The organism is Arthrobacter sp. LFS091 (assembly GCF_047977885.1).
GTDB lineage: Bacteria > Actinomycetota > Actinomycetes > Actinomycetales > Micrococcaceae > Arthrobacter.
Genome location: NZ_JBFPFP010000005.1, coordinates 172,073 through 229,001, shown reverse-complemented (window position 1 = coordinate 229,001; position 56,929 = coordinate 172,073). Strand labels below are relative to the sequence as shown.

55 protein-coding genes and 1 tRNA gene (2 of these 56 cut by a window edge) are annotated in these 56,929 nt (G+C 62.6%); 20 read left to right on the top strand and 36 right to left on the bottom strand.

The genetic code is table 11. From position 1 onward, the window contains the following. From ACNQOP_RS11300 to argS, 24 genes are all read right to left on the bottom strand, one after another. A protein-coding gene (locus ACNQOP_RS11300; RefSeq protein WP_416404494.1) for an alpha/beta hydrolase crosses the window boundary here: on the bottom strand, positions 1–283 show its start. It extends 1,016 nt beyond the left edge of the window; the window shows 283 of its 1,299 coding nt (coding positions 1–283); it begins with the start codon at positions 281–283; its stop codon lies beyond the left edge, outside the window. A 5-nt stretch (positions 284–288) separates the two neighbouring features. Continuing rightward, the gene (locus tag ACNQOP_RS11295; RefSeq protein ID WP_235521603.1) at positions 289–720 is read right to left on the bottom strand and encodes a DUF2550 domain-containing protein; all 432 of its coding nucleotides are present in this window, start codon (positions 718–720) and stop codon (positions 289–291) included. A 10-nt stretch (positions 721–730) separates the two neighbouring features. Beyond that, a complete protein-coding gene (locus ACNQOP_RS11290) occupies positions 731–1,015 on the bottom strand; it encodes a F0F1 ATP synthase subunit epsilon (protein WP_026540143.1) in 285 nt (94 codons plus the stop codon). Between the two features lies 1 nt (position 1,016). After that, positions 1,017–2,468 (bottom strand): F0F1 ATP synthase subunit beta, encoded by a 1,452-nt coding sequence (gene atpD, locus ACNQOP_RS11285; protein WP_144649785.1) that lies wholly within the window; start codon positions 2,466–2,468, stop codon positions 1,017–1,019. Positions 2,469–2,552: 84 nt separating this feature from the next. Continuing rightward, positions 2,553–3,443 carry a F0F1 ATP synthase subunit gamma gene (locus tag ACNQOP_RS11280; RefSeq protein ID WP_257369139.1) on the bottom strand — a complete coding sequence of 297 codons (891 nt, stop codon included), beginning with the start codon at positions 3,441–3,443 and terminating at the stop codon, positions 2,553–2,555. Between the two features lie 76 nt (positions 3,444–3,519). Further along, positions 3,520–5,157: a F0F1 ATP synthase subunit alpha gene (gene atpA, locus ACNQOP_RS11275; protein ID WP_211711786.1), complete on the bottom strand. Its 1,638-nt coding sequence runs from the start codon at positions 5,155–5,157 to the stop codon at positions 3,520–3,522. A gap of 86 nt (positions 5,158–5,243) precedes the next feature. After that, positions 5,244–6,071 carry a F0F1 ATP synthase subunit delta gene (locus ACNQOP_RS11270; protein ID WP_416404493.1) on the bottom strand — a complete coding sequence of 276 codons (828 nt, stop codon included), beginning with the start codon at positions 6,069–6,071 and terminating at the stop codon, positions 5,244–5,246. Further along, on the bottom strand, positions 6,071–6,628 hold the full coding sequence (locus ACNQOP_RS11265; RefSeq protein ID WP_211711546.1) for a F0F1 ATP synthase subunit B: 558 nt from the start codon (positions 6,626–6,628) through the stop codon (positions 6,071–6,073). Before ACNQOP_RS11265 ends, ACNQOP_RS11270 begins: the two co-directional genes overlap by 1 nt. Positions 6,629–6,679: 51 nt before the next feature. Continuing rightward, on the bottom strand, positions 6,680–6,898 hold the full coding sequence (atpE, locus tag ACNQOP_RS11260; RefSeq protein ID WP_011775261.1) for an ATP synthase F0 subunit C: 219 nt from the start codon (positions 6,896–6,898) through the stop codon (positions 6,680–6,682). Between the two features lie 80 nt (positions 6,899–6,978). Then, positions 6,979–7,779, bottom strand: coding sequence for a F0F1 ATP synthase subunit A (atpB, locus tag ACNQOP_RS11255; RefSeq protein WP_235521606.1), 801 nt, complete (start codon positions 7,777–7,779; stop codon positions 6,979–6,981). Between the two features lie 81 nt (positions 7,780–7,860). Beyond that, positions 7,861–8,196: a hypothetical protein gene (locus tag ACNQOP_RS11250; RefSeq protein WP_257369142.1), complete on the bottom strand. Its 336-nt coding sequence runs from the start codon at positions 8,194–8,196 to the stop codon at positions 7,861–7,863. Next, positions 8,183–8,674: a hypothetical protein gene (locus tag ACNQOP_RS11245; RefSeq protein WP_416404492.1), complete on the bottom strand. Its 492-nt coding sequence runs from the start codon at positions 8,672–8,674 to the stop codon at positions 8,183–8,185. Before ACNQOP_RS11245 ends, ACNQOP_RS11250 begins: the two co-directional genes overlap by 14 nt. A gap of 118 nt (positions 8,675–8,792) precedes the next feature. Next, the gene (locus ACNQOP_RS11240; RefSeq protein ID WP_416404491.1) at positions 8,793–9,908 is read right to left on the bottom strand and encodes an MraY family glycosyltransferase; all 1,116 of its coding nucleotides are present in this window, start codon (positions 9,906–9,908) and stop codon (positions 8,793–8,795) included. Between the two features lie 279 nt (positions 9,909–10,187). Then, a complete protein-coding gene (locus ACNQOP_RS11235; RefSeq protein WP_416404490.1) occupies positions 10,188–11,147 on the bottom strand; it encodes a glycosyltransferase in 960 nt (319 codons plus the stop codon). After that, a complete protein-coding gene (locus ACNQOP_RS11230; protein ID WP_416404489.1) occupies positions 11,148–11,933 on the bottom strand; it encodes a WecB/TagA/CpsF family glycosyltransferase in 786 nt (261 codons plus the stop codon). After that, a complete protein-coding gene (locus tag ACNQOP_RS11225) occupies positions 11,930–12,745 on the bottom strand; it encodes an L-threonylcarbamoyladenylate synthase (RefSeq protein WP_416404488.1) in 816 nt (271 codons plus the stop codon). The genes ACNQOP_RS11230 and ACNQOP_RS11225 overlap by 4 nt, the downstream gene beginning before the upstream one ends. Before the next feature lie 12 nt (positions 12,746–12,757). Then, positions 12,758–13,630 carry a peptide chain release factor N(5)-glutamine methyltransferase gene (prmC, locus tag ACNQOP_RS11220; protein WP_257369147.1) on the bottom strand — a complete coding sequence of 291 codons (873 nt, stop codon included), beginning with the start codon at positions 13,628–13,630 and terminating at the stop codon, positions 12,758–12,760. A 33-nt stretch (positions 13,631–13,663) separates the two neighbouring features. Then, entirely contained in the window at positions 13,664–14,737 is a 1,074-nt protein-coding gene (prfA, locus tag ACNQOP_RS11215) for a peptide chain release factor 1 (RefSeq protein ID WP_235521614.1), read from the bottom strand. A 252-nt stretch (positions 14,738–14,989) separates the two neighbouring features. Beyond that, a complete protein-coding gene (gene rho, locus ACNQOP_RS11210; RefSeq protein WP_416404487.1) occupies positions 14,990–17,146 on the bottom strand; it encodes a transcription termination factor Rho in 2,157 nt (718 codons plus the stop codon). Positions 17,147–17,446: 300 nt separating this feature from the next. Further along, complete coding sequence (gene thrB, locus ACNQOP_RS11205; protein WP_416404486.1) at positions 17,447–18,421, bottom strand: homoserine kinase; 975 nt, start codon at positions 18,419–18,421, stop codon at positions 17,447–17,449. Positions 18,422–18,423: 2 nt separating this feature from the next. Continuing rightward, entirely contained in the window at positions 18,424–19,527 is a 1,104-nt protein-coding gene (gene thrC, locus ACNQOP_RS11200) for a threonine synthase (RefSeq protein ID WP_416404485.1), read from the bottom strand. Then, positions 19,528–20,844 carry a homoserine dehydrogenase gene (locus tag ACNQOP_RS11195; RefSeq protein ID WP_235521618.1) on the bottom strand — a complete coding sequence of 439 codons (1,317 nt, stop codon included), beginning with the start codon at positions 20,842–20,844 and terminating at the stop codon, positions 19,528–19,530. Further along, positions 20,837–22,309, bottom strand: coding sequence for a diaminopimelate decarboxylase (gene lysA / locus ACNQOP_RS11190; protein ID WP_416404484.1), 1,473 nt, complete (start codon positions 22,307–22,309; stop codon positions 20,837–20,839). Before lysA ends, ACNQOP_RS11195 begins: the two co-directional genes overlap by 8 nt. Before the next feature lie 3 nt (positions 22,310–22,312). Beyond that, a complete protein-coding gene (gene argS, locus ACNQOP_RS11185) occupies positions 22,313–23,962 on the bottom strand; it encodes an arginine--tRNA ligase (protein WP_235521620.1) in 1,650 nt (549 codons plus the stop codon). A gap of 243 nt (positions 23,963–24,205) precedes the next feature. On the opposite strand from argS, the gene ACNQOP_RS11180 reads away from it, so the two are divergent. The 6 genes from ACNQOP_RS11180 (at position 24,206) to ACNQOP_RS11155 (ending at position 28,826) form a co-directional block, all read left to right on the top strand. After that, entirely contained in the window at positions 24,206–24,682 is a 477-nt protein-coding gene (locus ACNQOP_RS11180) for an FMN-binding protein (RefSeq protein ID WP_416404483.1), read from the top strand. Positions 24,683–24,687: 5 nt separating this feature from the next. Beyond that, a complete protein-coding gene (locus tag ACNQOP_RS11175; RefSeq protein WP_416404482.1) occupies positions 24,688–25,560 on the top strand; it encodes an FAD:protein FMN transferase in 873 nt (290 codons plus the stop codon). Further along, positions 25,557–27,062: an FAD-dependent oxidoreductase gene (locus tag ACNQOP_RS11170; protein ID WP_416404481.1), complete on the top strand. Its 1,506-nt coding sequence runs from the start codon at positions 25,557–25,559 to the stop codon at positions 27,060–27,062. The genes ACNQOP_RS11175 and ACNQOP_RS11170 overlap by 4 nt, the downstream gene beginning before the upstream one ends. A gap of 108 nt (positions 27,063–27,170) precedes the next feature. Next, a tRNA-Arg gene (locus ACNQOP_RS11165) sits at positions 27,171–27,243 on the top strand. Between the two features lie 157 nt (positions 27,244–27,400). After that, positions 27,401–28,444: a M4 family metallopeptidase gene (locus tag ACNQOP_RS11160; protein ID WP_257369156.1), complete on the top strand. Its 1,044-nt coding sequence runs from the start codon at positions 27,401–27,403 to the stop codon at positions 28,442–28,444. 79 nt (positions 28,445–28,523) lie between these two features. Beyond that, positions 28,524–28,826 carry a protealysin inhibitor emfourin gene (locus ACNQOP_RS11155; RefSeq protein WP_416404480.1) on the top strand — a complete coding sequence of 101 codons (303 nt, stop codon included), beginning with the start codon at positions 28,524–28,526 and terminating at the stop codon, positions 28,824–28,826. A 3-nt stretch (positions 28,827–28,829) separates the two neighbouring features. Here ACNQOP_RS11155 and ACNQOP_RS11150 read toward each other — a convergent pair whose 3' ends face one another. Beyond that, on the bottom strand, positions 28,830–29,798 hold the full coding sequence (locus ACNQOP_RS11150; RefSeq protein WP_235520550.1) for a GlxA family transcriptional regulator: 969 nt from the start codon (positions 29,796–29,798) through the stop codon (positions 28,830–28,832). Between the two features lie 81 nt (positions 29,799–29,879). Here ACNQOP_RS11150 and ACNQOP_RS11145 point away from each other — a divergent pair, with 81 nt between their 5' ends. The 3 genes from ACNQOP_RS11145 to hrpA are packed head-to-tail and all read left to right on the top strand — an operon-like array spanning position 29,880 to position 35,037. Further along, positions 29,880–30,050, top strand: coding sequence for a hypothetical protein (locus tag ACNQOP_RS11145; RefSeq protein ID WP_014922190.1), 171 nt, complete (start codon positions 29,880–29,882; stop codon positions 30,048–30,050). A 33-nt stretch (positions 30,051–30,083) separates the two neighbouring features. After that, positions 30,084–31,076 carry a helix-turn-helix transcriptional regulator gene (locus tag ACNQOP_RS11140; RefSeq protein WP_284987025.1) on the top strand — a complete coding sequence of 331 codons (993 nt, stop codon included), beginning with the start codon at positions 30,084–30,086 and terminating at the stop codon, positions 31,074–31,076. Positions 31,077–31,089: 13 nt separating this feature from the next. Next, positions 31,090–35,037, top strand: a complete 3,948-nt coding sequence (hrpA, locus tag ACNQOP_RS11135; protein ID WP_416404479.1) for an ATP-dependent RNA helicase HrpA — start codon at positions 31,090–31,092, stop codon at positions 35,035–35,037. A gap of 61 nt (positions 35,038–35,098) precedes the next feature. On the opposite strand, the gene ACNQOP_RS11130 is transcribed toward hrpA, so the two are convergent. From ACNQOP_RS11130 to ACNQOP_RS11120, 3 genes are read right to left on the bottom strand one after another with little or no spacing between them, the layout of a single operon-like run. After that, the gene (locus tag ACNQOP_RS11130; RefSeq protein ID WP_257369159.1) at positions 35,099–35,527 is read right to left on the bottom strand and encodes an HIT family protein; all 429 of its coding nucleotides are present in this window, start codon (positions 35,525–35,527) and stop codon (positions 35,099–35,101) included. Beyond that, positions 35,524–36,678 (bottom strand): NAD(P)-dependent alcohol dehydrogenase, encoded by a 1,155-nt coding sequence (locus ACNQOP_RS11125; RefSeq protein ID WP_416404478.1) that lies wholly within the window; start codon positions 36,676–36,678, stop codon positions 35,524–35,526. The genes ACNQOP_RS11130 and ACNQOP_RS11125 overlap by 4 nt, the downstream gene beginning before the upstream one ends. Next, the gene (locus tag ACNQOP_RS11120) at positions 36,675–37,592 is read right to left on the bottom strand and encodes a sulfurtransferase (protein ID WP_416404477.1); all 918 of its coding nucleotides are present in this window, start codon (positions 37,590–37,592) and stop codon (positions 36,675–36,677) included. Before ACNQOP_RS11120 ends, ACNQOP_RS11125 begins: the two co-directional genes overlap by 4 nt. Positions 37,593–37,663: 71 nt before the next feature. On the opposite strand from ACNQOP_RS11120, the gene ACNQOP_RS11115 reads away from it, so the two are divergent. Then, positions 37,664–38,746, top strand: coding sequence for a PLP-dependent cysteine synthase family protein (locus ACNQOP_RS11115; RefSeq protein ID WP_284987022.1), 1,083 nt, complete (start codon positions 37,664–37,666; stop codon positions 38,744–38,746). On the opposite strand, the gene ACNQOP_RS11110 is transcribed toward ACNQOP_RS11115, so the two are convergent. Beyond that, positions 38,743–39,396: an MBL fold metallo-hydrolase gene (locus tag ACNQOP_RS11110; RefSeq protein WP_257369163.1), complete on the bottom strand. Its 654-nt coding sequence runs from the start codon at positions 39,394–39,396 to the stop codon at positions 38,743–38,745. The genes ACNQOP_RS11115 and ACNQOP_RS11110 overlap by 4 nt on opposite strands. Positions 39,397–39,490: 94 nt before the next feature. On the opposite strand from ACNQOP_RS11110, the gene ACNQOP_RS11105 reads away from it, so the two are divergent. Next, the gene (locus ACNQOP_RS11105; protein ID WP_235520689.1) at positions 39,491–39,958 is read left to right on the top strand and encodes a Fur family transcriptional regulator; all 468 of its coding nucleotides are present in this window, start codon (positions 39,491–39,493) and stop codon (positions 39,956–39,958) included. On the opposite strand, the gene ACNQOP_RS11100 is transcribed toward ACNQOP_RS11105, so the two are convergent. From ACNQOP_RS11100 to ACNQOP_RS11080, 5 genes are all read right to left on the bottom strand, one after another. Next, positions 39,955–40,845 (bottom strand): metal ABC transporter permease, encoded by an 891-nt coding sequence (locus ACNQOP_RS11100; RefSeq protein ID WP_235520558.1) that lies wholly within the window; start codon positions 40,843–40,845, stop codon positions 39,955–39,957. The two genes, ACNQOP_RS11105 and ACNQOP_RS11100, sit on opposite strands and share 4 nt — an antisense overlap. After that, on the bottom strand, positions 40,846–41,649 hold the full coding sequence (locus ACNQOP_RS11095) for a metal ABC transporter ATP-binding protein (RefSeq protein WP_416404476.1): 804 nt from the start codon (positions 41,647–41,649) through the stop codon (positions 40,846–40,848). A 153-nt stretch (positions 41,650–41,802) separates the two neighbouring features. After that, the gene (locus tag ACNQOP_RS11090) at positions 41,803–42,804 is read right to left on the bottom strand and encodes a metal ABC transporter solute-binding protein, Zn/Mn family (RefSeq protein WP_416404475.1); all 1,002 of its coding nucleotides are present in this window, start codon (positions 42,802–42,804) and stop codon (positions 41,803–41,805) included. A gap of 107 nt (positions 42,805–42,911) precedes the next feature. Further along, positions 42,912–43,982: a hemolysin family protein gene (locus tag ACNQOP_RS11085; RefSeq protein WP_416404474.1), complete on the bottom strand. Its 1,071-nt coding sequence runs from the start codon at positions 43,980–43,982 to the stop codon at positions 42,912–42,914. Further along, positions 43,979–45,331 carry a hemolysin family protein gene (locus ACNQOP_RS11080; protein ID WP_416404473.1) on the bottom strand — a complete coding sequence of 451 codons (1,353 nt, stop codon included), beginning with the start codon at positions 45,329–45,331 and terminating at the stop codon, positions 43,979–43,981. The genes ACNQOP_RS11085 and ACNQOP_RS11080 overlap by 4 nt, the downstream gene beginning before the upstream one ends. A 483-nt stretch (positions 45,332–45,814) precedes the next feature. Here ACNQOP_RS11080 and ACNQOP_RS11075 point away from each other — a divergent pair, with 483 nt between their 5' ends. From ACNQOP_RS11075 to ACNQOP_RS11055, 5 genes are all read left to right on the top strand, one after another. Continuing rightward, a complete protein-coding gene (locus ACNQOP_RS11075; protein ID WP_416404472.1) occupies positions 45,815–49,609 on the top strand; it encodes a multifunctional oxoglutarate decarboxylase/oxoglutarate dehydrogenase thiamine pyrophosphate-binding subunit/dihydrolipoyllysine-residue succinyltransferase subunit in 3,795 nt (1,264 codons plus the stop codon). A gap of 138 nt (positions 49,610–49,747) precedes the next feature. Continuing rightward, complete coding sequence (locus ACNQOP_RS11070; protein ID WP_014922202.1) at positions 49,748–50,347, top strand: GDSL-type esterase/lipase family protein; 600 nt, start codon at positions 49,748–49,750, stop codon at positions 50,345–50,347. 109 nt (positions 50,348–50,456) lie between these two features. Then, positions 50,457–51,305 carry a DUF4097 family beta strand repeat-containing protein gene (locus ACNQOP_RS11065; protein ID WP_257369171.1) on the top strand — a complete coding sequence of 283 codons (849 nt, stop codon included), beginning with the start codon at positions 50,457–50,459 and terminating at the stop codon, positions 51,303–51,305. Continuing rightward, positions 51,305–51,919 (top strand): PadR family transcriptional regulator, encoded by a 615-nt coding sequence (locus ACNQOP_RS11060; protein ID WP_416404471.1) that lies wholly within the window; start codon positions 51,305–51,307, stop codon positions 51,917–51,919. Before ACNQOP_RS11065 ends, ACNQOP_RS11060 begins: the two co-directional genes overlap by 1 nt. A gap of 103 nt (positions 51,920–52,022) precedes the next feature. Continuing rightward, positions 52,023–52,097 (top strand): 50S ribosomal protein bL37, encoded by a 75-nt coding sequence (locus tag ACNQOP_RS11055; RefSeq protein WP_369299106.1) that lies wholly within the window; start codon positions 52,023–52,025, stop codon positions 52,095–52,097. 95 nt (positions 52,098–52,192) lie between these two features. On the opposite strand, the gene rsrA is transcribed toward ACNQOP_RS11055, so the two are convergent. Further along, on the bottom strand, positions 52,193–52,453 hold the full coding sequence (gene rsrA, locus ACNQOP_RS11050; RefSeq protein WP_235520566.1) for a mycothiol system anti-sigma-R factor: 261 nt from the start codon (positions 52,451–52,453) through the stop codon (positions 52,193–52,195). After that, complete coding sequence (locus ACNQOP_RS11045) at positions 52,450–53,253, bottom strand: sigma-70 family RNA polymerase sigma factor (RefSeq protein WP_235520567.1); 804 nt, start codon at positions 53,251–53,253, stop codon at positions 52,450–52,452. Before ACNQOP_RS11045 ends, rsrA begins: the two co-directional genes overlap by 4 nt. A 180-nt stretch (positions 53,254–53,433) precedes the next feature. Between ACNQOP_RS11045 and ACNQOP_RS11040 the strand changes: the two genes are divergently transcribed. The 4 genes in view from ACNQOP_RS11040 to hisN are tightly spaced (at most 54 nt apart) and all read left to right on the top strand, a layout consistent with a single transcriptional unit that may run on beyond the window. Further along, on the top strand, positions 53,434–53,949 hold the full coding sequence (locus tag ACNQOP_RS11040; protein ID WP_257369173.1) for a DoxX family membrane protein: 516 nt from the start codon (positions 53,434–53,436) through the stop codon (positions 53,947–53,949). Positions 53,950–53,955: 6 nt separating this feature from the next. Then, on the top strand, positions 53,956–55,326 hold the full coding sequence (aroA, locus tag ACNQOP_RS11035) for a 3-phosphoshikimate 1-carboxyvinyltransferase (RefSeq protein WP_416404470.1): 1,371 nt from the start codon (positions 53,956–53,958) through the stop codon (positions 55,324–55,326). Positions 55,327–55,328: 2 nt separating this feature from the next. Then, entirely contained in the window at positions 55,329–56,444 is a 1,116-nt protein-coding gene (locus tag ACNQOP_RS11030; protein ID WP_416404469.1) for a ribosome small subunit-dependent GTPase A, read from the top strand. A gap of 54 nt (positions 56,445–56,498) precedes the next feature. Next, on the top strand, positions 56,499–56,929 hold the 5' portion of the coding sequence (gene hisN, locus ACNQOP_RS11025; RefSeq protein ID WP_211711505.1) for a histidinol-phosphatase. 382 nt of this gene lie beyond the right edge of the window; 431 of the gene's 813 nt are visible here — the first part of the coding sequence; the start codon lies at positions 56,499–56,501; its stop codon lies beyond the right edge, outside the window.

Sequence of the window (56,929 nt, the reverse complement as noted above, 5' to 3'; positions counted from 1 at the left end):
TTCGTGGAAGGCGGGCAATGCTCAGGAGCAGGGCTGTGACTGCAAGGACAGACCAGACCAACGTCTCAAAGGGCAGGTTCTCCGAGAACGATGCCGTGAGGTCAATCAGGATCCAATGGACCAGGGCCACTACACCTACGGACAGGAGAAGGCAGGCAACCACTACGACAGGCCAGGACCGCTGGCGGCGCCACAGCAGGTACAAGCCCCCAACAGCCCCGAATCCGACGCAGAACCACATGAAGGGCCCATCAACCAGGCTGACATCCGAAAGGAAGTCCATGTCGCCTATCGCCAGGTTCCCACGCCGATGACCGGTCCGGCCTCCAGCCAGGACGAAAGTCCTGCATAGGCATCAAAGTTCATGGCAAGCATGAACTTGGTGCCTTCATACTGCAATTCGACAACCACGACGCCGGGTTGAACCCTTACGAGTTCGTCCTCAGTCGGTTGGCGCCGCCCGAGCAGCTCCAGTGAGCTGCGGGTGAACTTGTACTTGGGAATCACACTGAGCGACATTAAGCGGAACCACTCAAGCTCATTGTCCTGATAACGACAAACCCCCATCTGCCAGCTGTTTCCAGCCATGCAAATGGAGGCGTCTACCGTGCCGAGGGCACGCCGCAGATTGAAGCGGCGCACCCCCAGAAGGCACAGTGAAATGATCAGCAACGTAAACGCTGTTGCCAGGGCGATGAACGGAAAAAGGGAATCGTCCATCAAGGTCGTGCTATCGGATCCCCGCTGTAGCCGCTTCGCCCAGTTTGGCGTTGTCAGCAACAATGACCACGCGATCGTTGTCCACGGAGAAGAACCCACCGTCAACAACTACAGCGATCCGGTCACCGGAAACCGGCTGGATTGCCAGCTCGCCCTCGGCCAGGATGGCCAAAAGGGGCGAGTGGCCCGGCAGGATTCCGATTTCACCATCGCTGGTGCGGGCCTTCACCATCTTGGCCGCTCCGGACCACACAAAGTGGTCCGCCGCGACAATCTCAACCTCGAGCTCAGCCATACTACTTGGTCTGTTCCTGGATCTTGGCCCAGTTGCGCTCGACATCATCCAGGCCGCCGACGTTGAAGAACGCCTGCTCTGCGATGTGGTCCAGCTCGCCGTCGCAGATAGCCGTGAAGCCTTCGACGGTGTCCTTGATGGACACGGTGGAGCCTTCGACGCCGGTGAACTGCTTGGCGGTGTAGGTGTTCTGGGAGAGGAACTGCTGGATGCGACGTGCACGCGACACGACGATCTTGTCCTCTTCGGACAGTTCGTCAACACCAAGGATGGCGATGATGTCCTGGAGTTCCTTGTTCTTCTGCAGGATCTGCTTTACACGAACAGCCGTGTTGTAGTGGTCCTTGCCGATGTACTGGGGATCCAGGATGCGGGAGGTCGACGTCAGCGGGTCAACGGCCGGGTACAGACCACGGGATGCGATTTCACGGGAAAGTTCCGTGGTCGCGTCGAGGTGTGCGAAGGTCGTTGCCGGAGCCGGGTCGGTGTAGTCATCAGCGGGCACGTAGATGGCCTGCATCGACGTGATGGAGTGACCCTTGGTGGAGGTGATGCGCTCCTGGAGCAGACCCATCTCGTCAGCAAGGTTCGGCTGGTAGCCCACAGCGGACGGCATGCGGCCGAGCAGCGTGGAAACTTCCGAACCTGCCTGCGTGAAGCGGAAGATGTTGTCGATGAAGAGCAGCACGTCCTGGTTCTGGACATCGCGGAAGTACTCCGCCATAGTGAGCGCGGACAGGGCCACGCGCAGACGCGTTCCCGGCGGCTCATCCATCTGGCCGAATACAAGGGCGGTGTCCTTAAGAACGCCTGCCTCTTCCATTTCAACCCAGAGGTCGTTACCTTCACGGGTACGCTCGCCGACACCGGCGAAAACGGAAGTACCACCGAAGTTGCGGGCAACACGGGTGATCATTTCCTGGATCAGAACGGTCTTGCCGACGCCGGCGCCACCAAACAGACCGATCTTTCCACCCTTGATGTACGGGGTGAGGAGGTCGATGACCTTGATGCCGGTCTCGAGCATCTCCGTGGAGCCCTCGAGGGAAGCGAAGGCCGGAGCCTTGCGGTGGATCGGCCAGTAGGCGTCAGCCTTGATCTCGGACTCTTCGACGTCCAACGGCTTGCCGAGGACGTTGAAGATGTGGCCCTTGACGCCGTCGCCGACGGGCACGGAGATCGGTGCGCCGGAGTCCTGCACGGTGGTACCGCGGACAAGTCCGTCGGTAGCCTGCAGGGAGATGGCGCGAACGAGGTTGTCACCCAGGTGCTGGGAGGTCTCGAACGTGATGGTCTTGGTCTGCCCATTGAGGGTGATCTCAGTGGTCAGAGCGTTGTAAATCGACGGGATTGCGTCAGCCGGGAATTCGACGTCGACAACCGGACCAATAACACGGGCAATGCGGCCGGTGGCACCGGCCGTTGCTACGTGTTCGGTAGCAGTGGCAGTCATCTCTCTCACTTCACTCAGTAGATGGCGTGGGGTTAAGTTTATCTGTTGTTGCAGGTAAGGGTTTACAACCGAAACAGCTGCGGGCTAGGACGCGAGGGCGTCGGCGCCGGCCACGATTTCGGAAAGCTCCTGCGTAATTTCGGCTTGGCGGGCCGTGTTGCGAAGGCGCGTGTACTTCTTGATCAGATCCGTAGCGTTGTCACCGGCCGACTTCATGGCACGCTGGCGGGCAGCGAGCTCGGAAGCTGCAGCCTGCAGCATTGCTGCGAAGATGCGGGATTCGATGTAACGCGGGAGCAGTGCATCAAGCACCTGCTCGGTTTCCGGTTCGAATTCGTACAGCGGCAACAGCTCGGACTCCGAGGCTGCTTCCTCTTCGACGACCTCCAGCGGGAGCAAACGGATAACCGTAGGTTCCTGCGTCACCATGGACTTGAAGCGGGTGTAGACGACGTGGATCTCGTCCACGCCTCCCTCTTCGAAGTCCGTGGCGAAGTCCTCCAAAAGTGCAGCGCCGACTTCCTGGGCGGTTTCGAATTCCGGTGCGTCCGTGCCGCCGGTCCATACACGGGAGTATGACCGGTTGCGGAAATCGAAGTACGCCTGCGCCTTGCGGCCAACGAGGTACGCTTTGACTTCCTTGCCTTCTGCGTGAAGAAGCTCGAAGAGACCTTCAGCCTGCTTGAGCACGCTGGCCGAGTAGGATCCTGCAAGGCCGCGGTCTGAGGTAATAATCAGGACAGCGGCACGGCGGATCTGCTCCGGTTCCGTGGTCAGAGGGTGATCGATTTCGCTCTGAGTTGCGACAGCAGAAACGGCGCGGGTAATCGCGTTCGCGTAAGGCAGTGAAGCTGCTACGCGTGCGCGGGCCTTACCGATGCGCGAGGTAGCGATCAGTTCCATCGCCTTGAAGATCTTGCGCATCGACGTCGTCGAGCTGATCTTCTGACGGTAGACCCGAATCTGGGCTCCCATACTTATCCTTTCCTATGTTCCCGATGTGCTGCCCTGCCGGGGCCCTCGCGGACCCCGGCAGGGCAGGTTATCGAAACTAGCGCTTCTGCTTGACGATCTTTTCCTGGTCGACGTCGCCGCCGGCGATCGCTGCGTGCTCTTCGTGGCCTGCGCCAACCAAGTGGTTGTCGCCCTGGCCGAAGAAGCCCTTCTTGAAGGAAACGATGGCTTCCTTCAGTGCAGCAGCGGTGTCGTCATCCAGGACGTTGGTCTGGGCCAGCGTGGTCAGGATGGAGGACTGGTGCTTGAGGTGCTCCAGGAACTCGGACTCGAAACGGCTGATGTCCTCAACCGGAACGTCATCCAGGTAGCCGTTGGTACCGGCCCAGATGGAGACAACCTGGTTCTCGACCGGGAAGGGCGAGTACTGGCCCTGCTTGAGCAGTTCCATCAGGCGGGCACCACGGGTCAGCTGCTGACGGGAAGCAGCGTCAAGGTCGGATGCGAACATGGCGAAGGCCTGCATGTCGCGGTACTGGGCCAGGTCCAGCTTCAAAGTACCGGAGACCTTCTTCATGGACTTGACCTGTGCGGCACCACCAACGCGGGACACAGACACACCAACGTCAACAGCAGGACGCTGATTGGCGTTGAAGAGGTCCGACTGGAGGAAGATCTGGCCATCGGTGATGGAGATCACGTTGGTCGGGATGTAGGCGGAAACGTCGTTCGCCTTCGTCTCAACGATCGGAAGACCGGTCATCGAACCTGCGCCGAGCTCGTCGGAGAGCTTTGCACAACGCTCCAGCAGGCGGGAGTGCAAGTAGAAGACGTCGCCCGGGTAAGCTTCGCGTCCCGGCGGACGGCGCAGCAACAGGGACACGGCGCGGTAAGCCTCTGCCTGCTTGGACAGGTCATCGAAGATCACCAGGACGTGCTTGCCGCCGTACATCCAGTGCTGGCCGATGGCAGAACCTGCGTAAGGTGCCAGGTACTTGAAGCCAGCGGGGTCGGATGCCGGGGACGCCACGATGGTGGTGTACTCCAGTGCGCCGTGGTCCTCGAGGGTCTGGCGGACGGCTGCAATGGTGGAAGCCTTCTGGCCAACACCAACGTAGACGCAACGTACCTGCTTGGTGACATCGCCCGAAGCCCAGTTGGCCTTCTGGTTGATGATGGTGTCCACTGCGATCGCGGTCTTACCGGTCTGGCGGTCACCAATGATCAGCTGACGCTGGCCACGGCCGATCGGGATCATGGCGTCGATAGCCTTGAGGCCGGTCTGCATCGGTTCGTGAACCGACTTGCGCTCGGTAACGCCCGGTGCCTGGAGTTCCAGTGCACGGGTGCCCTCTGCCTTGATCTCGCCAAGGTCGTCGATCGGCTGGCCCAGGGGGTCGACAACGCGACCCAGGAAGGCGTCGCCAACCGGAACGGACAGGATTTCACCGGTGCGGTGAACTTCCTGGCCTTCTTCAATACCGGTGAAGTCACCGAGGATAATGACACCGATCTCGCGGACGTCGAGGTTCTGGGCGAGGCCCAGCGTGCCATCTTCGAAGCGAAGCAGCTCGTTCGCCATGACCGAGGGAAGACCCTCAACACGGGCGATGCCGTCACTTGCGGTGGTCACACGACCAACCTCTACGCGCTCTGCGTTACCGGGTTCGTAGGACGCCGCGAACTCGTTCAACGCATTACGGACGTCGTCGGCGTTGATGGTCAATTCGGCCATCTGCAGTCCCTGCTCTCCTGTTTTCGTGATCATCGTTGCTCACGATGACCGGGATTTATATCAGTTAAGTTGTGCTTTGTCTTTGCTTAGCCAGCGAGCTGGCGGCGAAGTTCGGTCAGGCGGGCTATGACCGAAGCGTCAAGCACTTCGTCACCTACCTGGACGCGGACTCCGCCGATCAGTGCCGGTTCGACATTGACGTTGACCTTCAGTTCGCGGCCGTAAAGGGCGTTCAGCCCGGCTTGCAGACGGCTGGCCTGCGTTTCCGTCAACGGACGGGTAACGCTGACGGTTGCAATCCAGCGTTGCTGGCGCTTGGCTGCAAGCTTGGCGAAGGACTCGACAAGCTTGCTCGGCTTGACACCCCGCGGATGCGTCACTGCCTGGCTGATGAGAACCTTGGCTTCCTCGCTGATGCCAGGAACAAGCTTCTCGACCAGTGCGATCTTTGCCGCGGGCGACGCCTGCGGCTCAGACAAAGCACGTTGTACTTCGTGGCTGGAAGCGACGGCCTGGTTGAAAGCAAACAGATCGTTTTCCAGCTCTTCCAGCCCCGTGATACCGGAGGCAGAAACGGCCGACTTGTTTTCAGCTACGGCAATGACCACCGTGGCGGCAAGGGTCTCGAGTGCATCGCCGATATCGCGTGCGGATGCCCAGCGTGAGCTGGCCAACCCGCCTGCAATCTCAGCAGCATCAGCGGAGACTTTCCCGCCAACCAGCTGCTTGACCAGCGCCGACTTCTCGTCTCCGGTACGGGACGGGTCAGTCAGGGCGCGGCGCAAGCCAGCCGAGCTGTCCACCGTTCCCAGGATTCCGAAGAGGTCCTTAGCCAACTGCAGCGAGGCGAAAGGAAGCTTGGCTTCCAGTTGCGCCAGTGCTGTGGTCAGCGATTCGCTCGATATACCTGCCATTACTTAGCTGCACCTGCGCTCTGGGTCTCCAGATCAGCAAGGAAGCGGTCCACAACGCGTGCGGCGCGCTGGTCGTCGGTGAGTGCTTCACCAACGATGCGTCCGGCCAGCGTGGTGGCCAGGGTGCCAACCTCGGAACGAAGCGAGACAACAGCTGCCTGACGCTCCGATTCGATGGCAGCGTGTGCCTGCTCGGTGATCCGGGCGGACTCGGCAGCTGCCTTGGCCTTGAGGTCCGCGAGGATCTGGGCGCCTTCGGCGCGTGCTTCTTCGCGGATGCGGTTGGCTTCGGCGCGGGCGTCGGTGAGCTGCTGCTTGTACTCTTCAAGAGCTGCAGAAGCTTCTGCCTGGGCCGCTTCGGCCTTTGCAATGCCACCTTCGATTGCTTCGGCGCGCTCTGCGAAGGTCTTCTCGAACATCGGGACAACAAACTTGACCACGATGTACAAGAGGACCGCAAAGCCGACGAGGACAACGCCCATTTCCCAGACGTTGGGAACGAGCGGGTTGCTCTTCGCTTCGCCTTCAGTGGCGGCTGAGATGATCAGCTGATTCATATTTCACCCGTCCTATCTACTCGTGCGTCGAATTCGCTTGGGTTCTTGTTATTAGGAAAGAACGAAAGCGAAGACGAGGCCGAGGATGGCAAGAGCTTCAGTCAGTGCCAGACCAAGGAACGCGATCGGCTGCAGCACACGCTGAGCTTCCGGCTGACGTGCAACACCGTTGATGTACGCGGCGAACACGAGACCCACACCGATACCACCGCCGATGGCCGAAAGACCGTAGCCGATGAGGTTGAGGGAGCCGTTGATGGTGCCTTCCATTTTTTCTTCCTTTCAAGATGCCGCCCGTGCGGCAGGTTGTTTGGGTTGCTTCATCCCCGCAAGGGGAAGTGTTGTGAGCCTTAGTGGCTGTCGGCGTGCAGGGCGCCTTCGATGTAGATCGCGGTCAGCAAAGTGAACACGTATGCCTGCAGGGCCATGATCAGGGCCTCGAGCATGTACATGGCGATCGCACCAACCAGAACCAGGACCGATGCGCCCTTGAGCAGTACGTTCTCCTGCATGACAAGGAACTCGATGCCGGAACCGGCAAGCATCACGATCAGGTGGCCGGCCAGCATGGTCGCGAACAGACGGAGGCTGTGCGTGACGGGGCGGACCAGGAAGTTGGAGATGATCTCGATCGGTACGACGATCAACAGGATGTACCACGGGATTCCCGACGGCACGGTTGCGAGCTTGAAGTACTTCAGGCCGTTCTTCTTGACACCGATTGCGATCCAGGTGAAGAAGACGATCCCTGCCAGCACGTACGCTCCACCAACGTGGGAGAAGCTTGGCAGCTGGATGACGGGGATCGCGCCATAGATGTTGTTGACCAAAATAAAGAAGAACAAGCTGAACAACAGCGGAACATACTTGATGAAGTCCTTGCCGCCGATGATGTCCTTGGCGATGCTGTTGCGGACGAAGCCATAGGCCATCTCGCCTGCGAACTGCAGCTTGCCGGGAACCAGCTGCTGCTTACGTGCAGCGAGGATAAAGAATGTAGCGATAATGACGACCGATAGGATCACCAGCAGCATCTGCTTGGAGAAGCCATCGTGCGCACCCCAAGGCAGGATTGCCGGCAGGTGCATTTCGTCGATTCCGGGTGGGGTGAAGGACCCCGAATCCTGGGCGGGGAGCGCAAGCGCGATCAACGCGTTTCCTCTCTGCTGTGTCCATCATTGGGCATTGGTTGGAGTCCGGACGCGTTGGACGCATTCGTCATCCGTGTGAAATTATTTGGCATTACTGTCCCCGTCCGTGGACGGACCGCTGTCTGCGTTACTCTCGCCAGGAGTGGTGCTTTGCCTGGTGAGGCCGTGCATATGGGAAAGATAGAACCCTCCTGCGGCTCCCAGCAGAGCGCCAAGGAGCACAATCCAGCGGGTCCCCCACAGATTATCCAGACCCCAGCCTACCAAACTCCAGACAATGATCCCGCCAATGATGTAGCTGAAGACAGCCATACCGGCGTTATATCCGCCGTCGTTTCCGTCGTTGCCGGTTTCGTTGCCGCTGGCAGGTTGCTGGGCAGGAAGGGACGGGCGTGAATAGCGCTTACGCGGAGACATCCGGACCGTCCTTCTGCTCGGCTGGGTCGTTGTAGATCTGGAGGCGGGCCTTGCTGAAGCCGTAGATTTCCGCGGCCTGCCAGAAGACAACGGCAACCACAGCACCAATCAGGAACCAGCGGTGGTGGAGCCAGTCCGGAGCGCCGAGCACAAAGAGCACCACGGCGAATCCGATCACCTTGATGAAGTACGTGGCAACAAAGAGCCCGACTGCGCCGGAAGGGTTGTTACGGCCAACAAAGTGGCCGATCAGGAGGCTGATTCCGAAGAAGAGCATGACCAGGGCGGAACCGAACGCTGCTGAAAGAGCGCCTTGCCCGCCGTTCATGAAGGCCGCGATGACGCAGGTTATGGCTGTTGCTGCCACCGCTGCTGCGGCACTGAGCATGAGCAACCGGAGCCACAACGAAGACTGGCCGCCAACAGATCCAACACTACGTTGACCGGACGGTCGTCCGGTTTCGGCGTTGGATGTCATGGGGATACCAATCCTTGTGGCACAGGTGCCATCTTCTCAAAGGGGGATTTACGGGCGAGTGACTGTCCGCAGTAAGAATTCTACATGAGATAGAACTGTGACTCTAACCAGACTTCATCTACTGCTCCCCCGGCCGCGTCGAGTTCCGGGTGAAGTAGGGCCACGCCGTGACTGCCGCCATGACGAGCGCTGCCGCGATGACAACGATGAGTACCACCTGCCACGGGAATACAGCGAAGGCGACGCCGCCGAACGCAAGGATGCAGGTCCACACATACAGCATGACGACGGCGGTGCGGTGCGAGTACCCCAGGTCAACCAGCTTGTGATGGAGGTGCCCACGGTCGGCGGACCATGGCGACTGTCCCCTTGCCGTCCTCCGGATCACCGCCATCCCCAGATCCAGGAGTGGAAGGGACAGGACCGCGAAGGGCAGGAGGATGGGAACCACTGTGGGGATACCGTTTGCGCGATCGTAAAGGCCGGACCCGATCTGTCCCGTCGCCACGACGCCGGCGGAAGCCATGAGCAGCCCAATCAGCATGGCTCCCGAATCCCCCATGAAGATCTTTGCCGGGAACCAGTTATGGGGCAGGAAGCCGATGCAGCTGCCAACCAGGATGGCCATCAGTAGTGTCGCCAGGTCTGAATTGTCGGTGGAGGGGTTGTTGCGGTGGACCCAGTAGGCGGTGAGGAAGAACGCTCCCCCGCCAATGGTTGCCACCCCTGCTGCCAGTCCATCGAGCCCGTCGATAAAGTTCACGGCGTTCATGGTGGTGACAATCAGGCCCGCGGTGAGAACAATCTGGACCACCTCGGAGCCCAGGAAGATCGGTTCGGGGATGAACGGGACGACGGACATCCGGACTCCCCAGACAGCCACAATGAGCGCAGCCGCTCCTTGTCCGAGCAGTTTGATCCACCAGCGGATGTCCAGGATGTCGTCCGCCACTCCAACCGCCACGATGACGACGGCGCCCGCGAGAATCCCCCATGGAGCATCGTTGTGCCTGAAAATGTCCCTGACGAAGAAGGTATTGCTGGCAACGACCAACGCGACGAAGAAGCCGGCGAAAATGCCCAGGCCGCCCAGCTTGGAAATCAGCACGGAGTGCATGTCGCGGCTCCGGATGGGCCTGTAGAGCCGCAGCTTGTTCCCGGCCACGCGTGCGCCCCACGTCCCCGCGTAGGACACCACGGCAGCCGTAAGCGCCATCAGCAGATACATGATCATGCTGCGGCTCCCGGAATTTGTCCGCCGGTTGGATCGGAAGCGCTTGTCAGCGAACGTGGCCGGATCCCCGCCTGGATGCCGGGGAATCCCGGGCAGCTCAAGGTGTGGAATTCTGTCTGTGGATAAATGGAACTACTCCGTCGCCATGCCTGCACCGGCTCTGCCGAATGTTGCGGGATTTTCGTGGACTCTTGTCACGATACTAATGCCATCGGCCGTGACCAGCCTGTGACGCAGCCGCAGAACCCCAAGTTGTTTAGCTGCCTTAGCACCGCTTTTTTACTGCCGGACGGGCTGCCGGACATCACGCAGCGCGTAGATTCCGGCCAACACTTCGGCGTTGGGACGCGGCGCCTTAAGGCCGTCCCGGAGGCCTTTGAAAAGTCCTGCCAACAGTACTTTCCGGTTTTTGGAAGCGATGATCGTCCGGGTCCAGTTTCGCAGGGAAGCACCAGTGAAGAGCGCCTTTTCCCACGGCGCCAGTGCGTTGGACCGCGTATAGACCCACACCTTGTTGCGCACCTCGTAGTAAAAGCGGGGACCCGGGTCGGCGCCGGCATCACCAAAGACTTTCGTGTGGTGGTTGGCAACCGACGCGTTGGTGCTCAATGCTATGCCCTTGCGGGAAACCCTGGCGGTGTACTCCAGGTCATCGTTCCAGATGAAGTAGTCCGCTATGGGCAGTCCGTGGCGCCTGATTTCCGCTGCCTGAATGAGGACCGAAACGAACGAAGCGCTCCGGATTTGCGTGGCACCGAGTCGGGCAGCCGCGCTTCGGGATTCTTCGCTTGCGGCCATCCGGGGGCGCATGCGGTTCATGGGATGGTCGCGACCATCAGTCCACACAACGCGGCTGGCGATGAAACCAGGGACGTCTCCTGTGTCCTGCCCATATGCCTGGGCAAGGTCCAGTGCTTCCTGCAGCGCCGGGCGCTGGGGCTCAGTGTCGTCGTCCATGATCCACACGTGGTCTGCGCGATGGTCGAGGACTGCGCGTTCCATGCCGACTGCGAAGCCTCCTGCGCCGCCTACGTTGGTATTCAACGTCACCACGTCCGTGGTCACCGGCCCCTGGTAGGTCTGCAGGAACTCCGCTGTTCCGTCCGTGGAGGCGTTGTCGACGACGACGACGACGTCCGGCACCCGGGTGCCCGAGGCGATCCCCGCCAAGGTTGTCTGGAGAAGTTCACGCCGGTTATAGGTCACCACGACGGCGACCACAATGGGTTGGGAGGTCATTCACTGGCCTTCGGTCTGGGATGGTTGGAAGCGGCGGCGAATCAAGAGGCCTGCCAGCTTCCACGGTTCAACAAATACCCTGTAGGCAACCCGCCCAGGATGGAGCAGGAGGCGCCAGGCCCATTCCAGGCCAAGGCGCCCCAGCCAGCGCGGAGCGAGTTTCTGGACGCCTGCAACCTGTTCAATGGCCCCTCCGACTGCGCAGTACACAGCCGGTGGCAACTCCGCGAGTCGTCGCTGGAGGACAGCTTCCTGGAGGGGCATCCCCAAACCCAGGAGCACCAGCTGGGGACGGAAGTCGCTGAGCCAGTTCACTACGGCGGCCTCCGTGGCGCCATCCCAGTCTTCACCGGGCATTCCGTCAACGGTGACGCCGGGCGCAATGGACCGCAACCGCATGACGGCCTTCGTGTTGGCCTCACGACCAGCGCCAACCACTGCCACGCGCTGCAAGCCGGACACTTTCCCGAGATCAGGAATCCAATCCATTGACCCTAGCCGGTAAGCCATGGCTCCTTGGCCCAGTGGATGTAATTGCTTCCTGTGGGCCAGGCCCCACAGCAAGGCCACGGGCGCGCCGTCCAGCAGGACGATGGAACTGTCCCGGTAGAGGGAGCGGAACTCCGGGCAGGAGTGGAAAAGCGTAATGCTGTGGAGGTTGTGACCCAGCACCGTGGCGGTGGTGCCCGCTGCAATGAGGCCGCCCAGGGCATTGATGAGCTCATCAACGCGCAGCGGAGTGGCGTCGACGTCAAGGACGGGGACGCGTTGGCGGTCGGGAATCATTCGGGCTTGGATTGGACTGGAGCGCCTGGTTCCGCGATGTCGGCCGCAGGTTCCTGTTCAACGGCGGCAGGTTCCGATACGTCCGCCTGCGCGTCACCGGAGGCAGTTTCCTCAGGTTCGGACTGCTGTCCCGGGACCTCAGCCCCAAGGGCTTCCCCGAAACCAAGGATGGACGGAACGATTTCGCGCAGGCGTTCGAGCTCGATGGCGCCTTGGCGAACCACACGGAATGGCGTGGACGTGGCATCGACGATCGTGGACGGCAGCGCTGCGGTGCCCTTGACGGGCCGGAACCCGCCTTCCAGGTAGACCTCCACCGATTCAGCCAGCTGGAGGCGGGCCTCGGAAGCTGTCTGGGCCGCCTCCTGGCCTGTGCGGTTGGCGGAGGAGACTGCGAGCGGGCCGGTCAGGCTCAGGAGGTCCAATGCGATCTCGTCGTCTGGCATCCTAAGGGCTACGGTGCCTTTGGTATCGCCCAAATCCCAGTCCAGGGATGGCTGGGCGTGCAGAATGAGGGTCAGTCCACCGGGCCAGAAAGCCTGAGCGAGTGCCCGGGCATCCGCCGGTACATCGGTGGCCAGTCCATCCAGGGCATTGATCCGGGGAATCAGCACCGGCGGGGGCATCTGGCGGCTGCGGCCCTTGGAAGCGAGCAGCAGGGTGACGGCCAGGGGTGAAAAGGCGTCCGCACCGATGCCGTAAACAGTGTCAGTGGGAAGCACGATGCACTTCTTTTCGCTGATGGCGCGCTGGGCGTGCTGAAGGCCTTCAGTCCGCTGGTCATCGGAAGTGCAATTGTAGGTTGTGGTCACAGCCCTATTCTTTCACTCATCAGGAGCGGCGCTTGCCAGCAGTGCGCTGGTGGCACGTTCCTTGCCGTTCAGGTCAAAGTGCGTGGTGACGTCATTCCAACGTCCCGTTCCCCGGAGCATCCCTGCGATCCACGCCGCCTGGACTTCAGCGTGTTCCATCACAAAGTAGCCGCCTGGTTTCAGGAGCCGCGCCGCAGAGGCTGCTGCCGCCGTCGGGAGTTCCATGCCGTCCGCTCCCCCACCGTACAGTGCCTCGGGTGGATCGTGGAGTGCAACTTCCGGTTCGGTGGGTATCGCCTCCGCCGGGATGTACGGCGGGTTGGAAACGACGACGTCGAAGGTTCCGTTATGTTCGGGCAGCGCATCCCTGAGATCGCCCTGCAGGAGCGTGACCCCCAAGGGTTCCAGGTTCTTCGCGGCCCACGCGTGCGCAAAAGTACTGAACTCAACTGCGTGGACTTCGGCACCCGGGATCTCGTGGGCAATCGAGCCGGCGATCGCACCGGATCCGGTGCCAAGGTCCACTACTTTGGGATGTGGCATTCCTGCCAGGTGGTCGATGACCAACTGGACCACCGATTCCGTTTCAGGCCGGGGTATGAACACACCGGGGCCAACGCGCAGTTCAAGGTACCGGAAATAGGCGACGCCGGTGATGTGCTGCAACGGCACCCGCGCGGCACGTTCGGCCACCAGGTCCGCATAGCCTTCAGGCGCAGGATCACTGCCGAGGAGCATCGCGCGAAGCCGGCCAAGGCCGACTCCCAGGAGGTGCTCTGCGAGAAGTTCCGCGTCCACGCGCGGCGTGGGCACGCCCGCCTCGGTAAGAATGGCAGTAGCCTCGCGAACTGCGTCCGCGAGGCTCTGGCCTGGGTAAAACGTCATGGATCTACTCTGCTGTTGAGGTGCGGCAGTGTGCTATTCGCCGATGGCGTCCAGGCGCGCCTGTTCGTCAGCCTCAATGGCCGACTGGATGACGGGCTCAAGATCGCCGTTCATCACGGCATCGAGGTTGTAGGCCTTATAACCCGTGCGGTGGTCCGCAATCCGGTTTTCCGGGAAGTTGTACGTGCGGATGCGCTCCGAACGGTCCATGGTGCGGATCTGCGACTTGCGCTGTTCCGAGTTGGCGGCGTCGATCTGCTCCTGCTGGTGGGCAAGGAGCCTGGCACGAAGAACGCGCATGCCGGCTTCACGGTTCTGCAGCTGCGACTTCTCGTTCTGCATCGCCACGACAATGCCCGTGGGCAAGTGGGTGATGCGGACGGCGGAGTCAGTGGTGTTCACGGACTGGCCACCGGGACCTGAAGAACGGTAAACGTCGATCTTGAGGTCGTTCTGGTTGATTTCGAGCTCTTCGGGCTCATCGACTTCGGGAAGAACCAGGACACCTGCAGCGGAGGTGTGGATACGGCCCTGCGATTCGGTCACGGGAACGCGCTGCACACGGTGGACACCGCCCTCAAACTTCAACCTGGCGAAGACACCTTCTGCGGGATCGTTGGAGTTTCCCTTGATCGCGACGGAGACGTCCTTGTAACCACCGAGGTCAGATTCGGTGGCCGAGATCATTTCGGTCTTCCAGCCACGGGATTCGGCGTAGCGCATGTACATGCGCAGGAGGTCGCCGGCGAACAACGCAGCTTCATCGCCACCTTCGCCACCCTTGACTTCCAGGATCACGTTGCGGGCATCATCAGGATCGCGCGGGATCAGCAGCCGGCGAAGACGTTCCTCAGCTGCGGGGATCTGCTCTTCCAACTGCACTACTTCAGCGGCGAACTCGGGATCCTCGTCAGCCATCTCCTTGGCAGCCTCAAGATCGTCGTTGAGCCCGCGCCACTTGTTGTAAGCCTCCACAATGCCCTGAAGCTGAGCAGATCGCCGTCCCAACTTCCTGGCCGCAGACTGATCAGCATAAACGGCAGGATCACTCAACTGCGCCTGAATAGCAGCATGCTCATCAAGCAATCCCTGTACGGACTCAAACATTCTCAAACCTCTTTCGACTTCTACAAGTCTAATAACTGCATCGTGTGGTCACGCACAGCCCATTTGGGGCCCACTGGGCCGTCTCTGACCTCACGTGGTGTCGGGCCAAGGATTCCTTAAACAAAGACCGCTCAAAATATGCCGGCCAGGGAGTGGCTTCGGGCCTGCCGGAGCCGGGTAGCTTCCGATCGCCTATCGGAAGCTACCCGGCGTAGGGGCGGGGCCGGCATATTTTGAGCGGTTAGAGCACAGCTACTTGTCGTTATCCGACTTCGCTCCGAGCGTCGTCTTCTGAACCTGCATGAGGAACTCGACGTTGCTCTGTGTCTCCCGGATCTTGTTGGTCAGCAGCTCAAGGCTCTGCTGCTGCTCCAGTCCGGAGAGGACGCGGCGCAGCTTCCACATGATCTTGACTTCTTCAGGCGAGAGCAGGTTCTCTTCGCGGCGCGTGCCGGACGCGTTGACGTCCACAGCCGGGAAGATTCGCTTGTCAGCCAGCTGACGGGACAGGCGGAGCTCCATGTTGCCGGTGCCCTTGAACTCTTCGAAGATCACTTCGTCCATCTTGGAGCCGGTCTCCACGAGAGCCGTTGCCAGGATGGTGAGCGAGCCGCCGTTTTCGATGTTGCGGGCAGCACCGAAGAAGCGCTTGGGCGGGTACAGAGCTGCGGAGTCCACACCACCGGACAGGATGCGGCCGGAGGCCGGTGCTGCCAGGTTGTAGGCGCGGCCCAGGCGGGTCATGGAGTCCAGGAGGACTACCACGTCCATGCCCATTTCCACGAGGCGCTTGGCGCGTTCGATGGAGAGCTCGGCAACGGTGGTGTGATCGTCTGCGGGACGGTCGAAGGTGGAGGCAATGACCTCACCCTTGACTGTGCGCTGCATGTCCGTGACTTCTTCGGGACGTTCGTCAACGAGCACCATCATGAGGTGGACCTCAGGATTGTTGGTGGTGATGGCGTTGGCGATGGACTGCAGGATGAGGGTCTTACCAGCCTTGGGCGGGGAGACAATCAGGCCACGCTGGCCCTTGCCGATCGGAGCCACGAGGTCGATGACACGCGGACCGATCTTCTTGGGGTCGGTTTCCAGGCGCAGGCGCTCGGACGGGTACAGCGGGACGAGCTTTGCGAACTCGACGCGGTCCTTGAGCTCTTCCGGAGTCTTGCCATTGACGGAAGTAACGCGGACAAGCGCGTTGAACTTCTGGCGGGCGGACTGCTGGCTGCGGTCTTCGCCATCACGCGGTGCGCGGATGGCACCCACGACGGCGTCGCCCTTACGGAGGTTGTACTTCTTGACCTGTGCCAGCGAAACGTAGACGTCGTTGGCACCGGGGAGGTAACCGGACGTACGGATGAACGCGTAGTTCTCCAGGACGTCCAGGATGCCAGCTACGGGCAGCAGCACATCGTCCTCGGTGACCTCGACGTCGTCAACGTCCGGTCCCTGGGCACGGCCACGGCGGCGTTCGTTGCGGTCACGGAAACGGTCGCTGCGGGTGTTCCCGTCACGGCTGTCCTGACCGCCGCGGCGATCGCTGCGATCGTTCTGGTCGTTGCGGTCACGACGGTTCCTGCGGTTACGACGGTTGCCCGTGTCTTCGCCGTCGTTGTTGTCATCACGGCGGCCACGGGTGTTATCGCGGCGGTCGCGCTGCTCGCCGGAATCGGCCTGCTCGCGCTGTTCAGTACGCTGTTCGGTGCGGTCGGCACGCTGTTCGCGCTGTTCGGTGCGGTCGCCACGCTGTTCGCGCTGTTCGGTGCGGTCGGCGCGCTGTTCGCGCTGTTCGGTGCGGTCGGCACGCTGTTCGGTGCGCGGCTCAGCGGCCGGAGCCTCCGATGCCTCAGCGGGGGCTGCGGCTGCTTCGCCACGGCGGCGGTTACGGGTGCGCGGCTGGCGGCGTTCAGTGCCTGCCTCCGGCGTTTCCACTGAAGCAGGTGCATCAGCAACCGGTGCAGCTACGGGCTCAGCCGGAGCCGATGCGGCTTCAGCCGCCGCTACGACGCCGTCGCTGGTGGCGCGGCGGCTTCGGCCACGTCCACGGGCACGCGGGGCTTCCTGGGCCGGGGCTTCAGCCGACTCGGCAGAGGCGCCGTTGTCCGAGGCCTTGACCTCCGCGGCCGGAGCTTCCTTGGCTACGGCAGCGTTGGCCTTGACCGGGGCTGAGGCCTTGGCGGGAGCCTTCGTGGTGGGAGTACCTGCGCGGTGGGCCGAAATGGCCGAGACCAAGTCTCCCTTGCGCATGCGCGATCCCCCGGAAATGCCCAGCTGGCTCGCGAGAGCCTGAAGCTGGGCAAGCTTAAGGCCCGCAAGCCCGCTGCTCTTGGTGGTTGCTGCCGTTGACGACTCGGCAGCAGAAGATGTTGTGTCCACAGCTGAAGACAGCTCAGTGGTTTCTGTCACGAAGGATCCTTCCCCCTCGACGGCGGCCAGAGCGAGAGCTGGACGCGATGATTTGTTCTGGGCTGCAGTTCAGATCTGCAGCCTGCGATTTGGCCGTGCCTGATGGATTGTGGCCACCAGGGCCGGATACTGATCGTCATCACTGGATCCAGTTACCCGGACAGCCGGCCAATTGATCAGGAACAGAGAAAGATCTGCGGCACCTGAGGCCGGAAAGAGACGGCACCACCAACGTTGGCACAGTTGACGAAAGGTACGGCGAAAGTGCCGCAATCCAAAATCAGGGAACTGCCCGCGGTTTTACCGGCGGTGCACTTCCACTCTAGCACCTTGAACGTCTACAGCCAGCGTCATCACACGCCAACCGACGTCGGGTGTGTTGGATGCCGTGTACGCCTCGACGAATTCAGTAACAACCGCGGCTTCTTGTTCGCCATTGGCCAGCACCATCACGGTGGGTCCGGCGCCCGAGACCACAGCTGCATGTCCGGCGGAACGGAGCGCCGCAATGAGGTCCGCACTGGGACGCATGGCCTGCGCCCGGTAACTCTGGTGAAGGTAGTCTTCGGTGCCCGGCAGCAAGAACTCAGGCTGCGCTGTCAGAGCGTGGATGAGCAGGGCTGCGCGTCCGGAGTTCATGGCTGCCGCGTGGTGGCCAACGGATGCAGGAAGCAGACCGCGGGCAGTTTCCGTGGACAGTTCGTAGTCGGGCACAGCCACCACGGGAATAACCTCGGGCGCCACATCGGCGCGGGTGCTGCTGTACTGCTCGCTGTCCTGCCATGACAGCGCCAGTCCGCCGAAAATCGCCGGTGCGACGTTGTCCGGGTGACCTTCGACCTCACTGGTCAGCTGGAGGACCCAGTCGAGGCCCTGCCGGGATTCCTCCGGAACCAAGGCGTTGGCAGCAGTAACTGCCGCCACAACAGCCGACGCGGACGAACCGAGGCCCCGGCCATGGGGATTGACGTTTTCAGCCGTAATTTTCAGGCCCGAGCGCTGGAAGCCAAGGCGATCCAGCGCCAGGTCGATCGCCCGCACCACCAAATGGCTGGCATCGCGGGGGAGGGTATCTGCCCCCTCACCGGAGAGCTCGAACTCGAGCTCTCCGGTGCCAAGGGTTTCAACCGTCAAAGTGTCATAGATGGACAGGGCCAAGCCAAGGCTGTCGTAACCGGGGCCCAGGTTGGCACTCGTACCGGGGACCGTGACGGTCAGCCGCTGGCCTGCCGCGACGAGTGCACGATCGGTCGCGGTGGGCTGCGTTGATTCCACTCTTAGTTTTCTTCCAGTCCCAGTTCCGCGGCAACGGTGACGACGTCGTTCGGCACCTTGACGGGCTGGACATCACTGCCGTCTTCGGTACGAAGTGCCCACTGCGGATCCTTGAGGCCATGTCCGGTGACCGTGATGACGATGGTCTTTCCCGAAGGAACCTCGCCTGCCGCGTGCTTCTTGATGAGGCCGGCAACACCAGCGGCGGAGCCGGGCTCGACGAAGACACCCTCCTTGGCGGACAACCAACGGTGGGCCGCCAGGATCTCCTCATCGGTGACTGCCTCGATCAGTCCACCTGATTCGTCGCGGGCCGCGACAGCGGTGTCCCACGATGCCGGGTTGCCGATGCGGATGGCAGTGGCGATGGTGTCAGGCTCGGTGATGGGGTGCCCTGCCACGAAGGGCGCGGCACCTGCTGCCTGGAAGCCCCACATGGTGGGGGTCTTGGTGGAGACGGCGGGGAGCGTTCCGTTGGCGGTCTCAAACGGTGCGGAGTACTCCTTGTAGCCCTTCCAGTAGGCGCTGATGTTGCCGGCGTTGCCGACGGGCAGCACGTGGATGTCGGGAGCGTCGCCCAGCGAGTCAACAACTTCGAAAGCACCGGTCTTCTGGCCCTGGATACGTGCCGGATTTACGGAGTTCACCAGGAACACCGGGTAAGCCTCGCCGAGCTTGCGGGCGATGTCCAGGCAGTTGTCGAAGTTGCCATCCACCTGAAGCAAGGTGGCGCCATGCGCGATGGCCTGGCTCAGCTTGCCCATGGAAATTTTGCCTTCGGGGACGAGCACTGCGCACTTGAGTCCCGCCGCGGTTGCGTAGGCAGCCGCAGAAGCGGAGGTGTTGCCGGTGGAGGCACAGACAACGGCCTTCGCGCCGGCTTCCACGGCCGCAGTCATGGCCATGGTCATTCCACGATCCTTGAAGGAACCCGTGGGGTTCATGCCCTCCACCTTGAGGTATACCTCGGAGCCCGTGAGCTCGGAGAGCTTCTGCGCGTGGACGAGCGGCGTACCGCCCTCGCCGAGGGTGATGACCTTGGTGGCTTCCGTTACGGGCAAACGATCAGCGTATTCGCGGATTACTCCGCGCCATTGGTGAGCCACTTAGACCCCTTCTACCCGCAGTACGGATGTCACAGAATTGATGACGTCGAGGCCCTTCACGGCCTCGACGGTTGCTGCGAGTGCAGCTTCGGATGCACGGTGCGTCACGATTTTCAGCTCCGCCGACTCGACCTTGGAGGCAGCGTCGCGGTGGATTGTCTGGCGCATTGTCTCGATGGACACGGCGTGCTCGGCAAAGATGTGCGCGATGCGGGCCAGGACGCCGGCCTGGTCGGCGACGTCCAGGCCAATGTAGTAGCTCGTGTTGGAGGCATCGACGGGCAGCGCAGGGACATGGCCTGTGGTGGTTTCCGTTCGGCCCGGGCCGCCAAGTACGAGTCGGCGGGCCGCGGAGACCAGGTCACCCAGCACGGCAGAGGCGGTGGGGGTACCCCCAGCGCCCTGTCCGTAGAACATCAGTTCACCAGCATTTTCGGCCTCAATGAACACCGCGTTGAAGGCACCGCGAACTGCAGCCAGGGGGTGCTCACGGGGCAAGAGGGTGGGGTGGACCCGCACCGAAATGCCGCTGCCGTTATCCGAAGATTCGATCTTTTCGGCAATGGCGAGCAACTTGATGACAAAGCCCGCTTCCTTGGCCGAAGCGATGTCCGCAGCACTGACCTTCGTGATGCCTTCGCAGTAGACATCGTCCAGGGAGAAGCGCGTGTGGAACGACAGGGACGCGAGGATGGCAGCCTTAGCCGCGGCGTCGTGTCCTTCGATGTCGGCAGTAGGATCCGCTTCTGCGTACCCGAGCCGCTGGGCTTCGGCCAGGGCGTCAGCGAACTGTGCGCCTGTGGTGTCCATCTGGTCGAGGATGAAGTTGGTGGTGCCATTGACGATGCCCAGGACACGGGTGATGCGGTCGCCTGACAGGCTGTCGCGGATGGGACGCAGGATAGGAATGGCTCCCGCAACGGCCGCTTCATACGAGAGCTGGACGCCTGCCTTGTCAGCCTCTTCATAAAGAGTGGGGCCGTCCTGGGCGAGCAATGCCTTGTTGCCGGTAACCACGCAGGCACCGTTCTGGATGGCCGTCAGGATCAAGGAGCGGGCGGGCTCGATGCCGCCCATGAGCTCGATGACGAGGTCCGCGTCCTTGACCAGGGTGTCGGCATCGGTAGTGAACAGTTCGCGGGGCAGTTCGACGTCGCGGGGTGCATCGATGGTGCGCACGGCAATGCCCGAAAGTTCCAGACGGGCTCCGGTGCGGGCAGCCAAAGCTTCGGCGTCGTCAATCAGAATCCGCGCAACCTGGGCCCCAACGTTGCCACAGCCCAGCAGGGCCACCTTCAAGGTTTGCACTTCAGACATTCGCCACTCCCATGTCGCGGTTCAAGAGATCTTCTTCGGTTTCCCCGCGGACAATCAGCCGGGCGGCTCCGTCGCGTACAGCGACAACGCCAGGCCGGGCCAGGTAGTTGTAGTTGCTGGAAAGGGCCCAGCAGTAGGCGCCGGTACCCGGTACTGCGAGCAAATCACCGGCTGCCACATCCGCGGGCAGATATACATCTCTAACAACTATGTCGCCGCTCTCGCAATGTTTGCCCACTACGCGGGACAGCTGCGGAACGGCCGTGGAGTCGCGTGAAGCCAAAATTGCCGAATAATCCGCGTCGTACAGCACCGGACGGGCGTTGTCGCTCATCCCGCCGTCCACCGACACATAGCGCCGCGGATACGTAACGTTCTTGTCCTCCGTTTCGCTCTCCGGGACGTCTACGCGGACCGTTTTGAGCGTGCCAACCTCGTAGAGGGTGAAGGTGCTGCTCCCCACGATCGCGCGGCCTGGTTCGATGGAGATCCGGGGGGCGGTGATGCCCAGTGCGGCACAGGTGGAACGAACGACGTCGGCCATGGCCTGCGCGATCTCGGCAGGCGGCCGGGGAGTATCCACCGGCGTGTAGGCGATGCCGTAACCGCCGCCGAGGTCCAGCTCGGGAAGAGTGATGGAGTATTTCGCCTGCATGGCGGCAAGGAATCCGAGGAGTTTCTCCGCTGCCAAGGCAAAGCCGTCAGGCTCGAAAATCTGTGACCCGATATGGCAGTGCAAGCCCAGCAGTTCGATGCTGTCGTAGGCGGTGGCAGCAGCCACGGCCTCTTCTGCTGCCGAGAGCCCGGCTTCGTCGGTGGAATCGCCTGCCATCGAGAGGCCGAACTTCTGGTCCTCGTGGGCCGTGGCGATGAATTCGTGGGTGTGGGCGTGAACGCCAGGAGTCAGCCGCAACATGACTTTGGCTGTTTCGCCCCGGCTGGAGGCGATCTTTGCCACCCGTTCCAGTTCGTCGAGGCTGTCCACCACGATCCGACCAAGGGACATATCCAAGGCACGGTTGATTTCCGCGTCGGATTTGTTGTTGCCGTGCAGGCCAAGGTTGGCACCCGGGATCCCCGCACGTGCAGCGACCGCAAGTTCACCGCCGGAGCACGTGTCCAGGCGGAGGCCCTCGTCGGCCACCCAGCTGGCCACTGCGGTGCACAGGAAGGACTTACCTGCGTAGTAGACGTCCACTCCCCCGCAGATGTCCGCGAAGGCTTCGTCGAACGCGTCCTTGAACGCCCGGGCGCGGGACCGGAAGTCCGACTCGCTCATGACGAAAAGCGGGGTTCCGTATTGTTCCTTCAGCTCACTGACAGTAATGCCGTCAATGGCGACCTCACCGGCGTCGTTCTTCTCCACGTCGGCAGCCCACATCGGCGATTGCAGGGCGTTGAGGTTCTCGGGAACTGCCAGCCAATCCGGAGCGAGCGGAGAAGCATGTGCTGCGTTGGTGTTCATGGCTTACATCCGTTCCGGCGCTGACACGCCCAGCAGTTCGAGTCCGTTGGCGAGCACCTGGCTGGTGGCGTCGTTCAGCCACAGGCGGGTGCGGTTAACGTCCTGGACGGGTTCCTCGCCCTGGGGCGAGACCCGGCACGCGTCGTACCAACGGTGGTAAGCACCGGCGATGACCTCGAGGTGGCGGGCCACCCGGTGGGGCTCCCGCAGCTCGGCAGCCTTGGCAACGATGGACGGGTAGCTGCCCAAATAGGAGAGCAACTCGTTTTCCGTGGGGTGATCCAGCAGCGAGGCATCGAAGACTGAACGGTCCACGCCGGCTTCTTCGGCGTTCCGTGCAGTGCCGCGGGAACGGGCATGCGCGTACTGCACGTAGAACACGGGGTTCTCGTTGCTGTGCTTTTTCAACAGTTCCGGGTCCAGGGTCAGGGGGGAATCTGCGGGGAAGCGGGCCAACGAGTAACGGACAGCGTCCTTGCCGAGCCAGGAGATAAGGTCCTTGAGCTCGATGATGTTGCCCGCACGCTTGGACAGCTTGGCACCGTTGACCGACACCAGCTGACCGATCAGGACCTCAATGTTGACCTCCGGATCGTCGCCGGCACACGCGGCAATGGCCTTCAGGCGGTTGATGTAGCCGTGGTGGTCCGCGCCGAGGAGATAGATCTTCTCAGTGAATCCGCGGTCCTTCTTGGACAAGTAATAGGCGGCATCCGCTGCAAAGTAGGTCGGTTCGCCGTTTGCACGGATCATGACGCGATCTTTATCGTCGCCGAAGTCGGTAGTGCGCAACCAGACGGCACCGCCGTCGTCGAACACGTGGCCCTGCTCGCGGAGGCGGGCGACGGCCGATTCGATCGCACCGGCGTCGTGCAGTTCCTTCTCGGAGAAGAAGACATCAAACTCCACGCCAAATCCGGCCAGCGTGGCCTTGATGTCAGCCATCTGGGCTTCGTAGGCTGCCGCACGGATGACCGGCAGCGCTGCCTCGTCCGTCAGTTCACGGACATCCGGGTGGGCCTTCAGGACTTCGTCGCCGAGTTCCCGGATGTACTCGCCCGGGTAGCCGCCTTCGGGGACTCCACGTCCATGCAGCCGCGACAACACTGAGTTGGCGAAGACGTTCATCTGCGAACCGGCGTCGTTGATGTAGTACTCAGCGGTGACGTCGGCGCCCGAAGCACGCAGGACGCGGGCAATCGAATCACCCAGGGCAGCCCAGCGCGTGTGCCCGATGTGCAGCGGACCGGTGGGGTTGGCGGAAACGAATTCCATGTTGACCACGCGGCCAGCGAGGGCCTGGTTTGTACCGTAGCTGGACCCGGCTTCGACAATGGCCTTGGCCAGGGCGCCGGCTGCAGCAGCATCGACTGTGATGTTCAGGAAGCCGGGACCGGCGATATCCACGCCCGTGACACCGGGAATGGCCTGCAGCCGGTTACTGAGGATTCCGGCGAATTCGCGGGGATTCATGCCTGCTTGCTTGGACAACTGCAATGCAATATTGGTGGCCCAGTCTCCGTGGTCCCGGTTCTTGGGTCGCTCCACGCGCACGGCGTCTGGCACGGACGTTTCCGTCAACGCGATTTCGCCGGCAGAGACGGCGTCCTTGAGGCAGGCGGATATGGCAGCAGAGAGTTCTTCGGGAGTCACGGATCTAGCCTACCGGGGGCCCGCAAAGTCGCGGAATTGAGGCTGCCGTATGTGGATACTTTTGACACAGCCCCGGCACAGGTCTGGCTGGCGCCCGGCACAGCCTGAACCATTAGGCTCATTTCAACGTTATGAACACGTAAGGGGACGGCATGAGCGGCCTCCCCGGACAGGCAAGGACTTGAAGTCATTGCCCCTTAGCAAACCGGTCCAGTCGAACGCCCAGTTGAAACGAGCAGAACCATGACTACGCCACTCCGCAAGAGCCTCTACGTTGGATTTGCCGGCCTCTCCATCATCGGGACGGCTGCTGCCTGCGCCCCCAAGGCCGAATCGCCGGCCGTGGAGACTCCCGCTTCCCAGAACGGTGGCAAGGTCTCCACCACCGCTCCCTCGCCACAGGGATCCTCAGCCAACGGGGCATCCGGTTATAAGGACGGCACATACAGCGCTGACGGCACTTACACCTCGCCCAACGGCCAGGAAACGGTAGGCGTAGAGCTGACGTTGGCTGCGGATAAGGTCACTGCGGTCAACATCACAACCCATCCCTCCAATCCGAACACCAAGAAGTTCCAAGGCGAATTTGCCAGTGGCATCGCAGCCCAGATTGTCGGCAAGGACATCGATGAGCTGAACGTCTCGAAAGTGGCTGGCTCCTCGCTGACGTCCGCCGGTTTCAACGATGCCGTGCAACAAATCAAGTCCCAGGCCAAGTAGCAGCCATGCCGCACCCTGGCTGGAGCCTGTTCGACTTCGAGGGGATCGGTACACGGTGGGAAATTTCGACGCCGGACAGCCTGGGCGCTGAGCTCCGGGGCCAACTGCTGGACACCGTTTCCGCGTACGACAAGGCGTGGTCGCGGTTCCGGCCGGACTCATTGGTGGCCACCGTGTCACGGGGCCCCGGCCGCATCACCCTTCCGGACCACGCACCTGCCCTGCAAAAGATCTATGCGGCCCTGTACCGACTCAGCAGTGGAAGGATGACGCCACTGATCGGCAGCAGCCTCGAGCATCTCGGCTACGACGCAAACTACGCCCTGGCCAGCCCGGGCAGCCCGGAGGCGCCACCCCCGTGGGAAGGCACCCTTGAGTGGACAGGCACGGAGCTGATGGCTACCAAAGCGGTGGTCCTGGATATCGGCGCCGCCGGGAAAGGCCAGTTGGTTGACCTTCTGGGCGACGTCCTGCGGGCTGCCGGACACACCGATTTCCTGGTGGACGGCAGCGGCGACATGCTGCATTCCGGTACGCATCCGGTCGTCGTCGCGTTGGAACACCCGTACAACCCGAAGCAGGCCATTGGCACCGTGGAACTGGCCAACTCCGCGCTGTGTGCCTCGGCATCCAACCGGCGAGCCTGGGGCGATGGGCTGCACCATGTACTCGATGGCGCCACCGGCCAGCCCATCGAAACCACTGTTGCGACCTGGACCATGGCTGCGAGCGCCTTGGAGGCCGATGCGCTGGCCACGGCATTGTTCATGATGGATCCGGAGCCGTTGGAGGACGAGTTCGAGTTCTCGTGGCTCAAGGTGTCATCGGCTGGTGCTGCCACGTATTCGGCGGCATTTGAGGGGAGACTGTTTTCATGATTGCCGTTAATTCCCGTCTGGATACCTGGCTGGGCCGCTTCACGATGTACCGCCTGATTCTCTGGGTCCTTGCCATCCTGGTGGCCTACAGCATGGTTCTCAACGTGCTGGGTTGGCTGACCTTCGGTATCCCGGAGATGCTGGTGCACCTGGCACTCTGCGTTGGCTTGACGTACTTGTCCAGCCGCTTGCTGGCCCTGGTGTTTCGGGTCAGGCCGCACTCGGAGTCTTCGCTCATTACAGGGCTGCTGCTCTACTTCCTGTTCTGGCCGGCGTTCGGGGCGGCTGATATGGCCGGCGTGGCACTGGCCTGCGTGCTGGCGAGCGTTTCCAAGTACGCGCTGGCGTTCCGCGGCCGGCACATCTTCAACCCCGCCGCGGCCGGGGCTTTCCTGACTGGCCTGACGGGCCTGAACATTGCGACCTGGTGGGCTGCGACACCGGCGATGCTGTGGCTGCTGGTGCCCGGGGTGCTGGTTGTCCTTTACCGCACCCGGAAGATGCTCATGGCAGCGGTGTTCATGGTAACCGCCACCGGCATCATCACCACCGAACTCCTGAACCGGGGCATGACGTTCGGACAGGCCCTGTGGCAGCCCCTGGCCCAGCGTCCTTTGCTCTTTTTTGTCGGCTTCATGCTTTCCGAGCCGCTCACCCTGCCTCCCCGGCGCTGGCAGCAGTTGGCCCTTGCCGCCGTCGTCGGTGTTGTCTTCGCTGTCCCGTACAACGTCGGTTTCGTCGCGAATTCCCCGGAACTGGCGCTGCTGCTTGGCAACCTGATTGCGTTCTTCCTTGGCCAACGGGGCGGTGTCCAGCTGGTCTTCAAGGGCTCCCGGCCTTTGACACCTGGAAGCACGGAGTTCAGGTTCGAACCACAGCGTCCTGTCAGGTTCGCGGCCGGGCAGTTCATGGAGTTGAACCTGCCGCATTCCGGCTCCGATGGGAAGGGCCGCCGTCGTGTCTTCAGCATGACCAACCCGCCCGGTGCGGCGGAGGTGACGTTCGGAGTCGGCACGGCAGAGCCGCTGTCCACTGCCAAGAGAGCATTGTTGGCGCTCCACCCCGGGGATACCGTCTCGGCCACCGCGGTGGGCGGTGATTTCCTGCTCCCGCACGACGCCGGCAAACCAGTCCTGCTGATAGCGGCAGGAATCGGCATCACGCCTTTCCTGTCGCAGCTGGCGTCCGACTCCCGCGGGAGTCGGGACACGGTGGTGCTGTACCTCGCCAAAAGCCGCACCGAGCTGGCCGGAACAGGCGAGTTGGAAGCCTCAGGGGCGAAAGTCATTGCCCGGCTCGCGGACGGTTCCGCTCCCCCGGAGTTCATGCACGACGCCGGAACGTCGCGGATCGATGCAGGGCGCCTGAAGGAGTTGGTGCCGGATATTGCCGAACGTGAGGTGTTTGTCTCCGGTTCGCCCTCCAGCGTGGACTCCTTGCGGGCGGCAGCCCGAGGCGCAGGTGCACGACGGGTTCATGTGGACTCTTTCGCGGGGTACTGAGCAACCTGCCGAACAACCTGCTGAAGGAAGTGTGTTGCAGTTTTCCTTTGCGGCTCAGTGGCTGCTAAGCTCTAGGGCGTCCCACCGGCAACGGAGGGATCCCTGGATGCCCTCGTAGCTCAGGGGATAGAGCGTCTGCCTCCGGAGCAGAAGGCCGTAGGTTCGAATCCTATCGAGGGCACAATGAAAATACCCCGCCAGCCTTGCTGGCGGGGTATTTTTGTCTCCCGGTCAGCCGCTATCACTTCGGGGCTTGCCGGGCCTCCAACACTATTTTGTCCGCCCCTGCTCCTAGGCTGATCCCAAAGGGTCCTCGTCCGTAGCCAAAGGGGTTTGCCGTGATTTGCTCAATCGTCCCGCCTTACATGCTCCGCAGGATTGCTGCCCAGAATGAACCGCGCCTGCGGGCAGTTGCCAGGGCGGCCAAGGAATCCTTGCTGCACGTCAAAGGCCTGCAGGCCCTTCGGACGGCACCCCTTCCAGCAGCACCGCCCAGCGCGCGGCAGGCCAAGCCGGGCCCTCCGAAGCGGACCATCTACGATGCCGGGAGCCTGGAGACGCTGCCGGGCCGTCTCGTCCGGAAAGAAGGCGCCCCCGCCGTCGGGGATCCCGCAGCAGATGAGGCCTATGACGGCTTGGGGAACACCCACCGGCTGTACGGCGAGATCTTCGGCCGGGACTCCATCGATGGCGCCGGTCTCCCCCTCGACGCGTCCGTTCATTACGGCAAGCTGTATGACAACGCCTTCTGGGACGGAAGCCAAATGGTCTTCGGCGACGGAGACGGCCAGATCTTCCAGCGCTTCACCAAGTCCGTGAGCGTCATCGGCCACGAACTGGCCCACGGCGTGACCCAATACACCGCCAATCTCGCCTACCGCAACCAAGCGGGGGCCCTCAATGAGTCGATGTCGGACGTCTTCGGAGTCCTCGTGGAGCAGTACGCGAAACAGGAATCGGTTGAGCAGGCGAGCTGGCTTATCGGCGAAGGACTCTTCACCGATCAGGTCCAGGGCGCCGCCCTTCGCTCCATGAAAGCCCCCGGAACCGCGTACGACGACGACGTCCTGGGCAAAGACCCCCAGCCTGATTCCATGGACACCTACGTCAGGACCAGTGCCGACAACGGCGGTGTGCACATCAACTCGGGTATCCCCAACAGGGCCTTCTACCTGGTCAGCGCCACCCTGGGCGGCAATGCCTGGGAGGCTCCGGGACAGATCTGGTACGGCACCCTGACCAGTGGGGCCTTGCCCGCGGCCTGCACCTTTGGGAAGTTCGCCAGGACCACGGTTGCTACGGCCGAAGAACTGTACGGTGCGGGCTCCGCGGAGCATGACGCCGTCCTGAAGGCGTGGGACACTGTGAAGGTCAAGGTTTAGTCAGTTGGCGGGACCCACGGCCGTGTTCGGACCCGCCTGGTGACTGGCATCCGAGGGTGGAACGAGAAACAGCCGGGTCATGAAGATCACCGTCCAACGCAGTGGAGGAATCGCAGCGATGACGCGCGTCTGGATCGTCGAAGCCATCTCTTCCGAGGAGAAGGAACGGTGGGTTCCCATCGTTGACGCGTGCCCATGGGACGAGGCACAGGGCATGGACCGCACGCTGAACGAACCGGATCGCTTCATGTACTCAATCCGGGCCGGCCAACGCCGCGCAACACTTCCCGAGCGGGCCATTACGGGCCCGTGGCAGGAACTGGTGGAGTGCGCCAAGGCTGAGGGCTCGGAGTTGCGAGGAAAATCGGGCAGTCGGCGCTGACGCCTAGATTGCCTCGGCCAGCTGTCCGCGGAACGCCCGGCGATAGCTCTGTGGGCTGGTCGAGAGGACCTTGGTGAAGTGGTGCCGAAGGAGCACTGAATGCCCAAAACCTGCTTCGCGGGCAATTTCGTCGATGTTCAGTTCCGTACTCTCCAGCAGTTCCTGGGCCCTTATTACCCGCTGCGAGTTCAGCCAGGCGGCGGGTGTTGTTCCGGTTTCAGCACGGAAACGGCGCGCGAACGTCCGGGGGGACATGTGCAGCCGGGCCGCCAGCTCGTTGACGCTGTGCTCCTGGTCAAGGTGCTGCACCATCCAGCGGAGGAGTTCCTCCATGGGCGCTGATCCGCATTGCGGCATGGGGCGGTCGATGAACTGGGCCTGTCCGCCGTCACGGTGCGGCGGCACCACCATGTCGCGGGCTATGGCCGTTGCGACGTTGGCTCCCAGTTCGACGCGGACCAAATGCAGGCACGCGTCGATTCCTGCGGCCGTGCCTGCACTGGTGATGATGGTTCCGTCCTGGACGTAAAGGACGTTCTCGTCCACGATGATCTCCGGGTAGCGCGCTGCAAGGTCATGCGAGTAGTGCCAGTGGGTGGTGCAGCGGCGCCCGTCCAACAATCCGGCGCGGGCCAGCGCGTAGGCCCCTGAGCAGATGGACATGACCCATGCTCCCCGCTCGTGTGCTGCGCGCAGGGCCTCCAGGACGGACTCGGGCAGCTCCTGGTCCCTGCCGAAGGGGGTCATGATCACAAGGTCCGCGTCCGCGGTTGCCTCAAGTCCGTTCTCCACGTGCAGGGAGAGCCCCGACTTCATCCGGATATCACCCGGTTCCGGGGCGCAGACCCGGAAGTCGAAGCCCGGAACTCCGCCGTCCCGGTCAGTCCTGTCAATGCCGAAGACTTCGAAAGCCGTGCCGAATTCGAAGATCGAGAAGTTGGGAACAACGATCACCGCCACTGATTTCAACATACATCCAGTGTGGCAGAAAATTATCTAAATGGGGCATTTCTGCCACTGTTTCTTGACCTGCCACAGGAGCAGGCTGGAGGCATGGAAATCTTCGGAATCATCCTCTTCATCGTCCTCATCACCGCCGTTGCCGCTACCGTTTCAGCCCTCTTGAAGGATGGCCGCGGCCACAACCCGCCCATCAACTCCAAGGAACCGTGGAGCGCTTTCGATGCTCCGAGCAGCCCCTACTGGAATCCGCGCATCTACTGAGGAATCGCCCGGCCATGGACTAGATTCGCTTGCATGATCCAAACCTCGGCCCGGCTCCTTCAACTCTTGTCGCTGTTGCAGGTTCGCCGGGAATGGACCGGACCAGACCTGGCTGACCGCATGGGCGTCACCGAACGGACGGTGCGCCGCGACATCGACAAGCTTCGCAACCTTGGCTACCCCATTCACGCCACCCCCGGGATCGCCGGCGGCTACCAACTTGGCGCTGGCGCGCAGCTTCCGCCCCTCCTCCTTGACGATAACGAAGCTTTGGCCGTCGCCCTGGGCCTGAATTCCGTCGCGGCGGGCCCGGTGGCGGGAATCGGGGAGGCCTCCGTGCGGGCGTTGGCAAAACTGGAACAGGTCCTGCCTTCCCGGCTTCGCCCTAAGTTCGCCATGTTGAAAGCTGCCGTGACCACCCTTCCCACCAATGCAGCAAGCGTTGATCCGCAACAATTAACGGTGGTTTCGGCGGCGATATCCGACAGGCGGCAGATCTCCTTCGAGTACGTCAGGTCCGACGGCGACTCCGCTCGCCGGCTGGTGGAACCCTACAGGCTGGTGGACACCGGCCGGCGCTGGTACTTGGTGGCGTGGGACCTGGAGCGGGAAGGCTGGCGGACGTTCCGGGCCGACCGCTTTGCTTCCCTGCCTTCGGAACGCAGGAAGTACACTCCACGGCCGTTGCCGGCAGAGGACCTTGCGGCGTACGTACAGCAATCAATCACGCGTTCGCCCTACAGGTTCGACGTCGTCGTGCGGCTCCGCGCGCCCCTCGCCGAGGTAGCCGCCGTCGTAAGTTCCCAGTACGCCACCCTAACGGCCGACGGCGACCAGGCCACGATCCTGCGGTCCGGATGGGACAGCCTGGCCTCAGCGGGGGCCTATCTGGCCTCGCTGGACATGAATTTCGAGATCATCGAGCCGGAGGAATTCAGGACCTTCGCCTTGGACCTTTCCCATCGCCTCCGTGCAGCTGCCGGGACTGTGTCGGAGGTCGCGGACGCCGGAACCAAGCCACAGTAGACTGGCAGCAGCCATGACACTTCATATTTCCTACCCCGCAGAGCTGCCCGTATCCGAGCGCCGCGAGGATCTGATGGCGGCCATCGCGGCCAACCAGGTAACCATCATTGCCGGCGAAACCGGCTCTGGTAAGACCACCCAGATCCCCAAGATGTGCCTCGAGTTAGGCCTTGGAGACAAGGGCCTGATCGGCCACACCCAGCCGCGCCGCCTTGCGGCGCGCACTGTTGCCGAACGCATAGCCTCCGAACTTGGCGTCGAAATCGGCCAGGAAGTGGGTTTCCAGGTCCGTTTCACCGGCGAGGTGGGCGCGTCCACCAAAATCAAGCTGATGACCGACGGCATCCTGCTTGCGGAGATCCAGCGGGACAAACTCCTGCGGAAATACAGCACGATCATCATCGATGAGGCGCACGAACGAAGCCTCAACATCGACTTCATCCTGGGCTATCTCAAGCGGATCCTTCCCCAGCGCCCGGACCTCAAGGTCATCATCACCTCCGCCACCATCGACCCCCAGCGCTTCGCCAAGCACTTCGGTACCGATGAAGATCCGGCACCGATCATTGAAGTCTCCGGGCGGACCTACCCGGTGGAAATCCGGTACCGCCCACTGTCTCAGCCGGCGGGCGGGGACGAGGACGATTCGGACGACGAGCTCGAAGAGGACCGCGATCCCCTCGATGCCGTGTGCGACGCCGTTGACGAGCTCGCCAAGGAAGCCCCGGGCGACATCCTCATCTTCTTCTCCGGCGAGCGCGAAATCCGTGACGCTGCAGAGGCCATCAATGGCCGTATCCAAACGAACCGCCGCCTTGCCGGGGCGGAAGTGCTTCCCCTCTTCGCCCGCCTCAGCCTCCAGGAACAACACAAGGTCTTCAACCCGGGCGGCAAACGGCGCATCATCCTGGCTACCAACGTGGCCGAAACATCGTTGACCGTACCGGGAATCAAGTATGTGATCGACACCGGCACGGCACGGATCTCCCGGTACTCGCACCGGACCAAGGTCCAGCGCCTTCCCATCGAACGCGTCTCCCAGGCCTCGGCCAACCAGCGCTCAGGACGTTGTGGCCGTGTGTCCGAAGGCATAGCCATCCGTCTTTATTCGGAAGAGGACTTCGAGTCTCGTCCGCAGTTCACGGACCCCGAGATCCTGCGTACCAACCTCGCGGCCGTCATCCTCCAGATGACAGCAATGGGGGTTGCGCGCGGTCCAAAGGACGTCGAGAACTTCCCCTTCGTGGAGCCCCCGGAGTCACGGGCCATCAACGACGGCGTCACTCTCCTCCGCGAACTCGGCGCCTTGCGTGCCTCCAAGCCTGCCGACGCCGGCGGCAACGGCCGAAACGGTGGTGGCCTGACCGCCGTCGGCCATCAACTTGCCCAATTGCCGGTTGATCCCAGGCTGGGCCGCATGATTGTGGAGGCCGGCAAGCGCGGCTGCGTCCGGGAAGTCATGATCCTCGCCGCGGCTTTGACCATCCAGGACCCTCGGGAGAGGCCGACGGACAAGCAGCAGCTCGCCGCGGAGAAACACGCACGTTTCCGCGATGAGATCTCGGACTTCACAGGCTTCCTCAATCTCTGGAATTACATCCAGGAAAAACAGCGTGAGCTCTCCTCCACCCAATTCCGCAGGCTATGCCGCAATGAGTTCATCAACTACCTGCGCGTCCGCGAGTGGCAGGATCTCTTCACACAGCTCCGGCAAATGGCCAAGCCTTTGGGCATCACCCTGGACAACAAGCGCGAAGCGGACCCCGTGGGCAACTATGAGGGCATCCACATCAGCCTGCTGTCAGGGTTGCTCAGCCACATCGGCCTCCTGGATGAGCGCAAGCGCGAATACGTCGGCGCGCGGGGCACCCGGTTCGCGATCTTCCCCGGGTCGGCGCTGTTCAAGAAGTCGCCGGCGTTTGTCATGGCTGCCGAGTTGGTGGAAACCAGCCGGCTCTGGGCCCGCGTTGCCGCGAAGTTCGACCCCCTGTGGGCCGAACAGGTGGCACCGGACCTGGTGAAGCGCTCCTATAGCGAACCGCACTGGTCCTCGCGCCAGGGCGCCGTGCTGGCCCACGAAAAAGTCACCTTGTATGGTGTGCCGATCATTCCCAACCGCAGGGTCAATTACGGGCGCATCGACCCCGAACTGTCCCGGGAACTGTTCATTCGTCACGCTTTGGTGGAAGGTGAGTGGAAGACCCACCACAAATTCTTCCACCGTAACCGTGCCCTGCTGCAGGAAATCGAAGAACTCGAAACGCGCATGCGTCGGCGCGACATCCTGGTGGATGACCAGACGCTCTTTGAGTTCTACGACGCCCGCGTAGGCAAGGACGTGGTTTCCGAACGGCACTTTGATAAGTGGTGGAAAGACGCCCGCCAATCGGACCCCGCCCTTCTGGACTTCGACCAGTCCCTGCTGATGAGTGAAGAAGCCGAGTCCTTGGATGACTCCGCGTACCCAAAGACGTGGATGCACAAGGGCTTTGAACTCCCCCTGAGCTACGAGTTCCACCCCGTGGCGCCGGGATCGGCTCCCAACCCGTCCGACGGCGTGACCGCTGAGGTTCCGGTGTTGTTCCTTAACCAGTTGGACGACGCCCCGTTCCGTTGGCAAATACCCGGCCAACGCGCGGAGCTCGTCACGGCCCTCATCAAATCCCTGCCCAAGCAGGTACGCAAGAACTTCGTTCCGGCACCGGATGTCGCCAGGCAGGCAACCGCAGCCCTTGAAGCTGACTTCGATCCCGCAACCGACGAGCTCGAGCCTTCCCTGGAGCTCGTACTGCGCCGGCTGCGAGGGCATGTCATACCTCCGGGCTCATGGAACTGGGATGCCGTCCCGGCACACCTGCGCGTGAGCTTCAAGGTAGTGGACAGCAAAGGCAAGGTACTGGACGAGGGCAAGGACCTCGCTGAGCTCCAGGAGAAGCTGGCACCGGCCACCCGTCGCGCCATTGCCGAGTCGCTCGGAGCTACCCCGGCCACGACGTCCCGCGCCAAGAACGGAGTGGGGGCCGGCACAGCTGGCACGACTACCGGCCAGCACACAGCCCCCGGCACTTCAGCGGCGGGTGATGGTGCGGTGGCAGAGAAGAGCGGCATCACGGAATGGGACTTTGGCACCGTGGAACGCCAGGTCACGCGGACCGTCAAGGGCCATGCCGTCACCGGTTTCCCCGCCCTGGTGGATGAGGGCAAGTCCGTGGCGCTCCGGGTCTTCCAGACCCGGGCGGAACAGGAGGCCGCAATGCGGGGTGGAGTCATCCGGCTCCTGGCATTGCGTATTCCACCCCCCGACCGTTACGTGCTGGAGCACCTGAGCAACATGGAAAAGCTCACGTTCAGCCAGAACCCGCACGGATCCGTCAGCGCCCTGATTGCGGACTGCGCCCTTGCTGCGATCGATAAGTTGACGCCGCAGGAACTTCCGTGGGACCGACAGTCCTTTGATGCACTGTATGAAGTAGTACGGGCAGAACTGATCGATACCGTGTTCACGGTGACCGCCGTCGTCGAGCGTATTTTGTCGAGCACCCGCCGCATTCAGAAGGAACTGAAATCCAATGCGAGCCTGCCGCTGATCAGTGCGCTCAATGACATGAAGAGCCAGTTGGAGCAGTTGGTCTTTCCGGGCTTTGTGGCACGTACGGGCTACGCCCAATTGAGCCAGATGCCGCGGTACCTGCAGGCCATAGAGAAGCGCCTGGAGAAGCTGCCCGGCAACGTCCAACGCGACAGCCTCAACATGGCAGTCGTGCAAGGCCTCAAGGACGACTACGACGACGCCGTTTCCGCACTGCTGCCCGGACGCCGGGCAGGCACCGAGTTAACCCGGGTGCGCTGGATGATCGAAGAGCTGCGGGTCAGCCTGTTCGCCGTGGAGCTCGGAACCGCCTACTCCGTGTCGGAGAAGCGCATCCGTACCGTCCTCAACCAGGCGCTTGCCCCGGCATAACCGCCAACAAGAAACCCGGCGGCGCTGATTCAGCACCGCCGGGTTAAATCTTGGAGGGGTCTCAGTCTGCCGGAACGGCGTCCCCGTGCCCTGCAGACCGCAGGGCTGCACGGAGTTTCACCGCAGTAGCGTCCATGACCGCCGGATCCGGGTTGTGGTCCACGTTGTGCACTTCGAAGTCCGCAGTGGAGTAGGCCGGCCACACGTGCACGTGCAGGTGCTCCACTTCGAAGCCTTCCATCAGGACGCCCACGCGCTTGGCGTCAAAGAGCTCCTCCTGTACTTTCCCGATGCTCTGGGCGACGTCCATGACCTTGGCCAGCAGCTCCGGGCTTGCATGCGTCCACGAGTCAACCTCTTCACGCGGCACCACCAACGTGTGGCCCTGTGTAAGCGGTGCGATGGTCAGGAAGGCGACCACTTCATCGTCCTTCCAGACGAAGCGGCCGGGAATCTCCCCGTCAATGATCCTGGTGAACAGCGTGCTCATGCGTCTGCCCTTTCCGATGGTTCCTGGAGTGTTGCGGTATCCAGAACGAAACGGTACTTCACGTCGCCGGCCACCATGCGGTCGTACGCCTCGTTCAGCTGTTCAGCTCCCACGATCTCGATGTCGCTGGCGACACCGTGTTCGGCACAGAAGTCCAGCATTTCCTGTGTTTCCGCGATGCCTCCGATCAGCGAACCCGCGTAGGCGAGCCGTCGCCGGATCAACAGGGCGGGGCTGACCGGCGGCATGTCGTCGGCAGGAAGGCCCAGCTGGAAGAGGGCACCGTCCAGGCGGAGCGTACGGAAGTAGGGGTTGAGGTCGTGCGGTGCAGCGACAGTGTCGATGATGACGTCGATGCTGCGGTTGGCTTCTTCCATGGCTTCGGAATCCTTGGAAAGAACCACGTGGTCGGCTCCGAGTTCACGGGCTGCGTCGAACTTGGACTCGGAGGTAGTGAACACCGTGACTTCCGCGCCCATGGCCTTGGCGATCTTGACGGCCATGTGACCCAGTCCGCCCAAGCCCACAACACCTACGGTGTCGCCCTCTTCGACGTCGAAGTACCGCAGCGGGGAATACGTAGTGATACCGGCACACAGCAGCGGCGCCGCTGCTGCGGGATCGAGCGCATCGGGGATCCTCAGCACGAACCGCCGGTCAACCACCACCGACGTCGAATATCCGCCCTGGGTGACAGCGCCACCATGCCGGGGGTCCGCTGCACCATAGGTACCGATGTTGCCCCGCTCGCAGTATTGTTCGAGGCCGTCGAGGCAGCTGTCACATTCGCGGCACGAGTCCACCATGCAACCCACGCCTACGCGGTCGCCGGGGGCGAAGTCCTGCACGCCGGTGCCCACACGGGTCACCCGCCCTACGATTTCGTGCCCGGGTACCAGCGGATACGGCGGAACGCGCCATTCCCCACGCGTGGCATGGACGTCCGAATGGCAGAGCCCACAGAATTCGATCGCGATCTCCACGTCGTCCTCCGTGGGGATCCGGCGTGCCACCGTCAGGGGCACCAGCCCGCTGTCAGGCGCCGTTGCGCCGTAGGCTGCGGCCAGCGTACTGGAGCCGGCTCCGGTCCAGTCCGGATCAGGGGTGATGGTCTTGGCAAGTGGCGGGGGCACAGGGCGTCCGGGTGTCATCCTTCGACGCTACTCCCGGCAGTGGCGCTGGTGCCACTCCGACCATCGTGACGGCCTTCACTCCCAGCCCCGGCCTCGAACGGTTCAGCTCCTACCGCCACGGGATTACGGGGGTTGTTGGACCACTGCGAGAAAGATCCAGGAAAAAGCGATGCCGTGAACCCAGCGATATGAAGCGCGGCAATTTCGTGCGACGCCGTCACCCCGGAACCGCAATAGACGGCGACATCGCTGGAATTTGCCAGGCCCAGGTCTTCGAAGCGTCGGCGGAGCTGTTCTGCCGGCAAGAACGTACCGTCGGCTGCCACGTTCTCCGTGGTTGGAGCACTCACGGCCCCCGGAATGTGTCCTGCCCTGGGATCGACAGGCTCCACTTCACCCCGGTAACGCTCCCCTGCCCGGGCATCCAGCAACGTCCCGTGCTGCGGCCACTCTGCGGCTTCCGCTTCGGTAACGACCGGCATGACGCCGTCGCCCAAAGTGACGTTTCCGACGGCGGGCCGCACCTCCCCTTCCTCCACCGGGTAACCTCCCGCACGCCAGGCGGAAAGGCCGCCGTCGAGAAGATAGACCGAGCCGAAACCGGCGTTCCGCAGCATCCACCACACGCGGGCCGCTGCCATGCTGCCGCTGTTGTCGTACGCCACCACCGTGTCGCCGTCGTTAATCCCCCAGCTGCGCGCGGCCGCCTGGAAGCGTTCCGGGGAAGGCAACGGGTGGCGGCCCCGCTCGGGCAGCGCGTGGTCTGCGAGTTCCGAGGGGAGGTCCACAAAAACAGCACCCGGCAGATGGGCGGCCAGGTACTCGCTGTGCCCATCGCTTCGCCCCAGGACCCAACGTACGTCCAGGAGCACAGTCCGCTCGCCCGATTCCTGGCGCTTGCGAAGCCCTGCAGCGCTGATCAGAGTGTCCATGGGTTCTCCTTCGGTCCGACGGCACGGGCACCGTTGCTGTCGGCGCCCGGATTCCAGCCTAGGCTTATCCAGTGAGCAATTCGTGTATTCAGGACAGGGCCTGGGCCAGCGAGGCCATCCGCAAAATCGAGGCGGAGAACAACCGTTCGGCTGACACCCACCTTTACGCAGTGCCGTTACCGGAGCACTGGGGCGTGCAGCTGTATTTGAAGGACGAGTCGACGCACCGATCGGGCAGCCTCAAACACCGTCTGGCACGCTCACTGTTCCTCTACGGCCTGGTCAACGGGTGGATCACTGAAGGCACCACCATCGTCGAAGCTTCCAGCGGCAGCACGGCGGTTTCCGAGGCGTACTTTGCGCGCCTGATCGGCCTGCCGTTCATCGCGGTCATGACCAGGACAACCAGCCCCGAAAAGATCGCGTTGATCGAAGACTTCGGCGGCACGTGCCTGTTCGTGGACCACGCGTCCGAGGTTTACGCGGTAGCTGAAGAGACCGCGAAGACGTGCGGCGGCTACTACATGGACCAGTTCACCCACGCAGAACGGGCCACCGACTGGAGGGGCAACAACAACATTGCCGAATCAATCTTTGAGCAGCTCGCCCTGGAAGAGCACCCGGTGCCCGAATGGATCGTAGTGGGAGCCGGCACCGGGGGCACCAGTGCCACAATCGGCCGCTACCTCCGCTACAACCGGTACAGCACCCGCCTTGCGGTCGTTGATCCCGAAAACTCGGCCTTCTACCCGGCCTGGCGGGACGGCGACGCATCCACAGCCACAGGATTGCCCTCCCGCATTGAAGGCATCGGCCGTCCGCGCTCCGAGCCGAGTTTTATTCCGGCGGTGATAGACCACATGATCCAGGTCCCCGATGCCGCGTCCGTAGCCGCCATGCGGCATCTCCGCGAACTCACCGGCCTGCACGCGGGACCCTCCACCGGCACCAATCTCTGGGGCGTTTGGCAACTGGTGGCTGCCATGATCTCCGAAGGACGGCAAGGCAGCATCGTTTCGCTCATGTGCGACGGCGGCGACCGCTACGCAGGCAGCTACAACGACGCCGGGTGGCTTGCCTCGCACGGCCTGGATCCCGCGCCGCATGAAGCGGTGTTGAAGCACTTCCACGACACGGGAACCTGGACCGGCTAGACCTCCACGGAGTCCCGTGGCGCCAGCGACTGGTACGTGGTGCCGTAGCGGGAACCAATCCGTGTGACATGGCCTTCAACGAGGCCCCGTCCCATATCGTTGAGCAGCGCATCATGGACCGGAAACGCCTTGGGAGCACGCACGGAGATCACGAAGTCCAGCACCTCGCCCACTTTGGACCACGGTGCATGGATGGGTACCAGGAGTGTCTTGACGTCCAGTCCGTCCGGGACCACGAAGGAATCCCCCGGGTGAAACACGTTCCCGTCCACCAGGTAACCGATGTTCGCCACGACCGGAATCTGGTGATGGATCACGGCGTGTTGGCCGCCGAAGGTTTTAATGCCAAAGCCGGCAGCCTGGAAGTCAGAGCCGGGCTCGGCGACGTGCACACGGGCAGCGATGTCGCTGTTTTCCTTGAGTGCGGTGGCGACACCGGCCGGGGCGTGGACTACCAGCGACTCGTTGCTCCGCAGGGCTGCCAGAACGGCGGGTGAGTCGATATGGTCGTTATGCTCATGCGTGATGAGTACTGCTTGCGCCCCCTTCAACGCTTCTTCGGCCTCAGAGAAGGCCCCGGGGTCGATGACAAGGACGTTTCCGTCCTTCTCCAAGCGGACACATGCGTGGGTGTACTTGGTGAGCTTCATGGGGACAGCCTAGGGGCGGCCCCTGAGAGTTTCCAAGGTTCCCCTGCTGGTAAAATTGGGGTTCGCCAGGATCCCCACGGAAGTGAGTCAGTCAATGCCACACGGCACCGGTTCCACCACGACAGGCCCGGCCACGCCGGCCTCCGGCGGTGTGAAGGAGCAACGTGTCACCAAGCAACGTTTGGCTGTCAGCGCCGCCCTGGACGAGTTGGACGACTTTGTCAGCACCCAGGAGCTGTACCGGCTGATGCAAAACAAGGGCATCTCGGTGTCCCTTGCCACCGCCTACCGCATCCTGCAGTCCCTGGCGGATGACGGACTGATTGATGTCCTGCGCAACGGCGAAGGCGAGGCCGTCTACCGTCGATGCGCAGTCACCGGCCACCACCACCATCTGCTGTGCCGCAACTGCGGAAAAGCGGTCGAGGTGGAGGCCCCCGCCGTCGAGACCTGGGCTGCCCGCACGGCTGCGGAACATGGCTTCACCGAGGTCGCGCACACGGTTGAGATCTTCGGGCTCTGCCCTGAGTGCACCGCGAAGAAAGCCGCGGGAAAGCTCTAGAGCGCTCCCGCAGGCTGTTCCCGCGACACCCGCCCGTTGAGGCCCCTCTTGGCGCGGACGCGTCCGATCACCCGGCACACAACGTAGATCAGGAACGACAACGTGGTGACGTAGGGGCTTATGGGGATCCTGCTTCCAAGGGCCAGGAGGATGCCGCCCACGGTGGCGGTCATGGCAAAGGCCACGCTGAGCACCACCACCAACTTGGGCGAGGTTGTCACTTTCAAAGCAGCCGCAGCGGGGGTGATCAGCAAGGCAAGCACCAGAAGTGCGCCAACGATCTGGATGGACAGCGCCACGCTGACGCCCAGCAGAACCATGAAGCCAATCGCGAGACCCCGCACCGGGACACCGCGTGCCTCAGCCATTTCGGGGTCCACGCTGGCGAAGCTCAGTGGCCGCCAGATGGCCACCAACGCAAGCATCACCACGACGGCGGTCCCGGCAAGAACCTGTAGCTGAACGGTATCCACGGACACAATCTGCCCCGTCAACAGCCCAAACTTGTTGGCTGCCCGGCCCTCATACAGCGCCAGGAACAGGATCCCCAGGCCCAGGCCAAAGGGCATGATGACGCCGATGATCGAATTCTTATCCCGGGCCCGGACGCCCATGAAGCCCAACAGCACTGCCGCGGCCACCGAACCGATCAAGGACCCGAAGATGATGTCCGCGCCAATCAGCAACGCAAAAGCCGCTCCGGCAAAGGACAATTCCGAGATTCCGTGAACAGCGAACGCGAGATCGCGTTTCATCACGAATGTGCCAACCAGGCCGCCCAACAGCCCCAGAACCGCCCCGGCCCAGATGGAGTTCTGGACCAGGACCAGCAGCTCGGAGTAGTTCTCAAAATTGAAGATGGTCTGAAAAACAGTAGCGAGATCCACTTAGAGCTCCTCCCCGACGCTGGCGTGGGCATCGTCATGGAAGTGCGTGGTCGCGTCCGGAAGACCGACGACGACGATCCTTCCGTTGGTATGGATGACTTCCACGTGGCTGTTGTACAGCTCCGAAAGAACTTCCGTGGTCATCACTTCCTGTGGCGTCCCCACACGGAATTGCCCACCTGCCAGATAGAGCACCCGGTCCACATAGTCGATCACAGGATTGATCTCGTGGGTCACGAAAACCACGGCGCTGTTCCTCTCGTGGCACTGTTTGTTGATCAGCGCACTGACGCCCTGCTGGTGATGCAGGTCCAACGAAAGCAGCGGCTCATCGCACAGCAGGACCTGCGGTTCCGAGGCCAGCGCTTGGGCCACCCTGAGCCGTTGTTGCTCACCGCCGGACAGCTGGCCAACGGGGACCTTGGCGTAATCGGAGGCCCCTACCTGCTCCAACAAGTCGTCGATCCGTTGGTTGACCTTGCCCGACGATAGCCTGATGCCCCAGCGGTGCCCGTCGATCCCCAGCCCCACCAGATCGCGGGCACGTAAGGGGGTATCTGGCGCGAACGCCTTCTGCTGTGGAATGTAGCCGATCCGTTTGCTGCCCCGTTCCACCGGGTGGCCGCCCAAGGACACGGTGCCGGAATGGAGTTCCTGCAATCCAAGGAGGACCTTCAGGAAGCTCGTCTTACCGCTGCCGTTGGGCCCCAGGACGGCGAAGAACTCTCCCGGGTTGATGTCGAGATCCAGGTCCCGCCAGAGCGTCCTCTTGCCGAACTGCAGGCTGGCGCCGCGGAGGCTCACTACCGGTGTCAAAAGTTGTCCTCGATCCAAGCGCTGCTGGGAACGCAATAGTTCTGGTGCTGTTGTGCAGGGGGCAGTAAAGGCCCCGTAGCCATCCTGAACATCTTAGGACGCCAACGGGACCCTTCACCCCAGTCAGGGCCTTGGGTAAAGCTACTTCTTCAAGGCCGAGGCGATGGACTCCACGTTGTCGGCCATCCACTGGACGTAGTCTTTCCCCTCGGGCAGCGTCTCAGTGAAGTTCAGTACCGGCACGCCGGAGGCTTCTGCCGCGCGCTTGACCGCTTCGGTCTGCGGGCCCTCGGTCTGCTCGTTGTAGGCAAGGAAGCGCACCGACTTGGAACCGAGGAGGTCGGTGGTCTCTTTCAGTACCGATGCCGGCACGTCGGTCCCCTCTTCGACGGCAGCGCTGTAAGCCTCGGGTGTCTTGTTCTCCAGGCCGGCCGCTTCAAGGAGGTACAGGGGAACCGGCTCTGTAATGGCCACGGGCTGGTGTTCGTTGGCGGCCTTGACGTTATTCAACGTGGTGGTCAGCCCATTGAGTTTCGCTTTGAAGGCATCCGCGTTACCGGTGAAGGTCGAAGCGGACCCGGCGTCGAGGCTGCCGAGCTTGGCCGCCACCGCATCAGCGAGCTTGCCCATGGTGTCCAGGCTGTACCAGACGTGCTCATTGAAGCTGCCGTGGTCGTGTGCGTGGGGCTCGTCGCTGTGGGCGTCTGCGCTGTGGGATTCCTCCTCGGGAGCGAGCCCCGAAACCTCGACGGCACTGATCATGTTCTCGTGGCCGATCTTGGTCTCGTCCGCGATTTTGTGCAGGAACTCGTCGTACCCGCCGCCGTTCTCCACCACGAGCTTGGCTTTGGAAATGACCAGCTTGTCCTGGGCGCTGGCCTCATAGGAGTGCGGGTCCTGACTGGTCTTGGTGATGATCGCCTTGACGTCCACCTTGTCCCCGCCGACGGCCTTGACGATGTCGCCGTAAACGTTCGTCGAGGTAACTACCTCGATGGCACCTGACTGGGACTGGTTGCCCGCCCCGGCCGGGCCAGCACAGGAGGACAGCAGGAGCGCGGCAAGGCCTGCAGAGGCGGCCAGGGACAGGCGGGCGGCGGAAAGACGCACGAAGACCTCGGATCTACTCAAAATGAGAATCAAACACAATTACTGACGGGATTCAGTGTAGCTCTAAATAGGAATGATTCCTATTTAGACAGTTCTGGCGTCGATCGAAACGACCGACGCCAGAACTGGCTTACTGTGCCTTATGGGGCTTGCTGGCCACCATAACGGCGGATCCCCGTCGCCTGGGTGGCGTCCCGGATCTCCCCCACCAACTGCTCAATGACATCCTCGAGGAAGAGCACGCCCTGGGTGTCGCCACCGGCACCAACGACTCGCGCCAAATGTGATCCAGTGCGCTGCATGACCGACATGGCCTGCTCAATTTCGTCATCCGGTGCAAGGTTTGCCAACGAACGGATGCGCCCCTCGGCAATAGGGTGCTTCCGGCCTTCCTCCGGGATGGACAGGATGTCCTTCACGTGGAGGTAGCCGGCGAGTTCGCCGTCGTCGTCCACCATCGGGAAACGTGAGAAACCCGTCCGGCTGACGGCCTTTTCAAGGTCCACGGGGGTGGAAGCCGTCTTGAGCACCATGAGCTTGTCCAGCGGAACCATGATGTGGGACGCCGTGTGTTCGGAGAACTCCAGGGCTCCACTCAACAGGCCCGCGTCATCGTCCACCAATCCGTGGCGCGTGGACTCCTGGACGATCGATTGGACCTCTTCCAGGGTGAAGGAGGAAGACACCTCATCCTTGGGCTCGATTTTCATCAACCGCAGGATGTGATTGGCCAGCCAATTGAGGGTCCAAATGACTGGATTGACCATGCGGGCAATGAACATCAGCGGCGGAGCCAACAGCAGCGCCGCCTTGTCGGCCACGGACACCGAGATGTTCTTCGGAACCATTTCGCCAAAGGTGACGTGCAGGAACGTTACGAACAGCAAGGCGATCGCGAAGGCGATGATGTCCGCCAACTCAACCGGAACACCTACCAGCTCGAGGGGTTCAGCGAGCAAATGGTGGATAGCGGGCTCGGCCACCTGGAGAATCAGGAGCGAGCAAACGGTGATGCCCAATTGGGCGCAAGCCAGCATGAGCGAGACGTTTTCCATGGCACGCAATGTTGTCTGCGCACGTTTGGAGCCCGCCTCAGCCAGTGGTTCTATCTGGCTGCGCCGTGCCGACATGACCGCGAATTCCGCACCCACGAAGAACGCGTTTCCGATCAGGAGCACGACCAGCCAGACGATTCCTACCCAGTCGCTCATAGGGCACCTGCTTCGTGATGGGCGCTTTCAGCGTCTTCGGGTGACGATTCATCCGGCTCCACGTGATGGAAGCAGATCCTGTCGATTCTCCGGCCATCCATCCTGGTCACGGTCAGCGTGCCGCCGACCGCGTCCACGACGTCGCCCGTCTTCGCGATGCGTCCCAGCTGGCTCATGACGTACCCGCCCACGGTTTCGTAGGCAGATTCGTCAGGGACTACCAGGTTGGGGATTTGCTCTGTTACTTCGTCTGGCCGCAGAAGGCCGGGGAAGTACCAGTCCCCGGATGCGCTCTGCAGAACGCCGGGGCGGACCTTGTCGTGCTCGTCCGCCACTTCGCCTACGATCTCTTCCACGAGGTCCTCGAGGGTGGCGATGCCGGCCGTGCCACCGTATTCGTCCAGGACAACTGCCAGCTGCAGATTCCCTTCACGCAGTTCGGACAGGAGCGCATCCAAGTGGATGGTCTCCGGAACCTGGAGGACGTCGGTCATGATCGCACCGGCCTGGAGCTTCGAACGGCGCTCAGCCGGTACGGCCACAGCTTTCTTGACATGGACCACCCCGCGGATATCATCCGTGGAATCGCCGATGACGGGGAACCGCGAGTAGCCGGTTCGACGGGCGGCGTCGAGGATATCGGCCACCGACTGGTCGGCGTCGATTGTTTCCATCCGGATTCGCGGCGTCATGACGTCCGCCGCCGTGCGTCCGGAGAAGTTCAGGGTTCTCGCCACGAAGTTGGCCGTGCCGGCATCCAGCGTCCCGAGTTCAGCGGAGCGCCGGACCAACGAAGCGAGTTCCGCGGGAGTCCGTGCCCCCGAGATCTCTTCCTTGGCCTCGAGGCCGAAAAGGTTCAGCACCTTGTTCGAGAAACCATTGAGCACCACAATCGCCGGTTTGAACACTGCAGTGAACATCAACTGCGGACGGGCGAGCCGCTTGCCCAACGGAAAAGCGAGGGCGATGGCCATGTTCTTGGGAACCAACTCGCCGATCAGCATGGACAGGAGCGTCGCGAAGACCATCGCAACGATCAACGCCACCGAATGCACCACCTCGGAGGGAAGGCCCAACAAGCCCAAAGGACCCAACAGCAACTGACCAACGGAGGGCTCCATCACGAAACCGGTCAGCAGCGTAGTCAGCGTGATGCCGAGTTGGCAGCTGGAGAGCTGCGTTGAGAGCGATTTGAGGCATTTCAACAAGGGGGCTGCTGCTTGGTCTCCGTTGTCGACCGCACGCTGGACACTGGATTGGTCCAGGGCCACCAAGGAAAACTCAACTGCTACGAAAAAGCCGGTGCCAAGAATCAGTGCAAAGCCGGCAAAGAGAAGAATCCATTCCACTTAGCGCTTCACCCCAAGGGTGGGTGCGTGCATTGGGGATAACGCCATCGGCCAGGGAATTCGCCCCGGCGGAGGCTGGTCGGGCGCCGCGGACGCATGGTCTGCGGCACCACCGGCAGAAAACGCCGGCGCGTGATGGGCATGTGAACGGGTGTTGCCGGCTCGACGGGCACGCTGTGCGGAGTTGCCAGTTTGGCCCCCCCGACAGTTCCCAGGCCGGCACCTAGATTTACTGTCCATAAGACTTTCAGTCTACAGTCCGCCGGCAGGGCTCCCACACTCGGGTTACCGCAGATTGATAAGCGCTGTGGCCCACTAAGTCAGCCCGAACATGATTTAGGTCACCACTATTGGCAGTTAACCAACGATCCTAACTAGACTGTCAGGGGTCTGAGTTCGCGGGACCCGGACCCTGTCCCATCGTTGCGGAAAAGCAACTTTGGCCAGCGGGAAAACAACACTCATGGAAGAGGCGTATTTCAAGTGCCAGAGCAGCCCAGCCACCGTCTACCAGAGGAATTTGGCGGAAACGAGTGGCTCGTTGACGAACTGTACGAGCGGTACCAACAGGACAAGAATTCGGTCGACGCCAAGTGGTGGCCACTCTTCGAATCCTTTGCCTCCGCTGACGGCACTTCTTCCAACGGAACCTCCGCAGCTCCAGCAGCTGCCAATCCCCCAACCCAAGTACTTCCCGTAGTGGCTCCGGCCGCAGCGGCCCCGGCACCGGCGCCGGCCGCTCCCGCAGCTGCCACGGACGCTGCCCCGGCAGCACCGGCTCCGGCCAAGAAAGAACCGGCGACGGTCGCCCGGGACGGAGCAAAGAAGCCCGCCGGCGGCAACGCAACGCAGCCCATTCCGGCCCAGCTGCCCAAGAGCACCAAGGCACCCACCGCGCCGGAAGAAGACGTCGTCTCCGTCCTGCGTGGCCCGGCCAAGGCCATCGCCACCAACATGGTCACCAGCCTGGAAGTACCCACAGCCACCAGCGTCCGGGCAGTACCCGCCAAGCTGCTGATCGACAACCGCGTGGTGATCAACTCCAACCTTGCCCGCGCACGTGGCGGCAAGGTGTCCTTCACGCACCTCATCGGGTACGCCGTTGTCCGTGCGCTTTCCCAGTTCCCCTCGATGAACGTCTACTACGACGAGATCGACGGCAAGCCGAGCGCCGTGCAGCCCGCGCACGTCAACTTCGGCATTGCCATTGACATGCCCAAGCCCGATGGCACGCGCCTCCTGATGGTTCCGAACATCAAGAAGGCCGAGACCATGGACTTCGCTGAGTTCTGGCACACCTACGAGGACCTGATCAAGCGCGCCCGCAACGGCAAGCTCACGGCTGATGACCACGCAGGCACCACGGTTTCGCTGACCAACCCCGGCGGCATCGGCACTGTCCACTCCGTGCCGCGCCTTTCCAAGGGCCAGGCTGCCATCATCGGCGTCGGTGCCCTCGACTATCCGGCGGAGTTCCAGGGTGCCAGCGAGAAGATCATCGCCCAGAACGCCATCAGCAAGATCCTGACGCTGACCTCCACCTACGATCACCGAGTGATCCAGGGCGCAGGCAGTGGCGAGTTCCTCAAGCTGGTCCACCAGCTCCTCCTCGGCGCGCAGAACTTCTACGACGAGATCTTCGAAGCCCTGCGCATCCCGTACGAGCCCGTGCGCTGGAGCCCGGACCTGCAGGTTGATCCGGCCGACGAGATCAACAAGGTCGCCCGCATCCAGCAGCTGATCCACTCCTACCGCGTGCGCGGCCACCTCATGGCCGACACCGACCCCCTGGAGTACGTCCAACGCAAGCACCCGGACCTCGATGTCCTGACCTACGGCCTGACGCTCTGGGACCTTGACCGTGAATGGCCCACGGGTGGTTTTGGCGGCAAGCCGATGCTGAAGTTCCGTGACATCCTTGGCGTACTGCGCGATGCCTACTGCCGCACCACCGGTATCGAGTACATGCACATCCAGGAACCTGCAGAACGCAAGTGGTTCCAGGACCAGCTCGAGCACCCGTACTCCAAGCCGAGCCGTGAAGAGCAGCTCCGCATTGTCTCCAAGCTCAACGCGGCAGAGGCTTTCGAGACCTTCCTGCAGACCAAGTTCGTCGGCCAGAAGCGCTTCTCCCTGGAGGGTGGCGAGTCGCTGATTCCGCTGCTCGACGCCGTCATCTCAGATGCAGCCGACGACGGCCTGGATGAGGTTGCCATCGGCATGGCCCACCGTGGCCGCCTCAACGTGCTGACCAACATTGCAGGCAAGACCTACGCCCAGGTCTTCCGCGAATTCGAAGGTACCCAGGACCCACGCTCGGTCCAGGGCTCCGGTGACGTCAAGTACCACCTCGGCACCGAAGGTACCTTCACCTCGGACAACGGCAAGCAGACCAAGGTCTACCTCGCCGCGAACCCGTCGCACCTCGAGGCAGTGGACTCCGTCCTCGAAGGCATCGTCCGCGCCAAGCAGGACCGCCTGGACCAGGGTGAGTCCTTCCCCGTCCTGCCCATCATGGTCCACGGTGACGCAGCTTTCGCAGGCCAGGGCGTTGTGGCTGAAACCCTCAACCTCTCGCAGCTTCGCGGCTACCGCACCGGTGGCACAATCCACGTGATCGTCAACAACCAGGTCGGCTTCACCACGGCCCCGTCCTCCTCGCGTTCGTCCACGTACTCCACGGATGTCGCCAAGATGATCCAGGCTCCGGTCTTCCACGTGAACGGCGACGATCCCGAGGCCGTGGTCCGCGTGGCGCAGCTCGCCTACGAGTTCCGTCAGCGTTTCCACAAGGATGTCGTCATCGACATGGTCTGCTACCGCCGTCGCGGCCACAACGAGGGCGACGACCCCTCGATGACCCAGCCGCTCATGTACAACCTGATCGAAGCCAAGCGCTCCGTCCGCAAGCTGTACACCGAGTCGCTGATCGGCCGTGGCGACATCACCGAGGAAGAAGCAGAGCAACTGCTCCGCGACTACCAGGAACGCCTCGAGCGCGTCTTCGCTGAAACCCACGCTGCCCAGACGTCGCCGATTCCGATCATCACTGCGGACTCCGCAGCTGTCTCGGACATCGAGCGGCCGATCGCACAGCAGGCCGATTTCGGGACCAACTCCCCTGCATCCACGGCAATTTCCGCTGAGACCCTTGCCCGCATCGGCAAGGCCCACCTGGAAATTCCGGAAGGCTTCACCGTCCACTCCAAGCTCAAGCAGCTGTTGGAGAAGCGTGAACAGATGTCCCGTGAAGGCGGCATCGACTGGGGCTTCGGCGAGATCGCAGCTTTCGGCTCATTGATCATGGAGGGCGTGCCTGTTCGTTTGGCAGGCCAGGACTCCCGCCGCGGTACGTTCGTCCAGCGCCACGCCGTATTCCACGACCGCGCCAATGGCAACGAATGGCTCCCGCTGGGTAACCTTTCGGATGACCAGGCCAAGCTGTGGATCTACGATTCCCTGTTGTCCGAATACGCCGCAATGGGCTTCGAATACGGCTACTCGGTAGAGCGTCCCGACGCCCTGGTCCTGTGGGAAGCCCAGTTCGGTGACTTCGTCAACGGTGCGCAGACCATCATTGACGAATTCATCTCCTCGGCTGAGCAGAAGTGGGGCCAGCGTTCCTCGTTGGTACTCATGCTGCCGCACGGCTACGAAGGCCAAGGTCCGGACCACTCCTCGGCACGCATTGAGCGCTTCCTGCAGATGTGCGCCGAAGACAACATGATCGTGGCGAACCCCACCACGGCCGCTTCGCACTTCCACCTGCTCCGCCGCCAGGCTTACAGCCGTCCGCGCAAGCCGTTGATCATCTTCACGCCCAAGCAGCTCCTGCGCCTCAAGGGCGCCGCTTCCGCCGTCGAGGACTTCACGAACGGCGGCTTCAGGCCGGTTATCAGCGATCCAGAGATGCAGCCAGCGAACGTTGACCGCGTCATCCTGGTTTCGGGCCGTTTGTACTACGACCTCCTGTCCAACCGGCAGAAGTCCGGCGATACCTCCACAGCGATCATCCGCGTCGAGCAGCTGTACCCGCTGCCCAAGGCTGAGATCGAAGCGGAGCTCGCCAAGTACCCGAACGCTGACGTCGTCTGGGCGCAGGACGAACCTGCCAACCAGGGTCCTTGGCCGTTCATGGGCTTGAACCTGGCACCGGAGCTCGATCGTAAGCTCCGCCTGGTGTCGCGTCCGGCCTCTGCGTCCACGGCTGCAGGTTCCATGAAGCGCCACGCTGCTGAGCAGGATGCCCTGATCAAGCAGGCGTTCGAACGCAAGTAAAACCGAAACTGCCCGGCCCGAGGAGCGATAAGCGCGCCTCAGGCCGGGCAGTTCTGTTTAATGGGACAGGTACCGGTTCCCGAACCGGCTGTTGAGCCTGGACCGTGCAAGGACCGTAACGAGTGTGAAGAGGTAACCGTGGAAGACAGGAAGCTGCGCATCGCAGCTGTAGGAGATGAACTGCTGGCGGGCCTGGGGGATCCCCGCGCATTGGGTTGGCTCGGACGAGTGCTGGCCCGTACACCCCAGGACTCCGTCGTAGTGGAGAGTTTCCCGCTGCCCTGTCCCATGGAGGGTACTGAGGGGCTCGCCGCCCGTTGGCAGGATGAAGCGGGCAGGCGTTTCAGCGACACGCACGAGAACCGCCTGGTCATCGGCCTGTCCGGGCGCGACCTTGAGTTTGGCTTGTCCACGGCACGGAGCAGGTTGAACCTTGCCAACATCCTGGATGGCGCCTCGCACAGCAGCGTTGAGGTATTTGTGGTCGGCCCGCCGCCCACACTTGACCCGGCACGGAACAAGCGGCTCGCCGAACTCAACACAGCGTTTGCCGATGTCACCACCCGACGGAACCACCACTACGTGGACACGTTCTCGCCCTTGCTCAACCACGAGCAGTGGAGGACTGACCTGGCCGCCAATGGAGGAACCCCCGGGCAGGCCGGTTACGGCTTGATCGCATGGCTCGTCCTGCACCGCGGTTGGTTCCAGTGGTTGAACATCGCACAGCCGGAGTAGTTGAGAGGCGGCCTTGCCGGCCCTCAGATCAGCGATAACCATTGCGCCCCTCCAATTCGCGATATATCGTGAATTTATTCAACGCGATATATCGCAATCTGGAGGGGACATGTCTGAGGAGCTATGGACCGTCACCGGTCCGCAAACCATCGAAGTGGACCAGGTTCGATCGCTGAAGCTGGGAATCGTCAAGGGCCGCTTCGACGTGATGACCCACGACGAGGCCTTTGTCCGGATCGAAATCAGTGAAATCACCGGGGACCCGCTGACTGTCACCCTCGTGGATGGCCGCCTGGAAGTCCGCCATCAATTACAGGGTCCGCAGGGCTGGTTCCGCAACCTGATGGGCACGGTCAACAACACCAGCACCAACTCCGTGGTAGTGGGAATCGCCCTCCCCCATGGCGTCGACGTCGAAGCCGGAACGGTGAGCGGGGACGGCATGGTGTCCGGCACCGGCGGCCGCACGCGGCTGAACACCGTCTCCGGCTCCGTCATGGCGGACGGAACCAGCGGCGAACTCCATGTCAACACGGTGAGCGGCGAGGTCATCGCCAGAAACCACGACGGCGTCCTGACCGCCAAAAGCGTCTCCGGCGAAGTTACCGCGTCCGGCACGTTCAAGAACGTCCGGGCCAACACGGTCAGCGGCGACCTCAGCTTCGACCTCCAGGGCTACACGAACGATCTCGGAGCCAACTCCGTTTCCGGTGACCTGACCATCCGGCTGCCCCATGACGTCGGCCTGGACATCGTGGCGAAGTCCGCCAGCGGATCGGTGGTGATCGACGATCAGCTGTACGCCCAGCCAGGAAACAACGTGCACACCATCGTAGGACCCGACGAGCGGCTGATGCTGGTCCGCACCAACACGGTGTCCGGCAAGACGTACATCATGCATGCCTCAGCGCCCACAACCGACCACGAGAACCCCGCCGGCGGGGAAGCGGGCCTCTGATGCCCCCGGTCTTCGCCCACGGGGCCCTGCGCCTCTACCTGCTTGCCTTGCTCGAGGCAGGCCCGAAACACGGCTATGAGCTGATCAAGGCTTTGGGCGACCGTTTTGGCGGTACCTACTCCCCCAGCGCCGGCACCATCTACCCCCGCCTGGGCAAGCTGGAAGAAGAGGGACTTGTTGCCACCGAAACCGAGGGCAGGCGCACCAAGTACGTCATCACCGACGCCGGCCGCGCCGAGCTGGACGGCCGAAGAGCGGAACTGGCCGATGTGGAAAACACCATCTCTGCCTCGGTCAGGCGGCTGGCCGACAGCCTGCGGGAGGACATCAGGACCAACATGCGCGGCCTGCGGGCGGACCTCGCGGCAACCGCGGAGGCCGCACGCAGCAGCGCTTCGTCGGCCCCGTTCCGAAGCCACACCGGCGGCCACACACCCGAGAGCCAGCGGATCCTGAAGGAAGCTGAGCTGATGGTTCAGTCGTTCAGGGATGACATCCGGGTTGAATTGCGCCAGCACGGCGCTTTGCATCCCTTGACGCCTGTGGCCCTGGAAACTGTCCGTGCCGTGCTGGACCAAGCACGCATTTCGATCCGTAATTCGCTGCGAAACTGAGCGCCTTTTCCCTTCCCGGTCCCGCCGGTTCGCGACCCAGCACCCGGGTGTGCGAAACTGGAGGGCAGCTTTATTGAGTATCAATCCTTGAAGGAGGCCAGCTATGAGCAAGCGTGCACGTAAGCGTCGTGACCGTAAGCGCGGCGGCGCGAACCACGGCAAGCGTCCCAACACCTAAGCCAGCGGCTTAGTGTCACATGCCTAAAAGCGAGGGCCCCGGAAACCATTCGGTTTCCGGGGCCCTCGACGCTTAATACCTTTTGCCGGGACGGATCAGGCGTCCACGGGCTTGATGGAGTGAATCCTGTCAAGAATGGAATTCTTGAGGTTCTCCGGTGCTGACTCAGTACACGAACGCTTAACCATGGTGCGGATGAGGCACTCGAGGTCATACTGCTCAGCGCATTCCCCGCACGTATCCAGGTGCTGCTTGATTTCACTGAGGTCATCACGGGTCAACGCACCGTCGAGATACTCATAAATCCGTTGCATTCGCGTATCGTCGCAATCGCCCAATCCCTGGCAGTCGCTCATTTCTCTTTCTCCTGATTGTTGCTTCCGGCCGCGGCCTGATCTTCGGTATGGGCCCTGAAGCCCCGTTCGGCGGCATAATCCGCCAGCATGTCCCGCAGCATTTTCCTGCCGCGGTGCAACCGCGACATCACCGTGCCGATGGGAGTGTTCATAATTTCTGAGATCTGCTTGTACGCATATCCCTCGACGTCCGCGAAGTAGACCGCCAACCGGAATTCCTCCGGGATGGCCTGCAACGCGTTCTTGACGTCGGAGTCCGGCAGATGGTCCAACGCCTCGGCTTCCGCGGACCGCAGCCCTGCGGAGGTGTGGGACTCGGCCTTGGCCAACTGCCAATCCTCAATCGTGTCCGAATTGGACTGCAGGGGTTCCCGCTGACGCTTTCGGTAGAGATTGATATAGGTGTTGGTCAGGATGCGGTACAACCATGCCTTGAGGTTGGTCCCGGGCTTGTACTGGTGGAAGGCGGAAAAGGCCTTGGTGTAGGCCTCCTGGACCAGGTCTTCCGCGTCCGAAGGGTTCCGCGCCATCCTCATCGCTGCCGAGTACAGCTGGTCCACATACTGCATGGCGTCGCGCTCGAATCGGGCACGCCGCTGCTCGGACGTCTCAGAGGAGACGTCGACGGCGGCCGTCGCCTCCGCAGTGCCCTCTGCGGACGATTCGGCTGCTTCATACATGGCCGCTGCGGCCGGTTCAATGGTGCTCATCGTTGCCAAGTCTACTGTCAGCTTGGGTGAAACCAGCTGTGAACCGTACCCCGGCTCTGACAGGACCGCCCGGTCCTTAACCAAAGTCAAAAAACCAACTCCGTTCAGCGAAGCGGCAACACCATGCCGCGGTCCGGTCTCCACCGCACCTGTTGTTCACAACGGCCGCCGCTGGGTAAATATTCCGCAAAGGTGCAAGACTAGAGCAGACTGCACCCCGTGAACACAACACTCATCCAATAGTGTGGCAAGCCATCCAGGAGGCAAGACATGTCTGTTATCCGTTTTCTCGCGCGTCCCATGCTCGCGTCCAGCTTCGTCGTCGCAGGTCTGGAAAAGCTACGGAACGCGGACGACACCGCGAAGCAACTCTCGCCTGTACTGCGCCGCGCATCGGAGTCCCTGCCCTTCAAGGCAGACGAGAAGACCCTTGCCCGTGTTATCGGCGGCGCCCAGCTGGGCGCCGGGACATTGCTCGGCCTGGGCAAGCTCTCCCGTTTCGCCGCAACCGTGCTGGTTGTGACGTCCGCCCTTAACTCCTATGTGGAGTGGCGCTCAGCCGATATCAGCACCAAGGAAGGCCGGATTGCCCGCAAGGCACGGCTCCTCAAGAACATTTCCCTCACGGGAGGCGTCCTGCTTGCTTCCGTTGACACCGAGGGCCGGCCAAGCATCGCATGGCGGGCCGAGCACCTCGCGGCCGACGCCAGGAAGGTCACCGGCAAGCAGATCAAGCGCGCCGACAAAGCAGTTCGCAAGGCCGTAGACAACGCAGTTGGAGCATAAGGAAGCATGACAGGCACCACCCCCGCCAACACCGACCCAGCAGCTACCGAAACCTCGCTTCCGCTATGGTCCGCCCCGTACGCCCAAGGCCCTGTGGATGCGACGGTGACGGTCCCGGGTTCGAAGTCGTTGACCAACCGGTACCTGGTGCTTGCAGCTTTGGCAGATGGGCCGTCACGCCTGCGGGCTCCCCTGCATTCCCGCGACTCTGCCCTCATGATCCAGGCCCTTCGGCAGCTCGGCGCCACGGTCACTGAAGAACCCGGCGACGGCGACTACGGACCCGACCTCCTGATCACGCCGCTGGATCCCCTGGCTACAAGCGCAGAAACCGCCATCGATTGCGGGCTGGCTGGAACTGTGATGCGCTTTGTTCCGCCGCTCGCGGCGTTGCGCCGCGGGGCTACCGTGTTCGACGGCGATCCGCATGCGCGCAACCGACCCATGGGCACCATCATCGAGGCCTTGGTGGCGCTCGGGGTTCCTGTCGCCGCTGAAGGCGGCAGGACGCCGTCGGCCCTTCCGTTCACGGTGGAAGGCACCGGGGAGGTGCGCGGGGGGCACCTGGTGATCGATGCCAGCGCTTCGTCGCAGTTCGTCTCTGCCTTGCTGCTGGTGGGTGCGCGTTTCACCGAGGGCCTGCACCTGGAGCATGTAGGCAAGCCCGTTCCGAGCCTTGACCACATCTCGATGACGGTGGCGACTCTCCGCAGCGTCGGGGTCTCGGTGGACGATTCGGTGCCGAACCACTGGCGGGTATCCCCCGGTCCCATCAGCGCCTTTGACCAACGGATTGAGCAGGACCTCTCCAACGCCGGACCCTTCCTGGCAGCTGCGCTGGCTACCAAGGGAACCGTCCGCATCCCCAACTGGCCATCCGGCACCACGCAGGTGGGCGACATGTGGCGGAGTATCCTCGCCGCGATGGGAGCGGAAGTCACCCTTCAGGACGGGACGCTGACCGTTACCGGTGGTCAGGAGATCAAGGGCGCGGACTTCGACGAAACAAGCGAACTCGCACCCACCGTTGCCGCGCTCTGCGCACTTGCAGCCGGCCCTTCGCGTCTCACGGGCATTGCCCACCTACGTGGCCACGAAACTGATCGGCTCGCGGCCCTGGTGGCCGAGATCAACAGGCTGGGTGGTGACGCTGAGGAAACGGCTGACGGCTTGGTTATCCGGCCGGCTGCCCTGCATTCCGGGATCGTGCACAGCTACGCGGACCACCGCATGGCCACAGCGGGTGCCATCCTTGGCCTCGCTGTCGAAGGGGTCAAGGTCGAAGACATCGCCACGACATCCAAGACCATGCCGGAGTTCCCGGACATGTGGGTTCGGATGCTCGGGACTGCCGGCGCGGAAGAGGCCGGCAACTGACCATGGCCCGCGACGCACGCTCCTGGGACGAGTCCGATGTCCGTATCCGTCCCAACAAAAAAGGGTCACGCCCCAGGACCAAGGACCGCCCAAGCCACGATGACGCCGTCATTGGGCGCATCATCACCGTAGACCGGGGACGGTACCGGGCAATTGTCGGGGAAGACACCGACAACGAGCGCCTGGTCATCGCAGCACGGGCCCGTGAACTGCGGCGTAACCCCGTGGTCCCGGGTGACTTCGTCGCCCTGGTCGGAGATGTCTCCGGAGACCCGGATACCCTCGCCCGCCTGGTCCGGGTGGAGGAGCGCAGGACGCTCCTGCGCCGCAGTGCTGACGACACCGATCCGATCGAACGTGTCGTCGTGGCCAATGCCGATCAACTCGTGGTGGTGGTGGCGGCCGCGAACCCCGAGCCCCGGACCGGATTCATCGACCGCGCCCTGGTGGCCGCGTATGACGCCGGAATCGAGCCGCTGCTGCTCATCACCAAGGCGGACGTCAAGGACCCGGCGGAACTGCTGGCGAACTACCTCAGCCTGGACTTCCCCGTAATCATCAGCCGGACCGCCGATTCAGGGGCCGGCGGCATTGACGCGCGTTCCGACGACGGCCTGTCCGCCCGCCTCGACCGGTATGCCGTCGCGCAGCTCCGCTCCCACCTCGGCGGAAAAGTAACTGTCATGCTCGGCCACTCCGGTGTGGGCAAGTCCACCATGGTCAACGCCCTGACGGGAGCCGAACGCGCCACTGGCGGCGTAAACGCGGTGACGGGCCGCGGCAGGCACACCTCCTCGTCGGCCCTCGCCCTTAAACTCGATGACGCCCCCACGGGAAGCTGGATCATCGATACTCCCGGCATCCGCTCCTTCGGTTTGGCCCATGTGGACCCGGACCGGATCCTGCGCTCCTTCCCCGACTTGGAGCCCGGCACGGATGGCTGCGAACGCGGCTGCAAACACGACGCAACCGCCATCAATTGCGGACTGGATGCGTGGGTCAACGAAGGCCATGCCGGACCGTCAGGCGTCGCCCGCCTTGCCTCACTGCGTCGCTTGCTTGGGGCTGATCCCCGGCTCGAAGCGAAAGAGGCCAAGGAATTGGGCACGGTCAACTGATCGTGGCGGCTTCACGTCCCCACTGCGGCCAGTGATTCAGGATAGTTTGGTGGCATGACCCATCCCGTTTCCACCTACAACGATGACTTGCGTCTCGCCCACGTCCTCGCAGACTCAGTAGATGCCCAGACCATGGATCGCTTCAAAGCGCTGGACCTGCAGATCGAAACCAAGCCGGACCTCACACCCGTCACAGATGCGGATAAGGCCGCGGAGGAAGCGATTCGCGGCCAGCTGTCCCGTTCCCGCCCCCGCGACGCCGTCTTGGGCGAGGAATTCGGCAGCAGCGGACACGGCTCGCGTCGTTGGATCATCGATCCCATCGATGGCACCAAGAATTTTGTTCGCGGTGTTCCCGTATGGGCAACGTTGATTGCGCTGGTCGATGAAGGCGAACCGGTTGTTGGCGTAGTGAGCGCCCCGGCTCTGGGCAAGCGGTGGTGGGCAGCCAAAGACATGGGCGCTTACATGGGCCGTTCGCTCGC

What these genes read in the sequence shown, in the direction of transcription:
- ACNQOP_RS11295 (WP_235521603.1), bottom strand. Translation starts at nt 720, where the DNA reads ATGGACGATTCCCTTTTTCCGTTCATCGCCCTGGCAACAGCGTTTACG.
- ACNQOP_RS11290 (WP_026540143.1), bottom strand. Translation starts at nt 1,015, where the DNA reads ATGGCTGAGCTCGAGGTTGAGATTGTCGCGGCGGACCACTTTGTGTGG.
- atpD (WP_144649785.1), bottom strand. Translation starts at nt 2,468, where the DNA reads ATGACTGCCACTGCTACCGAACACGTAGCAACGGCCGGTGCCACCGGC.
- ACNQOP_RS11280 (WP_257369139.1), bottom strand. Translation starts at nt 3,443, where the DNA reads ATGGGAGCCCAGATTCGGGTCTACCGTCAGAAGATCAGCTCGACGACG.
- atpA (WP_211711786.1), bottom strand. Translation starts at nt 5,157, where the DNA reads ATGGCCGAATTGACCATCAACGCCGACGACGTCCGTAATGCGTTGAAC.
- ACNQOP_RS11270 (WP_416404493.1), bottom strand. Translation starts at nt 6,071, where the DNA reads ATGGCAGGTATATCGAGCGAATCGCTGACCACAGCACTGGCGCAACTG.
- ACNQOP_RS11265 (WP_211711546.1), bottom strand. Translation starts at nt 6,628, where the DNA reads ATGAATCAGCTGATCATCTCAGCCGCCACTGAAGGCGAAGCGAAGAGC.
- atpE (WP_011775261.1), bottom strand. Translation starts at nt 6,898, where the DNA reads ATGGAAGGCACCATCAACGGCTCCCTCAACCTCATCGGCTACGGTCTT.
- ACNQOP_RS11250 (WP_257369142.1), bottom strand. Translation starts at nt 8,196, where the DNA reads ATGTCTCCGCGTAAGCGCTATTCACGCCCGTCCCTTCCTGCCCAGCAA.
- ACNQOP_RS11245 (WP_416404492.1), bottom strand. Translation starts at nt 8,674, where the DNA reads ATGACATCCAACGCCGAAACCGGACGACCGTCCGGTCAACGTAGTGTT.
- ACNQOP_RS11240 (WP_416404491.1), bottom strand. Translation starts at nt 9,908, where the DNA reads ATGATCATGTATCTGCTGATGGCGCTTACGGCTGCCGTGGTGTCCTAC.
- ACNQOP_RS11235 (WP_416404490.1), bottom strand. Translation starts at nt 11,147, where the DNA reads ATGACCTCCCAACCCATTGTGGTCGCCGTCGTGGTGACCTATAACCGG.
- ACNQOP_RS11230 (WP_416404489.1), bottom strand. Translation starts at nt 11,933, where the DNA reads ATGATTCCCGACCGCCAACGCGTCCCCGTCCTTGACGTCGACGCCACT.
- prmC (WP_257369147.1), bottom strand. Translation starts at nt 13,630, where the DNA reads ATGACGTTTTACCCAGGCCAGAGCCTCGCGGACGCAGTTCGCGAGGCT.
- prfA (WP_235521614.1), bottom strand. Translation starts at nt 14,737, where the DNA reads ATGTTTGAGTCCGTACAGGGATTGCTTGATGAGCATGCTGCTATTCAG.
- ACNQOP_RS11195 (WP_235521618.1), bottom strand. Translation starts at nt 20,844, where the DNA reads ATGTCTGAAGTGCAAACCTTGAAGGTGGCCCTGCTGGGCTGTGGCAAC.
- lysA (WP_416404484.1), bottom strand. Translation starts at nt 22,309, where the DNA reads ATGAACACCAACGCAGCACATGCTTCTCCGCTCGCTCCGGATTGGCTG.
- ACNQOP_RS11180 (WP_416404483.1), top strand. Translation starts at nt 24,206, where the DNA reads ATGACTACGCCACTCCGCAAGAGCCTCTACGTTGGATTTGCCGGCCTC.
- ACNQOP_RS11175 (WP_416404482.1), top strand. Translation starts at nt 24,688, where the DNA reads ATGCCGCACCCTGGCTGGAGCCTGTTCGACTTCGAGGGGATCGGTACA.
- ACNQOP_RS11170 (WP_416404481.1), top strand. Translation starts at nt 25,557, where the DNA reads ATGATTGCCGTTAATTCCCGTCTGGATACCTGGCTGGGCCGCTTCACG.
- ACNQOP_RS11155 (WP_416404480.1), top strand. Translation starts at nt 28,524, where the DNA reads ATGAAGATCACCGTCCAACGCAGTGGAGGAATCGCAGCGATGACGCGC.
- ACNQOP_RS11150 (WP_235520550.1), bottom strand. Translation starts at nt 29,798, where the DNA reads ATGTTGAAATCAGTGGCGGTGATCGTTGTTCCCAACTTCTCGATCTTC.
- ACNQOP_RS11145 (WP_014922190.1), top strand. Translation starts at nt 29,880, where the DNA reads ATGGAAATCTTCGGAATCATCCTCTTCATCGTCCTCATCACCGCCGTT.
- ACNQOP_RS11140 (WP_284987025.1), top strand. Translation starts at nt 30,084, where the DNA reads ATGATCCAAACCTCGGCCCGGCTCCTTCAACTCTTGTCGCTGTTGCAG.
- hrpA (WP_416404479.1), top strand. Translation starts at nt 31,090, where the DNA reads ATGACACTTCATATTTCCTACCCCGCAGAGCTGCCCGTATCCGAGCGC.
- ACNQOP_RS11130 (WP_257369159.1), bottom strand. Translation starts at nt 35,527, where the DNA reads ATGAGCACGCTGTTCACCAGGATCATTGACGGGGAGATTCCCGGCCGC.
- ACNQOP_RS11125 (WP_416404478.1), bottom strand. Translation starts at nt 36,678, where the DNA reads ATGACACCCGGACGCCCTGTGCCCCCGCCACTTGCCAAGACCATCACC.
- ACNQOP_RS11120 (WP_416404477.1), bottom strand. Translation starts at nt 37,592, where the DNA reads ATGGACACTCTGATCAGCGCTGCAGGGCTTCGCAAGCGCCAGGAATCG.
- ACNQOP_RS11110 (WP_257369163.1), bottom strand. Translation starts at nt 39,396, where the DNA reads ATGAAGCTCACCAAGTACACCCACGCATGTGTCCGCTTGGAGAAGGAC.
- ACNQOP_RS11105 (WP_235520689.1), top strand. Translation starts at nt 39,491, where the DNA reads ATGCCACACGGCACCGGTTCCACCACGACAGGCCCGGCCACGCCGGCC.
- ACNQOP_RS11085 (WP_416404474.1), bottom strand. Translation starts at nt 43,982, where the DNA reads ATGAGCGACTGGGTAGGAATCGTCTGGCTGGTCGTGCTCCTGATCGGA.
- ACNQOP_RS11065 (WP_257369171.1), top strand. Translation starts at nt 50,457, where the DNA reads ATGTCTGAGGAGCTATGGACCGTCACCGGTCCGCAAACCATCGAAGTG.
- ACNQOP_RS11060 (WP_416404471.1), top strand. Translation starts at nt 51,305, where the DNA reads ATGCCCCCGGTCTTCGCCCACGGGGCCCTGCGCCTCTACCTGCTTGCC.
- rsrA (WP_235520566.1), bottom strand. Translation starts at nt 52,453, where the DNA reads ATGAGCGACTGCCAGGGATTGGGCGATTGCGACGATACGCGAATGCAA.
- ACNQOP_RS11040 (WP_257369173.1), top strand. Translation starts at nt 53,434, where the DNA reads ATGTCTGTTATCCGTTTTCTCGCGCGTCCCATGCTCGCGTCCAGCTTC.
- aroA (WP_416404470.1), top strand. Translation starts at nt 53,956, where the DNA reads ATGACAGGCACCACCCCCGCCAACACCGACCCAGCAGCTACCGAAACC.
- ACNQOP_RS11030 (WP_416404469.1), top strand. Translation starts at nt 55,329, where the DNA reads ATGGCCCGCGACGCACGCTCCTGGGACGAGTCCGATGTCCGTATCCGT.